Origin of the sequence: Mucilaginibacter sp., from assembly GCF_028288225.1 — a bacterium.
In the GTDB taxonomy this organism is placed as follows: Bacteria; Bacteroidota; Bacteroidia; order Sphingobacteriales; family Sphingobacteriaceae; genus Mucilaginibacter.
Genome location: NZ_JAQBOC010000007.1, coordinates 1 through 57,671, shown reverse-complemented (window position 1 = coordinate 57,671; position 57,671 = coordinate 1). Strand labels below are relative to the sequence as shown.

General features: G+C 42.9%; 50 protein-coding genes and 1 tRNA gene (1 of these 51 running past the window's edge). 16 read left to right on the top strand and 35 right to left on the bottom strand.

The features are described from left to right. The 5 genes from JWQ54_RS02045 to JWQ54_RS02025 form a co-directional block, all read right to left on the bottom strand. Positions 1 to 45: the 5' portion of a PAS domain S-box protein gene (locus JWQ54_RS02045; RefSeq protein ID WP_299579435.1), read on the bottom strand. It extends 1,965 nt beyond the left edge of the window; the window shows 45 of its 2,010 coding nt (coding positions 1–45); its start codon is at positions 43 to 45; its stop codon lies off the left edge, out of view. Positions 46 to 246: 201 nt separating this feature from the next. Continuing rightward, positions 247 to 594 carry a 50S ribosomal protein L19 gene (gene rplS / locus JWQ54_RS02040; protein ID WP_073406881.1) on the bottom strand — a complete coding sequence of 116 codons (348 nt, stop codon included), beginning with the start codon at positions 592 to 594 and terminating at the stop codon, positions 247 to 249. Positions 595 to 816: 222 nt separating this feature from the next. Then, a complete protein-coding gene (locus JWQ54_RS02035) occupies positions 817 to 1,068 on the bottom strand; it encodes a hypothetical protein (RefSeq protein ID WP_299579432.1) in 252 nt (83 codons plus the stop codon). A gap of 7 nt (positions 1,069 to 1,075) precedes the next feature. Beyond that, positions 1,076 to 1,567 (bottom strand): hypothetical protein, encoded by a 492-nt coding sequence (locus tag JWQ54_RS02030; RefSeq protein WP_299579430.1) that lies wholly within the window; start codon positions 1,565 to 1,567, stop codon positions 1,076 to 1,078. A gap of 43 nt (positions 1,568 to 1,610) precedes the next feature. Next, positions 1,611 to 2,219, bottom strand: a complete 609-nt coding sequence (locus tag JWQ54_RS02025; protein WP_299579427.1) for an RNA polymerase sigma factor — start codon at positions 2,217 to 2,219, stop codon at positions 1,611 to 1,613. Positions 2,220 to 2,390: 171 nt separating this feature from the next. Between JWQ54_RS02025 and JWQ54_RS02020 the strand changes: the two genes are divergently transcribed. Then, positions 2,391 to 4,952 (top strand): M14 family metallopeptidase, encoded by a 2,562-nt coding sequence (locus JWQ54_RS02020; RefSeq protein WP_299579424.1) that lies wholly within the window; start codon positions 2,391 to 2,393, stop codon positions 4,950 to 4,952. A gap of 152 nt (positions 4,953 to 5,104) precedes the next feature. On the opposite strand, the gene JWQ54_RS02015 is transcribed toward JWQ54_RS02020, so the two are convergent. The 3 genes from JWQ54_RS02015 to JWQ54_RS02005 form a co-directional block, all read right to left on the bottom strand. Next, entirely contained in the window at positions 5,105 to 7,558 is a 2,454-nt protein-coding gene (locus JWQ54_RS02015; RefSeq protein ID WP_299579422.1) for an outer membrane beta-barrel family protein, read from the bottom strand. A gap of 453 nt (positions 7,559 to 8,011) precedes the next feature. After that, positions 8,012 to 9,676 carry a PspC domain-containing protein gene (locus JWQ54_RS02010; RefSeq protein WP_299579419.1) on the bottom strand — a complete coding sequence of 555 codons (1,665 nt, stop codon included), beginning with the start codon at positions 9,674 to 9,676 and terminating at the stop codon, positions 8,012 to 8,014. Between the two features lie 23 nt (positions 9,677 to 9,699). Next, positions 9,700 to 10,032, bottom strand: coding sequence for a PadR family transcriptional regulator (locus JWQ54_RS02005; RefSeq protein ID WP_299579416.1), 333 nt, complete (start codon positions 10,030 to 10,032; stop codon positions 9,700 to 9,702). Positions 10,033 to 10,216: 184 nt separating this feature from the next. Between JWQ54_RS02005 and JWQ54_RS02000 the strand changes: the two genes are divergently transcribed. The 5 genes from JWQ54_RS02000 to JWQ54_RS01980 all read left to right on the top strand — a co-directional run bounded on the left by JWQ54_RS02000 (position 10,217) and on the right by JWQ54_RS01980 (position 18,381). Further along, positions 10,217 to 13,471 (top strand): SusC/RagA family TonB-linked outer membrane protein, encoded by a 3,255-nt coding sequence (locus tag JWQ54_RS02000; RefSeq protein ID WP_299579414.1) that lies wholly within the window; start codon positions 10,217 to 10,219, stop codon positions 13,469 to 13,471. Between the two features lie 38 nt (positions 13,472 to 13,509). Then, on the top strand, positions 13,510 to 15,000 hold the full coding sequence (locus tag JWQ54_RS01995; RefSeq protein WP_299579412.1) for a SusD/RagB family nutrient-binding outer membrane lipoprotein: 1,491 nt from the start codon (positions 13,510 to 13,512) through the stop codon (positions 14,998 to 15,000). A gap of 101 nt (positions 15,001 to 15,101) precedes the next feature. Next, positions 15,102 to 15,962 (top strand): DUF4361 domain-containing protein, encoded by an 861-nt coding sequence (locus JWQ54_RS01990; RefSeq protein ID WP_299579409.1) that lies wholly within the window; start codon positions 15,102 to 15,104, stop codon positions 15,960 to 15,962. Between the two features lie 219 nt (positions 15,963 to 16,181). Next, positions 16,182 to 17,159 carry a carboxypeptidase-like regulatory domain-containing protein gene (locus JWQ54_RS01985; RefSeq protein ID WP_299579406.1) on the top strand — a complete coding sequence of 326 codons (978 nt, stop codon included), beginning with the start codon at positions 16,182 to 16,184 and terminating at the stop codon, positions 17,157 to 17,159. 214 nt (positions 17,160 to 17,373) lie between these two features. Continuing rightward, the gene (locus JWQ54_RS01980) at positions 17,374 to 18,381 is read left to right on the top strand and encodes a hypothetical protein (protein ID WP_299579403.1); all 1,008 of its coding nucleotides are present in this window, start codon (positions 17,374 to 17,376) and stop codon (positions 18,379 to 18,381) included. 378 nt (positions 18,382 to 18,759) lie between these two features. Here JWQ54_RS01980 and JWQ54_RS01975 read toward each other — a convergent pair whose 3' ends face one another. The 4 genes from JWQ54_RS01975 to JWQ54_RS01960 form a co-directional block, all read right to left on the bottom strand. After that, on the bottom strand, positions 18,760 to 19,056 hold the full coding sequence (locus JWQ54_RS01975; RefSeq protein WP_299579400.1) for a DUF6520 family protein: 297 nt from the start codon (positions 19,054 to 19,056) through the stop codon (positions 18,760 to 18,762). A gap of 52 nt (positions 19,057 to 19,108) precedes the next feature. After that, positions 19,109 to 19,585 (bottom strand): MauE/DoxX family redox-associated membrane protein, encoded by a 477-nt coding sequence (locus JWQ54_RS01970; RefSeq protein ID WP_299579397.1) that lies wholly within the window; start codon positions 19,583 to 19,585, stop codon positions 19,109 to 19,111. 108 nt (positions 19,586 to 19,693) lie between these two features. Next, positions 19,694 to 20,260 carry a Crp/Fnr family transcriptional regulator gene (locus tag JWQ54_RS01965; protein ID WP_299579394.1) on the bottom strand — a complete coding sequence of 189 codons (567 nt, stop codon included), beginning with the start codon at positions 20,258 to 20,260 and terminating at the stop codon, positions 19,694 to 19,696. 190 nt (positions 20,261 to 20,450) lie between these two features. Further along, positions 20,451 to 20,858 carry a DoxX family protein gene (locus tag JWQ54_RS01960; protein ID WP_299579391.1) on the bottom strand — a complete coding sequence of 136 codons (408 nt, stop codon included), beginning with the start codon at positions 20,856 to 20,858 and terminating at the stop codon, positions 20,451 to 20,453. A gap of 168 nt (positions 20,859 to 21,026) precedes the next feature. Between JWQ54_RS01960 and JWQ54_RS01955 the strand changes: the two genes are divergently transcribed. Continuing rightward, positions 21,027 to 21,227 (top strand): hypothetical protein, encoded by a 201-nt coding sequence (locus tag JWQ54_RS01955; protein WP_299579388.1) that lies wholly within the window; start codon positions 21,027 to 21,029, stop codon positions 21,225 to 21,227. A 57-nt stretch (positions 21,228 to 21,284) separates the two neighbouring features. On the opposite strand, the gene JWQ54_RS01950 is transcribed toward JWQ54_RS01955, so the two are convergent. After that, positions 21,285 to 22,232, bottom strand: coding sequence for an LD-carboxypeptidase (locus tag JWQ54_RS01950; protein ID WP_299579385.1), 948 nt, complete (start codon positions 22,230 to 22,232; stop codon positions 21,285 to 21,287). A gap of 183 nt (positions 22,233 to 22,415) precedes the next feature. On the opposite strand from JWQ54_RS01950, the gene metG reads away from it, so the two are divergent. Together metG and JWQ54_RS01940 are read left to right on the top strand one after the other, a co-directional pair. Continuing rightward, entirely contained in the window at positions 22,416 to 24,485 is a 2,070-nt protein-coding gene (metG, locus tag JWQ54_RS01945; protein ID WP_299579382.1) for a methionine--tRNA ligase, read from the top strand. A gap of 151 nt (positions 24,486 to 24,636) precedes the next feature. Continuing rightward, positions 24,637 to 24,708: transfer RNA gene (locus JWQ54_RS01940), tRNA-Arg, on the top strand. A 269-nt stretch (positions 24,709 to 24,977) separates the two neighbouring features. Here the strand turns inward: JWQ54_RS01940 and JWQ54_RS01935 are convergent. Further along, on the bottom strand, positions 24,978 to 25,346 hold the full coding sequence (locus tag JWQ54_RS01935) for a helix-turn-helix domain-containing protein (RefSeq protein ID WP_299579379.1): 369 nt from the start codon (positions 25,344 to 25,346) through the stop codon (positions 24,978 to 24,980). Between the two features lie 199 nt (positions 25,347 to 25,545). Here JWQ54_RS01935 and JWQ54_RS01930 point away from each other — a divergent pair, with 199 nt between their 5' ends. From JWQ54_RS01930 to JWQ54_RS01915, 4 genes are all read left to right on the top strand, one after another. After that, positions 25,546 to 26,397: an SDR family NAD(P)-dependent oxidoreductase gene (locus JWQ54_RS01930; RefSeq protein WP_299579376.1), complete on the top strand. Its 852-nt coding sequence runs from the start codon at positions 25,546 to 25,548 to the stop codon at positions 26,395 to 26,397. Positions 26,398 to 26,862: 465 nt separating this feature from the next. Then, positions 26,863 to 29,331, top strand: coding sequence for a hypothetical protein (locus JWQ54_RS01925; protein ID WP_299579373.1), 2,469 nt, complete (start codon positions 26,863 to 26,865; stop codon positions 29,329 to 29,331). 398 nt (positions 29,332 to 29,729) lie between these two features. After that, positions 29,730 to 29,933, top strand: coding sequence for a hypothetical protein (locus JWQ54_RS01920; RefSeq protein ID WP_299579370.1), 204 nt, complete (start codon positions 29,730 to 29,732; stop codon positions 29,931 to 29,933). 127 nt (positions 29,934 to 30,060) lie between these two features. Continuing rightward, entirely contained in the window at positions 30,061 to 30,651 is a 591-nt protein-coding gene (locus tag JWQ54_RS01915) for a glycoside hydrolase family 19 protein (RefSeq protein ID WP_299579367.1), read from the top strand. Between the two features lie 134 nt (positions 30,652 to 30,785). On the opposite strand, the gene JWQ54_RS01910 is transcribed toward JWQ54_RS01915, so the two are convergent. From JWQ54_RS01910 to JWQ54_RS01815, 20 genes are all read right to left on the bottom strand, one after another. Beyond that, a complete protein-coding gene (locus JWQ54_RS01910; RefSeq protein ID WP_299579364.1) occupies positions 30,786 to 31,334 on the bottom strand; it encodes a hypothetical protein in 549 nt (182 codons plus the stop codon). Between the two features lie 4 nt (positions 31,335 to 31,338). Continuing rightward, positions 31,339 to 32,709 (bottom strand): hypothetical protein, encoded by a 1,371-nt coding sequence (locus JWQ54_RS01905; protein ID WP_299579361.1) that lies wholly within the window; start codon positions 32,707 to 32,709, stop codon positions 31,339 to 31,341. A gap of 103 nt (positions 32,710 to 32,812) precedes the next feature. Further along, positions 32,813 to 34,147: an ATP-binding protein gene (locus tag JWQ54_RS01900; RefSeq protein ID WP_299579358.1), complete on the bottom strand. Its 1,335-nt coding sequence runs from the start codon at positions 34,145 to 34,147 to the stop codon at positions 32,813 to 32,815. A 5-nt stretch (positions 34,148 to 34,152) separates the two neighbouring features. Next, positions 34,153 to 35,961: a contractile injection system tape measure protein gene (locus JWQ54_RS01895; protein ID WP_299579355.1), complete on the bottom strand. Its 1,809-nt coding sequence runs from the start codon at positions 35,959 to 35,961 to the stop codon at positions 34,153 to 34,155. 25 nt (positions 35,962 to 35,986) lie between these two features. Continuing rightward, positions 35,987 to 37,372: a hypothetical protein gene (locus tag JWQ54_RS01890; RefSeq protein WP_299579352.1), complete on the bottom strand. Its 1,386-nt coding sequence runs from the start codon at positions 37,370 to 37,372 to the stop codon at positions 35,987 to 35,989. After that, complete coding sequence (locus JWQ54_RS01885; protein ID WP_299579349.1) at positions 37,369 to 39,774, bottom strand: hypothetical protein; 2,406 nt, start codon at positions 39,772 to 39,774, stop codon at positions 37,369 to 37,371. The genes JWQ54_RS01890 and JWQ54_RS01885 overlap by 4 nt, the downstream gene beginning before the upstream one ends. Positions 39,775 to 39,800: 26 nt before the next feature. After that, a complete protein-coding gene (locus JWQ54_RS01880) occupies positions 39,801 to 42,038 on the bottom strand; it encodes a tail fiber domain-containing protein (RefSeq protein WP_299579346.1) in 2,238 nt (745 codons plus the stop codon). Between the two features lie 11 nt (positions 42,039 to 42,049). Next, positions 42,050 to 46,054, bottom strand: a complete 4,005-nt coding sequence (locus JWQ54_RS01875) for a baseplate J/gp47 family protein (RefSeq protein WP_299579343.1) — start codon at positions 46,052 to 46,054, stop codon at positions 42,050 to 42,052. Between the two features lies 1 nt (position 46,055). Continuing rightward, on the bottom strand, positions 46,056 to 46,478 hold the full coding sequence (locus JWQ54_RS01870) for a hypothetical protein (RefSeq protein WP_299579340.1): 423 nt from the start codon (positions 46,476 to 46,478) through the stop codon (positions 46,056 to 46,058). Positions 46,479 to 46,502: 24 nt separating this feature from the next. Beyond that, complete coding sequence (locus JWQ54_RS01865) at positions 46,503 to 46,910, bottom strand: GPW/gp25 family protein (RefSeq protein ID WP_299579337.1); 408 nt, start codon at positions 46,908 to 46,910, stop codon at positions 46,503 to 46,505. Positions 46,911 to 46,935: 25 nt separating this feature from the next. Continuing rightward, the gene (locus JWQ54_RS01860) at positions 46,936 to 47,097 is read right to left on the bottom strand and encodes a hypothetical protein (protein ID WP_299579334.1); all 162 of its coding nucleotides are present in this window, start codon (positions 47,095 to 47,097) and stop codon (positions 46,936 to 46,938) included. Between the two features lie 8 nt (positions 47,098 to 47,105). Next, positions 47,106 to 48,755: a type VI secretion system tip protein VgrG gene (vgrG, locus tag JWQ54_RS01855; protein WP_299579332.1), complete on the bottom strand. Its 1,650-nt coding sequence runs from the start codon at positions 48,753 to 48,755 to the stop codon at positions 47,106 to 47,108. A 2-nt stretch (positions 48,756 to 48,757) separates the two neighbouring features. Further along, positions 48,758 to 49,525, bottom strand: a complete 768-nt coding sequence (locus JWQ54_RS01850) for a hypothetical protein (RefSeq protein WP_299579329.1) — start codon at positions 49,523 to 49,525, stop codon at positions 48,758 to 48,760. Between the two features lie 2 nt (positions 49,526 to 49,527). Further along, positions 49,528 to 49,686, bottom strand: coding sequence for a DUF5908 family protein (locus JWQ54_RS01845; RefSeq protein WP_299579326.1), 159 nt, complete (start codon positions 49,684 to 49,686; stop codon positions 49,528 to 49,530). A 1-nt stretch (position 49,687) separates the two neighbouring features. Beyond that, positions 49,688 to 50,194: a phage tail protein gene (locus JWQ54_RS01840; protein WP_299579323.1), complete on the bottom strand. Its 507-nt coding sequence runs from the start codon at positions 50,192 to 50,194 to the stop codon at positions 49,688 to 49,690. Between the two features lie 2 nt (positions 50,195 to 50,196). Continuing rightward, positions 50,197 to 50,661, bottom strand: coding sequence for a phage tail protein (locus JWQ54_RS01835; protein ID WP_299579320.1), 465 nt, complete (start codon positions 50,659 to 50,661; stop codon positions 50,197 to 50,199). After that, positions 50,661 to 51,134, bottom strand: coding sequence for a phage tail protein (locus JWQ54_RS01830; RefSeq protein WP_299579317.1), 474 nt, complete (start codon positions 51,132 to 51,134; stop codon positions 50,661 to 50,663). Before JWQ54_RS01830 ends, JWQ54_RS01835 begins: the two co-directional genes overlap by 1 nt. Before the next feature lie 33 nt (positions 51,135 to 51,167). Continuing rightward, positions 51,168 to 52,802 (bottom strand): phage tail sheath C-terminal domain-containing protein, encoded by a 1,635-nt coding sequence (locus tag JWQ54_RS01825; protein WP_299579314.1) that lies wholly within the window; start codon positions 52,800 to 52,802, stop codon positions 51,168 to 51,170. 29 nt (positions 52,803 to 52,831) lie between these two features. Continuing rightward, entirely contained in the window at positions 52,832 to 53,614 is a 783-nt protein-coding gene (locus JWQ54_RS01820) for a hypothetical protein (RefSeq protein WP_299579311.1), read from the bottom strand. Between the two features lie 2 nt (positions 53,615 to 53,616). After that, a complete protein-coding gene (locus tag JWQ54_RS01815) occupies positions 53,617 to 54,183 on the bottom strand; it encodes a DUF4255 domain-containing protein (protein ID WP_299579308.1) in 567 nt (188 codons plus the stop codon). 331 nt (positions 54,184 to 54,514) lie between these two features. On the opposite strand from JWQ54_RS01815, the gene JWQ54_RS01810 reads away from it, so the two are divergent. After that, complete coding sequence (locus JWQ54_RS01810) at positions 54,515 to 55,120, top strand: DUF4157 domain-containing protein (RefSeq protein ID WP_299579305.1); 606 nt, start codon at positions 54,515 to 54,517, stop codon at positions 55,118 to 55,120. 842 nt (positions 55,121 to 55,962) lie between these two features. Here the strand turns inward: JWQ54_RS01810 and JWQ54_RS01805 are convergent. Next, complete coding sequence (locus tag JWQ54_RS01805; protein ID WP_299579302.1) at positions 55,963 to 56,319, bottom strand: helix-turn-helix domain-containing protein; 357 nt, start codon at positions 56,317 to 56,319, stop codon at positions 55,963 to 55,965. Between the two features lie 106 nt (positions 56,320 to 56,425). On the opposite strand from JWQ54_RS01805, the gene JWQ54_RS01800 reads away from it, so the two are divergent. Further along, positions 56,426 to 57,178 (top strand): SDR family NAD(P)-dependent oxidoreductase, encoded by a 753-nt coding sequence (locus tag JWQ54_RS01800; protein ID WP_299579299.1) that lies wholly within the window; start codon positions 56,426 to 56,428, stop codon positions 57,176 to 57,178. Between the two features lie 60 nt (positions 57,179 to 57,238). Next, on the top strand, positions 57,239 to 57,671 hold a 433-nt coding region (locus JWQ54_RS01795), incomplete at its 3' end, for an SDR family NAD(P)-dependent oxidoreductase (RefSeq protein ID WP_299579296.1).

Below are 57,671 nucleotides of genomic sequence, written 5' to 3'. Positions count from 1 at the left end.
GGGCAATTTTTCTGCCTGCAGTTGACCAGTTCCTTGTCCGTTCATAATGTATTTTGTAATTGTTTAACCAACAAACATTCACATATGTTTTACAATTAATCAGGGGCTATTAAATATTCCTAAATAATTTTTTAATACCAAACTAAATAAAAAGTAGAAATGCCGCAATAAAAAAGCCTTCCCGGAAATTCCGGAAAGGCTTTACAATATTTTATTCTTTGTCCGCCGGAGAGCGGATAAGGGGAGTTAAACTCTTTTTGATTTGATACGGGCTGCTTTACCTGTAAGCGCACGTAAATAGTAAAGTTTAGCACGACGTACTTTACCGTGGCTGTTCACCTCAATTTTATCAATGTTTGGTGAGTTGATAGGGAATATACGCTCAACGCCAATGCCGTTTGATACTTTACGAACGGTAAAGGTTTCGGTATTGCCGGTACTGTTGCGTTGAATAACAACACCCTGGTAAACCTGGATACGTTCTTTATTTCCTTCTCTGATTTTATAATGTACACTTACTGTATCACCAGCCTTAAAGGTTGGAAGTTGTCTTACTACTACTGATTGTTCTTCAACAAATTTTACTAAATCCATGATTTTTAGCTCTTAAAGCGATTTTTAGCCCGTAAAAATCGGATTGCAATTATAGGGATTTTTTTTAATATAAAAAAGTCATTATGAAAAATTTCCACATTTATTGTTTTACTAACAAAATGCCGGTTAGAGAGTGGTTGATTTGGTTGTACTAAGTTGATTGGTTATAAAATAAATTTGTTTTTAGTTAGGATAGCCTTATCCCAATCAACCTAATATGATCTATTCAACTCTATCAACCTGATCTGTCAACTTCTTCCGTTCAGTAAAATACGCAATAATGGTATAAACCAAACCGATCAGCAATAAATTGAACACAAAATTTGTAAGCGTGTCGCTTACCGAATGTGAGTGACTGTCGATATCAATAAACGTATATATAGCATATGCTGCTGCTATAACCAATATTACCCAGCCAATTACTGATGCCGGCCAATAGATAATCCCTTTTCGGGTAAACCAATTTAATTTCATAGTATTATTAATTTTTAACAACAATGTTTTCTGTAATTATATAGGCAATAAATGTTAATACAATAGCAAGGCTGACCAGTATTAGCAAAATATTCCAAACCTTTATTTTTATGGTGATGCTGAACTCCTTTATTTTACCCTGCTCCGGACCAAACTTTTGATATTGAACATGCATGATAGCAAGAGCATTTATTATAATGCTTACAATTGGCAGGATCACCAATAAAAGCGGAGACAAAAACCTCATGTATGGATTTTTATCCAGGCTTGACATCAGGTTAAACATTGATTCAAATAAATTGAGCTTTATGTGAAAAAAGTAATACATAAATACACAAAATAAAAAATAGCATGGCACCACAATAAGCCATACACCGAGCGCTGCCGAGCGTTCCGCATTCATAATGGCCATTTTTACCATTTTTGGATGTTCACGCGGATCAATTTCCGGTACTTTTAAGTTTTCCATTTTCTTTAAAAATTCGTCTTTATCTTTCATGTCAATTACCCTTATAATGCAAAACTTGTTTTTGGTTGCATTGTTAAAGCATGTTTCTTAATTTTTCGAGGCCCCGGGATAGCAGCGATTTAACCGTTCCCTCATTTTTATTCAGTATGGCGCTTATTTCACCGTTTGTTTTTTGTTCGAAATAGCGCAGGGCTATTACTTCCTGGTATTTAACATCCATCTTAAGCAGGTTTGAGCGGATTAAATTATAATCATTAAAACCCCGCAGCTCCTTTTCCATCACTTCGCGTTCATCATCGTCCTGCTCGTGCAGCAGCTTTTCCATTTGGGGGTTCTCCAGCAATTGCTGTAACGATTGCGGCTTATACCTGCTGCTGCGGTAATACTGGTTAAGTTCGTTAGTGGCAATACGAAATAACCATGCCGACAGGCTAATACCCCGCCATTGAAAACTGTTTATTTTTAAAAAAGCCTTTAAAAAAGTTTCAGCAGCAATGTCTTTTGACAGATCATAATCGGCTGTCCGGCGCATAATGTATCCAAAAACAGGGTTATACCAAAGGTCGAACACCTGCCCAAAAGCAGCCGGATCGGTTCGGCATTGTTCAATAAGGCGGGCTTCGTTTTTAGGGTCCATTAGCTGCAACATACCTGTAATGCATAAGGCGCATTTTGGTTGCAATCTAATTTAGTGTTTTATTATGAGTTGATTGGATTGGATCCGCATTACTTATAGAAGGTTAACTAGCAAAATGGCCGATTTTAGACTAATTGGGTTTTAGCCCCAATGAAAGCTGCAATTTCACATTATTCGTTTTTTAATTTTATATTAGCCTGTACTTAGTCTTCATCCATGATAAAAAAGTTACTCCTGTTATTTATTTTATTAAGTGCGTTTTGTACTGCTTTTGCACAGGGGATCCAATCGCCGGAAAAGTTTTTAGGCTATAAATTAGGGGAACAGTTTACTCCGCATTATAAAATTGTGGAGTATTTTAAATACATAGCCCAGGCATCAAAAAATGTAAAGCTGGTTCAGTATGGCTCAACTAACGAAGGCAGGCCGCTTTTGGCTATGTTCATTGCATCTGATGGAAACATTGGCCGGCTGGAAGAGATCCGCCGGAATAATTTAAGGTTAGCGGGATTAGAATCAGTGGCAGGTTTAAATAAAGTAGCAGGAAGTAGCGGCAGTAGCAGTAATCCTAAAACTGCCACTGCCACTTCTTCTAACACTCCTGTAATATGTTGGTTAAGTTATAACGTACATGGTAATGAGCCGGCATCGTCTGAGGCTGCAATGTGGACTTTGTATGACCTGATCGATCCGTCAAATACGCTTACACAGCCCTGGTTAAAAAATACCGTAGTTGTTATTGACCCCTGCTTAAACCCTGATGGGCGCGACCGTTATGTAAATTTTTATAATTCAGTAAAGGGGGCCGCGCCGGATGCTAACCCATACGCGCGCGAGCATGCCGAGCCATGGCCGGGTGGCAGGATAAACCATTATTATTTCGACCTTAACCGCGATTGGGCATGGCAAACCCAAAAGGAGACGCAGGCACGCCTGGCATTATTTAACCAGTGGCTGCCCGAAGTACATGTTGATTACCACGAACAGGGCTATAATGCACCCTACTATTTTGCCCCGGCAGCCGAGCCCTTTCATAAGGTTATTACGCCGTGGCAGCGCGAAATGCAAACTACAATTGGTAAAAACAATGCAAAATACTTCGACCAGAATGGCTGGCTGTATTTTACCAAGCAGGAATTTGACCTGTTATATCCATCTTACGGCGATACCTATCCTATATACAATGGCTCTATCGGGATGACCTACGAGCAGGGTGGGATAGGTGCCGGCCTGGCTGTACTTACCCGCAGCGGTGATACATTAACGCTGGCTCAAAGGGTTGCACATCATCATTCAACCGGTTTAAGCACGGTGGAGTCGACATCTGCTTATTCGCAAAAGCTTTTGGATGAGTTTAAAAAGTTTTATGACAAAAGCCGCACCAATCCTCCTGGCGAATACAAAACTTATATTATTGAAAATGACAATGTTGATAAGGTAAATGCATTAACCAAACTATTGGATAGGAACGGCATTCAATATGGGTTTGGATTAAAAAACAGTGTTACCGGGTATAATTATACAACCGGGAAAATCGAACAGTATAATGTTAGCCCTAATGATCTGATCATAAATGCCTATCAGCCAAAGTCTGTATTGTTAGATGTATTGCTTGAGCCCAAAACTTTTGTGACTGATTCAAATACTTATGATATTACAGCGTGGTCGCTCCCTTATGTATATGGGTTAAAGGCTTATGCTGTAAAAGAATCATTAAAGCCTGCTTCATCAACTTTTAGCGCCGCAAAACCACAGGTGCTGGTTAATACGCATGCTTATGCATATGTATCAACCTGGCAGTCGGTTAATGATGTAAGGTTTTTATCAGCATTATTAAAAAGTGGCATTAAAGTGCGCTATTCCGAAAGACCCTTCCAGGCGGCCGGCAAAAAATTTGCAGCCGGATCACTACTGATCACGAGAGCGGGAAATGACCGGGGCGACTTTGATCAAACAATTGCCCGCATAGCTACAGAACTTAACCAGGACCTTACCCCCCTTGCATCGGGTTTTGTTGAAAAGGGAAATGATCTGGGGTCGGATGTTATCAGGTATATCCGCCAGCCAAAGGTGATGCTTGCCGCGGGCGATGATGTATCGTCAGAAGCGATGGGCGAAATATGGCACTTTTTTGAACAGCAGATCGGGTACCCTATTACATTGGTGCGCTATAGTGATTTGAGCCGGGCCCGGCTTGCCGATTTTGATGTAGCCATATTTCCTGATGGTGATTATGATGGCTTTCCGTCGGATAAATTAACGAGCTGGATTCGTGATGGCGGTAAGCTGATAGCTATCCAGAATGCGGTAGCACAGCTGGTTGATAAAAAAGGCTTTATGCTAAAGAAAAAGGAAGAAAAGAAAGATGACAAAGCCGACGAAAAAAGCAAGGAGCAGCCTATATTATTATATGACTCCCGTGATCGTGACGCCCTCCGTTCAAGTGTTCCGGGTGCTATTTATAAATTAAACCTTGATAATACGCATCCGCTTGGTTTCGGCTTGCCAAACTATTATTATTCCATAAAGCTGAGCGATGATATTTATGATTTTTTGGGTGAGGACGGCTGGAATGTGGGTACAGTAAAAAAAGATGGCCTTGTATCAGGCTTTGTTGGGCAAAAAAGCAAAGAGAAAATTAAAGACGGTCTGCTGCTTGGTGTACAATCAATGGGCCGCGGCTCAGTAATATATATGGTTGATGATCCGGTGTTCCGCAGTTTTTGGGAAAACGGAAAATTGTTATTAAGCAACGCCGTGTTTATGGTAGGGCAATAGGGGAAGTTGGCAGTGGGCAGCTGCCAGTTTGCAGTAGCAGATTTGGTAAATTGTAAATAAATGAACAGTTTGCAGTGTCATAAAAATACTCACTGCAAACTGCTTGCCTTTTTAAAACTGCCCACTGCAAACTGCCCACTGCCAACTTCATCCTAATTTCCCTTCACTCTTCCTTTTTCGTCATCGGCGCCGCTTTGGTGCTCACGTACCTTTATTTTATTGTTACCAAAATTGTAGGTAAAAGTTAAGCGGGTTACCCGGCTTTCATTTTTTTGTTTGATGTCAAGGTTATTGGTTTGATAATAGCTGGTAACGTCGTTTCTGCGGGAATTAAATATATCGCTCATAGAAAGCTTTATGTTAGCTTTTTTATTAGCAAATGAATGGCTGATACCCGCATCGGTTGAATATTGGCGCTTTACGTCAAAAATGCCATAAGTTAATGCCGAGTTGTAGAAGTTTGTTAATTCAACCTTATACCCTTTTGCTACCAGGAAAGTTTGTGTAGCCCGTAACTGGTAAGCCCACTTACCCCTATTAAGTTTGCCGCCTAAAAGCGTGTCGGCTTTAAAGCCCAGGTAAAAGCTTGTTGCATTAACATTACCTGTCCACCATTTTGCTATGGTGTATGGGGCATAAAGGTTTACGTTATAATTATTCTGGCTTTGCAGGTTTAAATTAGTTTGATAGGTAGCTTTGCTTACCGGGTCGGTCAATAAGATCTGGGTTATTGCTCCTGATGTATGGCTGTAGCCCAATGTTAATGTAATTGATTTATTATAGGTGTAATTAAACTCGAAGTTATTAGTGTATTGCGGGTTTAAGAAAGGATTACCTTTTTGATAAGTATATTGATCCAGGTAATATACAAAAGGGTTAAGGTCATCATACCCCGGCCTGTCAATCCGGCGACTGTATGATAAACCTAGTTCATTTTTGTCATTAAGCGTTTGGGTTATAAAAATGCTTGGGAAAAGATCAAAATAATGGCGCTTAACAACCTGGTTGTTAGTTATCAAATCGCCAATAGAGCTGGTATATTCTCCCCTTAACCCTGTTTGTATCGAAAAGTTTTTATAATTCTGGCTCAGGTTTACATACACAGCATCAACCTTTTCGGTATAAACAAACCTGTTGGTGAGTGTAGTATCATTTATGAAGCTGCCGTTTACCTGTTTTTGGGCCTGCAAATTATTATCTGTTTTTACATCACTCAGCTTAAACCCGGTTTCCAGCTTAAGTACTTTATTAATAGGATAGGTATAATCAACTTTGGCGGTACGGATAGTAATAACCGATGGCGTTTGGTTGCGTAAAAATAAAGGCGGCGCCATTGAGCTGCCGTCAGGTAAATAAAAATAGGTATCGTAGTGTGCAGTGGAGTTGTTTTTAAATTTCGAATAATCTAAATCAATAGCAAGTTCCTGCCCGGCGGTATCTATCTTATACCTGTCATTAAGGTTAAGGGCAATGTTATTATAGGTTTGGTGGATTTGCGAAGTTGTAGTTTGATAGGAATTTACAACATTTGGCTGAGTGCCTATAAATGTTTTATTAGTATTATCATCTTGCTCGGTGTTAAAATAGCCATTCACCAAAAAGCCAACAGTGTTTTTGCTGCTGATATCATAATCAGCGCCCAGGCGGTAGCTGTTATTATGATTATCATTCGGTATGGATGAAAACTGGTTAAAATAAGTTTTCGCGCCTGTGCTGTCTGTTACAATTCTTTTTATGTCAAGTGTATGCTCCCGTTTACGGTCGTCATGACTAAAAGAGCCAAATACATTCAGGTTGCCTTGTTTATGGTTTAACGTTATATTTTCGTTATTCTTAAAAGTATTGCCGTAAGCAGCACCAAGCGTTACACTGCCATTGGTGCCTGTTTGCTTATTTTTTTTAAGCTTGATATTTATAATACCCGAATTACCCGCGGCATCATATTTTGCAGAAGGGTTGGTAATTATTTCGATAGACTGAATAGTTGTGCCATCGGTTGATCTTAACAAAGTAGCCAGCTGTGTAGAAGTAAGATAAGTAAGCTTATCATTTATCATCACCGTAACACCTTGTTTTCCCTTAATACTGATATTGTCATCTTTATCAATAGAAACCCCCGGGGCGCGTTCCAATATTTCAAGGGCAGTATTACCGGCTGCAAGCACGCTGTTTTCAACATTCATTACAGTACGGTCAACCTTGTGCTCAATCAGCGGTTTTGCTGCCGTAATGGTAACTGTGTTTAAAGCATGTCTTACCTGCTGCATTTTTAATTCGGGAACGGTAACCGTTGCGCCTTCGGTTACGGTAAAGGGTTTGCTTACAGCTTTTTCATATCCTACAACGGTAGCCTTTATAATATAGGTGCCTGTAGTAATATGGTCAAATACATAAGCGCCGGCATCATTGCTCAATGTACCTTTAACAACTGATGAGTCGGCAGCGTTAAGCAGGGTTACGGTGGCATAATCCACAGGCTTACTTTTTTCATCAAGCAGCGCGCCCGTAATTTTCGCTGATGATTTTGAGGGCTGGGCATATCCTGCCGATATACCCGCAATTGTAAACAGCATTATAGTTAATATTCTTATAGTGATGGATCTCATGGTTATGTTAATTTCAGGCAATAGCTTGCCCATTAAAGAATGTTGATCTTTTTAAATTTGTTAGTTAAGTTTTTGAGTTCCCCGGTTACTTACCAGGCCGTTAAAGTGTTATATATTATATAGGTGTAGTTTATTTCATAGTGTGTTAGTTTTTTGTTCGTATTTTCCGGGCAATAGCATTCCATAAGAGCATTGCCCCATTTTTAAATGATAACCGAATACGGTTACCTGTTAGCCGCTTAAAATTTGTATTGTTATGTATAAGATGCAAAAAGAGGGTTTAAGGTTACATCTTATCTCAATTTTTTGGTCAGTGGATTGTTTTCATCGGTCAATCGCCGGTTTTTATCGGTCAATAGATTTCAGTTTCAGCAAGCGGTTTGCAGTTGTTACAAAAAAATTGGCAGTTCCAGGTTTATTCTCCCAAAACTGCCAACTGCCAGCTGCTAATTTTTATTGCGCTATATTCACGCTATCTGTTTTAATACTATCTTTCCTAACGCTATCCTTTTTTGCTGTTACCAGGGTGTCAACTTTACATTGCAGCCCGTTGTCAGTCATGTTGAATATTGAAAATGTAGCTTTGTTATCTGTTTTATTCAAATTGCGGCAATCATATAAATTAACATCCTGTAAATAACGGTCAAGCTTTTGGTCAATTATAACTTTTGCATTTAACGGTAACTTTAAGGTTAACACCACCTCTTCGGCATGCCATAAAATTTTTGGCCTTTTGCGCAGGGTATAATCAAACTTTAAAACAGTATCCTGCTGTGCAAAAATATAGGAGGTGTTGCGGGCATTAAATAAAGCCGCCTCATAATTGTAGCCGCTTGCTCTGAATGATTCTTCAAGCACCGGGTAATTAACATCACTTTTTTCAATATATAAGGTAACGCTGCGCGGCTCGCCGTGAAAGCCGTTGTAATTTTCATCGGTAACTACCATGTTACGGAAGTGGTTTTTAATATCAAGCCGCACGCTGTCCTCGTGCGAAAAATATTTTATATCGTTCAGCTTCAGGTAATAGGTGTTGTTTTTTGTTGGCTTTAAATTAACGGTTTCGGTAAAGCTGGCCTGTTCTCTGAAATTCGAAGCGATTTTAATAGCATAAAATATAAGCATGCCCAATGAGCACAGCCAAAGCACCAATAAAACAGTACCTGTTGATTTGCCGATGCTGCCTACATTAAAAATGCCTTTAATGGTTAACAGTATAATGGTTATAACGGGAATTAAAGCCGTGAGGAAGCCGGCTGTTAAAATGTTATCAGCAAGCTCACTTGAAGCCATTCGGAATGGGAGCATATTGTCGCCAAATTCAGCGCCAAACCCGATAGTGCCAATAAATACCACCACCAGGAAAATAGCAGCGGCAAAAGCGGCCAGCAATATAGCAACGCCCAGCAGTTTAATAAGCACCCTTCCGGCCCCGTTAAAAAATATCCCTAAGTGATGAAAAAAATCACCTACAAAGTCGCGGGCTTTATATACAAAAGGTTTTGCCTCGTGGCCAAAGTTTGAAAGATTTTGGCGAACAGAGCTTAATTCATCTTCAAAGTTCTTTTTAAAACCCTTTAGGTTTTGCTTTTCGCCTTTCATGGCCATTTTATCGGCGCGGGTAACAGCTTTAGGCACAACAATCCATAATATAATGTATAGCAAAAAGCCGGTGCCGCCTATTGGCGTAAATAATGCAAAGGCAAGCCTTATCCAAACGGCGTCGATATCAAAGTAATTTGCAATGCCCGAGCACACGCCGGCAACCAAATGGTCGTCAGGATCACGGAACAGCCTGCGGCCTTCGGTATTGTATGCATAAGCCGCAGATTGGCTACGGCTTTCGCCCTCGGCATTTTCAAAATCGGCAACGGTTCCCATTTGCTCAACAATGCGGTTAACATCCTGTTCAACAATAACCTGCTTGTTTTCTTTTTCAAGCGCCTCGGTAAACATTTCAGCAATGCGGTTTTCAATATCGGTTGTTATCTCCAGACTATCTGCCGAGTTTGAGAAATGACGTTTTACCTCCGTCATGTAATTTTTCAGTATTTCGTAGGCATCCTCTTCGATGTGGAAGACGATCCCGTTAATATTTATTATAATGGTTTTGTTCATGATGACAATAATTTCAGGTTTTTTTATTTTTTGTTCCCAATAGCTGTTTGTACAGCAAATAATAGTTCCTCCCAGGTCTTATCCAACTGCGCCAGCACATTTTTGCCCTCGTCAGATAAGATATAATACTTGCGGGGTGGCCCTGAAGTTGACTCAACCCAGTTATAAGTAAGCAGGCCATTGTTTTTTAAACGGGTGAGCAAAGGATACAGAGTACCCTCAACTACAAGCAATTGGGCTTTTTTTAGCTCAGAAATTATGTCTGATGCGTATGTTTCTCCCTTTGCTATTATGGAAAGAATGCAATACTCCAGTATTCCTTTCCGCATTTGGGTTTGTGTGTTTTCAACAATCATACTGCAAAGATATATGTTTTAAATTGTATTATGCAATACATAGTACTAAAAATATTACATTTATACTTAAAGTGCACTTTATTTTAAAAAAAAGCAATGTTTTTTAAGATTTTGCTTGACAATTTGATAATGTAACACTACTTTTATGATTAATTAACTATTAACTGATCTTATTATTAACGAAATGAAAAAACTTTTACTAGTAAGTTTGTGTTTCCTGGTGTTATGTATAACACAGGCATTTGCACAAAATCGAACAATTACTGGTACAGTTACTTCAAAGGATGACGGCCTGCCGCTTCCTGGGGTAAGTGTTACAGTACCCGGAACTCAAGTTGGTACTCAAACCAACGATTATGGTAAATTTACCATCAAAGTGCCGGCAACGGCAAAATCATTAGCATTTACATTTGTAGGCTTTAACAGGATCGTTTCTCCAATCGGGGCAACTGATGTTATAAATGCCTCGCTTGAAACAAATGCCAGAGAACTAAAAGAGGTTGTGGTTACAACCGGTTACGGCATCAAGCAAACCTCGCGTTCAAATTCAAACTCTGCGCAGGTGGTTACCGCTACTGAGCTTAACACTGTACGCCAGCCAAACATTAACAACGCTTTGGCCGGTAAGGTTGCAGGTGTTCAGGTTCGCAGCCAATCTGCTGCAAACTTAGGTCGTAACACAGAAGTAAGGCTTCGCGGTGCATCTGGCTTCGGTTCAGGTTCAGGAGCTCTTTACGTTGTTGACGGTACGATCCTTCCAAACGCAGATGACTTAAACGTTGACGATATTGAAAGCGTTACCGTATTGCAAGGTGCGGCAGCAGCGGCTTTGTTAGGTTCACAGGGTGCAAACGGTGCAATCGTTATCACTACTGCTAAAGCTAAAAAGAATGGTGGTCTTAATATTGATTTAAAGTTAGGTGCTACATTTGACAAGGCTTACATATTACCACGTTACCAGGATACTTATGGTGGTGGTGCGAATGCCAACTTCAATCAATATGTTTGGAAGGCAGGCGATCCTGAAGCATGGAAAGCCCTAAACGGCAAATACTGGCCTGACTATTCTGACGATAGCAGTTGGGGCCCTAAAATGGTTGGGCAGGAGTATATTCCATGGTATGCATGGTATGGTGGTTCTCAGTATTCATATAAAACTGCTTCCTGGACTCCACAACCTAACAATGCTAAAAGTTTCTATCAAACAGGTACTTTGCTTGATAACAGTGTTACTTTTAATAAAGCAGGAGACGATTACAGCTTTAAATTATCATATGGTAACATTTACCAAAGAGGTATTATTCCTGACCAGGACCTGAAAAGGAATACGCTGAACCTGAACTATAACTATGATCTGAGCAAGCACTTCTCTTTATCAGCAAATATTAACTATGTTAATCAAAAGCTGAATGGTGATCAAAACCAGGATGGTTACGCTAACCAAACTGCTGGTGGTATGACCCAATGGTTCCACCGCGATTTGGACATGGGTATCATGAAAGAACTGAGAGGCCTGCAATATGGCCCTGGCCAGTATGCAAGCTGGAACCACAATGATCCCGGAGCATTTAACGCTGCCAACCCAACTGCATTTTATGGCGGTAACTACTGGTACAATTATTATACTTACCAGGATTTGTTAAAAAGATATAACAACCGCGATCGTCTGTATGGTAACGTAGCATTTACTTACAAAGTAAATAACGATTTAAGCTTCAGGGCTACTTATCGTAAGCAACAGGCTAATACTTATACAGAAAATATCGCTCCTACAGAGTTAGAAATTAGTGCGGTGCAAACTGGTATTCACGCCAATTACTACACTCAAAACACTTATTCAAACCGCGAAAACTACGAGTTTTTAGGTACTTATAACAAAAAGATAAAAGACTTTAACATTAGTGCTAATTTAGGTACTGATACTTATAATTATACTTATAAAGACAATTCAGTACAAACTTCAACCACTGCAGGTTTAATAATTCCTTACTTGTACACTGTTAATAACGGTGCAGGCCCGCCAACACTTATAAACACAAGAATAAGGGAAAAATATAACGCTGTACTGGGTCGTTTATCATTAGGCTGGAAAGACCTGCTTTTTCTTGAAGGTTCTTTGCGTAACGATTGGTTCTCAACTTTACCGCAGAACAACAATGCTGTATTATCAAAATCAGCAGGTGTGTCATTTGTGTTCAGCGATTTGCTAAAAGACCAAACACCATGGTTATCTTATGGTAAATTAAGAGCTACCTACGGTCAGATCCCTAAAGCTTTGGGTCTTACTAACGAAACATTTGGTGCTTACAGGTATCCCGGATTAGCGTATACTGTAAATTCAAACACCTACAATGGCCAGTTATTAATGTCTACACCTGATGCTTATGTTGACCCTCAGATCCATGGTTCAGTGGTAACACAGCAGGAATTGGGTATCGATTTGAGATTTCTGAATGACAGGTTTGGTTTAACAGGTACTTATTTTTGGGGTAACGAAAAAGACATTCCTCAAAGTATCACCGTTAACGGAGCCAGCGGTTTCAACAGTATCTTAACCAACTTTGGTTTAGTATCTAAAAAAGGTATTGACATAACTGCTAACGCTTATGCTGTAAAGCTTCCAAGTTTCTCATGGAACATAACCTTAAGCTATGAAAACCTTTTACAGGATAAAGTGGTTACCATCAGCCCTAAATATGGTGTAAGCCAGATTGTTGTTCCCGGTGCTAACGTAACTTTTACCAATCTGCCTTACCTCGTACAAAAAGAAGGAATGGCATGGGGCCAGTTATTCGGCGGTGGTATCCTGCGTAATGCATCAGGTGTTCCTATCCTTGATGCTAACGGGTTTTACCAGCAAAACAAAGCTGTTTACTTCGGTAGCGTATTGCCAAAACATACAGGTGGTATCCAAAACACATTTACCTTCTTAAAGGATTTTGCAGTTAACTTCAATATCGATTATCAGTTTGGTGGTAAATTTGCCTCATTATCTGATGCATTCGGATCATTCAGCGGTGTAACTTATCGTACTGCAGTGTTAAACGATAAAGGTAATCCTGTTCGTGATGCAGTTGCTGATGGAGGTGGTATTCACCAGGTTGGTGTTGATGCTACAGGTAAACCAGTTAGTATGTATGTTAGTGCTTATGATTACTATCATAACAACTTTAACAATAACACTTTAGATGAGTTTATATATAGCCTTAGCTATATTAAACTACGTGAAGCAGGTATTTCTTACCGTATCCCGGTTAAGAAATGGGGAATTGGCGGTGCTATAAAAAATGCAACTATCCAACTGCAGGCACATGACCTTTGGCTGATCTATGCTAAAACTAAAGACTTCGATCCATCGCAGATCAGCGCTGTACAGGGTGAATCAGGACAGTTGCCAGGTACAAGAGGTTTTGGATTTAACCTAAGAGTAGGTTTCTGAGAGGTTTAGATTGTTAAATAAATTAGATATTTAAAAAAATGAAAAAGATATATATATATACACTTGCAACGCTTACCTTATGGGGAGCCGCGAGTTGTAAAAAACCAAATGATTTTGGGAAAACGAACATTGACCCCGGAGCAACTAGTACACCGGTTGTGTCGGCATTGCTGGCAAGCGCAGAATTGAGCGTAGCCAACTATGCATCAACCAATGCTTATTCAATAAATAGTGGCTATTATGCACAGTATTTTTCTGAATCTCAATATCCCGGCACTTCGTTATATACTAACCCGCAAACAGATTTTACAGGTACTTATAACGGTACGCTGTATGATTTACAGAACGTTATTAACTTAAACCAGGATAAAAACTCAGTAGCAGTTGCAAAAATTTTGCAATCATACGTATTCTGGGTACTTACTGATAGTTTTGGCGATGTTCCTTATAGTCAGGCATTGCTGGGTATTAAGTCTATCACTCCTGCCTATGATAAACAAGAGGATATTTATAAAGGCTTGTTAACTACATTAACCGCTGCAGTGGCATCAATGGACGGTGGAACTGTACCGGGAGACCTGTACTACGGTGGCAGTGCGGCTAAATGGAAAAAAATGGCAAACTCTTTAAAATTGCTTATTGCTATCCAGGCATCACGGGCTCCAGGTAATGACTTTGCTAAAGCAGCATTTGTTGAAGCGTCAGCTTCAGCTTTGATCACCGACAATGCAGATAACTTTACCTTAGTTTACCCGGGCGGCGGTTCATACAACTCACCATGGTACAACCTGTACAATGGCAGAACTGACGTTGGTGAAAGTAAAACCATGACTGACATGACAGCAACTTTGAATGACGGCCGTACGGTTCCTTTCGGCGGCTCATTTTCTGATCCTAAGCAAACAACCGGTGGTATAGAGACATCAAACATAGGTATCCCGGCTGGACTTGACCGTACCCCGGTTTTAGCTTTCATAACTGCTAACCCTACCTGGGCGCTTGTTTTAAGAGCTGATTACCGTACCAATGGTGCAGGTGAAACAGTTCCTGTTATTACAGCTTCTGAAGTTTTATTGGCCCTTGCAGAAGGTGCCAATATTGGTTGGATCCCTGTTACAAACATGGTTACTAATTACCAGGATGGTATTAAGAGATCATTTGAGCAATGGGGTGTTGATGCTCCACCGGCGGGCTATTTCACTAACGCGAAGGTTGCTATTTCAGCAGCAGCAACCGGGTACAAAACAACAAATGGGGTTAACATTGCTGTTCAACAATGGATCGCATCATATCCTAACGGTCATATGGCATGGAATGTATGGCGTAAAACAAGTTCACCTGCGCTTGTACCAACGACGTATGCGTCAAATACATCAAAGCAAATTGTTAGAAGGTTTACTTATGCCATTGCTGAGAGCACCACTAACCCTAATGGCGTTAAGGCAGCGGTAGCAAGAGAAACAGGACTTAACCCAGGTACTGACTCCCAGGATAACCTTGTATGGTGGGATCCGGGATTAGGAAAGTAAGTAAAAAGCATTGAGATAGATATATGTGAAACTATCACAGGCAGGTATAACATATTGATACGAACCTGTGATAGTTTAAAAAACATTTAAAAAATAAAAAAATGAAAAAGAAATTTTTACAATATATGTTTCTTGGTTGCTCGCTGATGTTAATTTTCAGCTCGTGCCGTAAAGATGCGTTTGACAATACCACAGAAACTGGTCAATCAGGAAAATCCTATGTTTACATAGACGGAGGCCCGGTAAAGGCCCAGTATTTCCAGCCTTTTACAACTGTTGTACCTGTAAACATGTTTATTCTTAGAAGAGATGCTGCAAATACTGCAGATAATCAAAAAGCAATTACGGTTACAATAAAATCGTTGTCAATTGATGATTATAACGCTGCTAACAGTACAACCTACACCGCAATTCCTGCTGCGTTAGCTACACAGGCTACTGACGCGACTATTACCACTGCTGCAGACGGAATAACTATGAACTTCGCAGCAGGTGTTTTTGCAAAAAACTATGTGCTTAATGTTGACGGATCGCAATTTGATCCTTCAAAGAAATATGCTTTATATTTAGCAATTACAAACTTTGGCGGCATGAGTAAAAAGGTTGGAACGGATACAATTCTTTGTGTATTGGGCGTTAAAAATAAATACGACGGTACATATCATGCTTCCGGTACTAGGATCCACCCTACATTAGGTACGTTTACGTTTGATTATGACGTGGAAATGACTACTTCGGGCGCTACTTCGATAAACGGCCCGGCGTTGGCAGATTTACATGCTGATTTAAGCCTGACTGTGAATCCGGACAATACTGTTACCCCATCAAGTACAGCTCAGACTGTGTTCGTTCCGGCTGGTTTAACCAACACATATGATCCTGCAACCAAAACTTTCGATCTTCATTTTGCATACAATACGGGTGCACCACGAATTTTGAACGTGAAACTGGTAAAACAATAAAAATTGAGTGAATTTTTATATAAAGGGCCTGATATTATCGGGCCCTTTTTTGTAGCTCTTTTTTGCATTATTTTCACTGCAAAAACACTTCTGATTTTTTTCTTTTATATTTTTTGTATCAAAATTTTACAGCCATTTTATCGTTATATGCTTAATAAACAGTAATTTATTTGTTTAAGGCGTGATTTAAACAGGTTATTTTAAAGCAATCTCATCCGTATGAAAATCATCAACTTTTTCTTTTACATGCTATTGTTGTGTACAACCTGTTTTAGTCAAACCATATCAATAACCGGAACTATAAAAGATCAACAGGGGCAGCCCGTACCACTTGCATTTGTTCGGGATGGACAACACTTTTATGCCACTTTTGCTGATTCGACAGGTGCGTTTATTTTAATGGCTGACCCCGCATCATCACTTATTGCAATTGCGCCAGGTTATAGCGATGCCAATGTTAAAATAGACGGTAAAAGAAGCATAGCTGTTGTAATGACAAAGGGCGGTAGCTCTTCTGCCGGAAATTCAAACACTTCGGCTTCTTCCTCACAAACACAAAACATCATTGATTTTTTGAACAGCCAGCCTGTGTCTAACCAAACTGGTTATTCGCAAAAGGTTCAGGAAGGATTTAACCAGGAACCTACAAGAGGCAGCCGCTACCTGTTTAACAATTGGGTACACGGCTTTGCAACCGGTACGGGCGATTCATTGCTTTATGACGCAAATAACTTGTATAACTACGATAAGATGGATGGGGATATTTTATTTACCCGCGATAAGGTTTCTGTGTTCAGGATTGACAAGGCCCACATTAAAACTATCAGCCTTTATACCGGCGAACCATACCCGCTTACATTTGAAAATGCGCCGGCTGTATATAATAAACCCTTTGTGCAGGTGTTGGTTAGCTCACCAAAATACAGGGTATACAAAAGAACTGAAACTAAACTGGTGAGAGCCAATTTTCATACAGACGGAGTTATTGAGTCAGGACATAAGTATGATGAGTATACTGATGAGGCAAAATATTACTTTGTTAAGCTTCCTGACGGGCAGCCACAATCCATTTCTCTCAAAAAAAGCACGATAAAAAAATTATTTGGCGGCGATGCTGATAAATTTATAGCTGCACATGGCGGAAAGGATATCGACGACTCGTATTTAAGAGATCTCAATTATAATTTAAGTCAGTAAAAAAAATGATTTATCGCCTTTGCCATTAATTGCAACTCTCTTGACGATAATAAGCTTAACAGGTAATTTTATAAAATTTTAATTACATACCTGCAATAACTTTGTAACAATTTTTTTACCGAGTAATTATGCAGATGCCTTTTTAATCCTATAATAGGACCTTTATTAGAATTAAATTTTTTACCTTTAATATTTAAACTTTATCAGACACAATATGAAATTTTTTATTCCCGGGGGACTATTTTTACTTATAAGCTCTTTTACTTTTGGGCAAACGGTTGTTGTTAGCGGAACTGTAAATAACGAAGGGGGGCAGCCCGTTCCTTACGCTTTTGTACGTGATGTGCAGCACAACTATGCAACTTACGCTGATTCGACAGGCACATTCATGCTTAATGCCGACCCTGCGTCATCGTTGCAGATAATGGCGGGTAATTATAAGAACACAACAATTAAGCTTGATAATAAAACAAATGTAAAAGTGGTGTTGCCCGCTGGCACTGCTGCCGAAGGCGTAGTACCACTTAATTCAAGTGATCCAAATGCTTCTGCAAGAACTCCTTTTATAACAAACAGGCAGTTATTTATCACCCGGAATGCGGTTAACGCCGGTGGCGCAGGTTTTGGGGGAAGTGATGTTACTATTGTTAAAGAAGGCTTTAATGTTGAGCCTACGCGGGGAAGTCGTTATTTATATGACGACTGGATGCCGGGTTTCGGTATCAGTAAAAAAGATTCACTTGTAGTTGAAACAACCAACATGTACAATTATGATAAATTGAACGGGAATATTATGTACACAAACGACGGCAAGTCAATGGCCTCGGTATCTATACAACAAATAAAAAGCTTTAGCCTGTATGACAAAAAGGGGCATGCACATGTTTATGAAAATGCACCTTTAATAAATGGAAAGCCTTTTGTAGAAGTTTTATTGGCAACTCCCAGATACAAGATCTATAAAAAAGTAGATACTAAACTTAATCGTGCTGATTTTCATACCGACGGCGTACTTGAAATGGGGCATAAATATGACGAATATGTTGATATAGACCGTTATTACTTTGTAGGCGCAGATAGTAAGCCTCAGTCGATTTCACTTAAAAAGACCACACTAAAGAAACTATTAGCGGGAGATGCCGATGTATTTATTGCTTCACAGGGTTCAAGAGATGTTGACGAGGATTATGTAAGGGATTTGGGAAGTAGTTTAAGTAAATAATAAAGGATTAAATAACAAAGCCGACTATTTGGCCGGCTTTGTTATTTAACTTGTATTTTAATTAATTCATATCCTAAGTTCCATTGCATGAGAAGGAAGTGTGATCGGCCCTGGTAATTGTTCCTACTACAAAACTTACTGGAGAACAATATAGGTATAGTTATTGCCCCACTGAATCAATTGATTGTTAATGATGGATATGTAACGGACTTGGGAAGTTGCTTGAGCAAATAACTTAAAGTATTGAATATTGATAATAAAACAAGCCGGGTTTTAAACCTGGCTTGTTTTATTTTATAAAAGGGACATAGCATTATGCCACATAAATACAGCCACACCACTTTATCAAATGGCTTATTGAGATAATATTTTACTGAATCAAAATGTAGTTTTATTAATATAGATTTGCAGAAGATTACCGTCTTGATCTGTAGCCCTGGCACAAGGAGCTTGATCACCTGAACAGCCATAATAAGCTTTAGCTTGCGGAACTGTTGCATTAGTAAGCGTGTATCCCCCAATAGTAACTGATCCATCGTGATTTTGCTGTACCCAATTATAGGAAGGCGGCTTTTTATTGCTGCTATCATAATTGGTATAAGCATTGCTTGCAAACGCCGTTGCGATACCAATTGTTAATGCCAGGGCCATTAAATTTGCTTTAAAAAATTTCATAATTTTAATTTGATATAATGAATAATCCGTTTTAGGGTAACGGTGCACCCCTCTAGTATGTATGCGAAAGATCTTGCAAGTGGCTATGGTTATCTGCTGGGCCTTCTCTTAAAACATTTTGTTTTTTACAAAAAACAATGCCGATAATACAAAGCACAATAAAGGCTCCGTTAAAAAATAAATGTTGTTTCCAGCCCATAAAAGAAATAATTCCCCCGCATGAACAAGGTAAATTTAAACCTGAAATTAACATTGTTGAGATATATATCTCAAAGGATATTAAAAGAAACAGAGATGCGAATAAACCCCAGAGACGAAATTTTTTTGTTAACAACGCAACAACTATTAGTAATTCAGCTAATATTACAAGTATACCAATGAAAGGCGCTAAAGGAATTATATAAGGTACAGGAGCAAGCCTCATCTGAAAAACGAATTTATCATATTCAAGCAACTTGCTTGTTGCTGTATAGGTAAATAGTATAATTAATAATACAGAGATAACTTCTACTGGTTTAATATTTTTCATAGCGGCATGTATCAGGAATAAAATTACGACAATTACCAGTTGCTATTTGTGATAAAAGTCACAATTGAATTAGCTAATTATCACAATTTAATTGTTGGTTAACGTGACTTAATCCTTCGAAATCATCCGGCTTAATGTTTCCCGGCTCATGTTAAGGTAGGAGGCAATTATTTTTAAAGGGACTTTTTGAAAAACTGCACGGTTATGTTTCCTAAGCTCCTGGAACCGCTGTTCTGCGCTTAAAGTAATTAATCTTTGTTTTTGGTTTTCCTCATCATGGTATTGGTTCAAAATGGTTTTAACCAGTACAGATGCCTCAGGAAATGTAATTAAAAGGCTGCGCAGGTCATCATATCTCAGCGATACTAAGGTAGATTCTTCCATTATTTCGGTATAGTAATAAGCAGGCTGGCTCCAGTAGCCCCGGTATGATAAAAGGATATCATTTGATCCCCAGAATTTTACCGTATGATCCTGCCCAAGCTCATCATAATAATAATTCCTGGCAAAACCTTTCTCAATAAAACACAGCCTGTTCTCTAATTGGCCGGGTGAGAATAAAATTTGGCGGGGTTTATAGCTTTCTTCTTCCAATAGCTTATAAAGGTTTTCCTTTAACGAAATGGATAACGATGCGATACCTGATAAATGAGCAATAAAATTATTTTTATTCATAAAACACACACAATGTAATCCTGGATTAATTTAATGTGATGTTTCCCGGTAAAGATTTATCAGTTGTACAATGCGATTTCATATTGTGGATTTAGGTTAGTTAAGTATTAACCTAAAATTACAAAATCGATTCTGCATTACAAAAACAAATATTGGTTTAAATAAAAATTAAGCTATTGGGCAACTTTTACTATTTCTTATCCACGCTATACCTGCCCGGCCCTACAAATAGCAATCCCGCAAACATAATAGCATCTTCAATAGCATGCGATGCACCCATCAAACCCTCGCCTTTGCCAAATTGAGATAATGCGGCTACTACCAAATTTATAACCAGTAGCAGGCATACGGGCCTGAAAGCCAGCCCCAGGATCAATAAAAAACCGCCGAATGTTTCAGTTACTGCGCATAAAAGGCCCCAAACAACCGGAAGAAAATGGATGCCTGCATATTTTGTTGAGCCACCCAGTTGCTCCCACATTGATACGCCGCCAAGTAACTTGGGATAGCCATGAAAAATAAACATTATGCCGAGGCCAACCCTGATGATTAGCAGGCCAAAGTTTTTGTAGTTACCTAAATTGCCAAATAGTGCCATGATTTACGAATGTAGAAATTAAAGCATCACAGGCAAAATAATTTACTACTTAAGTGTTGCTTAATTAATGCACAAAGCAAGTATTTAAAATTGATTTGGATTATTATTTAGCATTGATTAAATTTATCGTAATGCTCTTATTTGTATTACAATCTAAATTATCACATTATGGAAAAGCTCACAAAAAAAGAAATGAAATTAGTAACCGGTGGTGTAGGTATAAAGTACGTATGGCATTGCCGTGATACACCCAGTTTGCCGTATATGACAGCAGGCACATGTTCCAGTAACGACCCTGCGGTTTTTTGCGGAGAATACTCTTGCATAAATTCTGGTGTAGAATGTACAGGTGGCGAGTTTTGCCCTTAATTTAATTGTTTTCCGGTATAAGAACCGTCTTAAATTTAATAGTTAAGATGGTTCTTTTTAAAGATATTTTAGCGTTGCATAATCATGGGTCACGGATAAACCCAGCATTTTACCTAATACCAGGCTGCAGTTATCAGGCACATGCCCTGCCGGGAAATCAAAGCATACCGGGTAATTATAATCTTTCACCACATCCATAACAATTTCAGGCACAGTTTGGCCGAAGGGGATGTCGTTGTCCTTTATATCGGTAAACCCGCCGACAATCAAGCCTTTAAGCTGCTGCAGCTTTCCGGCACGTTTAAGCGTGCGCAGCATCCGGTCAATGGAGTACAAATACTCGCTTATATCTTCAATAAACAAGATCTTGCCAGCATAATCAGGATCCGAAACCGACCCTGATGCAGAAAGCAGGATGGATAAATTACCACCCATTAACAAACCTTCACCCTCTCCTTTGCGGTTTAAGGGATTGGGTTCAAGCTGGTAGCTGATCTCTTCGCCAAACAGGGCTTTTCTTAAAGTATCCAATGAACGGGCAGATGCATCGGGAATGGTCATAGGCATTTGCCCATGAATGCCGGGAGCGTTAAAGTTGGCTAACAAATGGCAATGCAGCAAAGTAATATCACTAAAGCCAACCACCCACTTGGGGTTTTTTGCAAAGCGGCTAAAATCCACCATATCTATCATTCTTACTGTTCCATAACCACCGCGCGCAGCAATAATGGCCTTAATGCTATCGTCATCAATAAAACGCTGCAAATCTTTAGCCCTGAAAGCATCATCCCCTGCAAACTGGTGGTAAGAGGCATTCACAGTATCGCCCAAAACAACTTCCAGGCCCCATGATTGTAATAGTTTTACAGCATCCGTCATAGGGTTAGGTAATTTCTTTGCCGGGCAGGTGACGGCAATTTTGTCGCCTGCTTTTAAGTAAGAAGGAAGTCCGGAAGTCTGAAAGTCCGGAAGTCCGGAAGAAGCTGTGTTTGGCGGTTTATCCATGTTGTTTATAGTTAGAAAGAAACTGCAAGTTATACATTATGCCTAAACCCTGAAAGGGCGAAATACGCCAGCGCAGGTCGAAGGCCTGCACGCTATAGGTATCATTTGCACGCCTAACAAATCGTCTTCCGGACTTTACTGACTTTCGGACTTTCCCGACTAAAAAAGTATCTTTGCAAAATAATGTCGAAGCTTAATAAATTTAAACGGTTCACAGTTACTTCTGCGCTGCCTTATGCCAATGGTCCGCTGCATATCGGGCACCTGGCCGGTGCTTATTTGCCTGCCGATATTTTTGTACGTTACCTGCGCCTTAAACATAAAGATGTAGTGTACATTTGCGGATCAGACGAGCATGGCGCCGCTATAACCATAAAAGCCAAAAAGGAAAATACCACCCCGCAGGCTATAATTGATAAATATCACAACCAGATAAAAAACAGCTTTGAAGAGTTCGGGATCTCCTTTGATATTTATCACCGTACATCATCGCCAATCCATCATGACCTTTCGCAGGAATTTTTTCTGAATCTGTATGAAAAGGATGAGTTTGTTGAGAAATTTTCAGAGCAATATTTTGATGAGGATTACCAGCAATTTTTAGCTGACCGTTATATCATCGGCACCTGCCCTAACTGCAGCAATCCAAACGCCTATGGCGACCAGTGCGAAAATTGCGGCACATCATTAAGTCCAACCGACCTGATAAACCCGGTATCAACCTTAAGTGGTAAAACCCCTATTTTAAAGCCTACCAAGCATTGGTATTTACCGCTTGATAAGTACCAGCCATGGCTTGAAAAGTGGATTGATACCAAAGAAGGCGACTGGAAGGTAAATGTATTCGGGCAGTGTAAATCATGGCTTAAATCAGGCCTGCAGCCCCGCTCCATGACCCGCGACCTTGACTGGGGGATAGATGTGCCGTTAGAGGAGGCAAAAGGCAAAAAGCTTTATGTTTGGATGGATGCGCCGATAGGCTATATCTCGGCCACCAAACAATGGGCAATTGATAATGGTAAGGATTGGAAGCTGTATTGGAAAAAACAGGAGAACGAAGCCGATGAAGCCTGCCTGCTGCACTTTATAGGTAAGGATAATATTGTGTTCCATTGCATTATTTTCCCGTCTATATTGCATGCACATGGTGAATATATTTTGCCGCAAAATGTGCCCGCTAATGAGTTTTTAAACCTGGAGGGGGATAAGCTCTCTACGTCGCGCAACCACGCTGTATGGTTGCATGAATACCTGGAAGAGTTTCCGGGCAAGCAGGATGAGCTGCGTTATGTGCTAACCTCCATACTGCCCGAAACAAGCGACAGCGAATTTACCTGGAAAGATTACCAGGCCCGCGTAAATAATGAACTGGTTGCCATTTTAGGTAATTATGTAAACCGGGTGATGATACTGATGCACAAATTTTATGACGGCAAAATAGAAAGCGATACCGGCAAAATTGTGCTTAAAGATAAACACCTTGATGCTGAGCTTGGCCGTTTTTATGACGAGATAGAAGTTAACCTGGAAGCATACAAATTCAGGCAGGCGCTGCAAAGTGTAATGGACATAGCCCGTTTAGGCAACCGTTACCTTACAGAAAACGAGCCCTGGAAAACTATAAAAACCAGCCCGGAGCAAGCTAAAGAAACACTGCATAATAGTTTGATATTGATTGGTCATTTGGCAACCTGCCTGCAGCCGTTTTTACCTGCTACAGTTAAAAAGATAGTTGGTATGCTTAACCTGCCATTTGGCGCAATTGCTTTTGACAAGGAGATGGCATTTGAGAACGGGCACCAGCTCAATCCATCGGCATTGTTGTTTGAGAAGGTTGAGGACGAGGTAATAGACGCGCAGATTCAGAAGCTGCTGGACAAAAAAGCAGCAACCGCACCACCACAACCCGCTATAGTGCCGGCAAAAGAGAACATCAGTTTTGAAGAGTTTGTTGCGATGGACATTCGCACAGCCACCATTATTACTGCTGAAAAAGTAGCCAAAACAAAAAAGCTGCTGAAGCTGAGCATTGATACCGGCATTGACGTACGCACCATAGTATCAGGAATAGCAGAATATTTTGAGCCCGAAGCTATAATAGGCCAAAAGGTAAGTGTGCTGGTAAACCTGGAGCCCCGTGAAATAAAGGGAATTCTTTCGCAAGGAATGATCCTGATGGCCGAGAACGCCGATGGCAAGCTGAGCTTTGTTTCACCATTGGATGAGATGCATAATGGATCGGTGGTGAGATGATTTTTTGATGTGCAGATGTGCGAATATGCAGATGTGCGGATGAAGCACAAATGTTTTTGACAAATCAGCTATAATTCGCACCTTTGCAAAAATTCCGGGGAATAGAAATCGTTAATTCCGAAATCGAAAATCCGAAATCCGAAATAAAACAGGTCCCGTAGTTCAACGGATAGAATAGGAGTTTCCTAAACTCTAGATATGAGTTCGATTCTCGTCGGGACCACAGATAAAAGCAGTAAAAACAGCTAAAAGCCTGCAAATCCAATATTTGCAGGCTTTATTTTTTTGAAAAAATGAGTAAAATTCCAGGTTTTCCTGGATAAAAGATGAGTAATACGGGAGTTCTTTTCAAAAATACAACGTACTCACCAGAATTGACATAAGGTGCTGTCAATTAACATGTTTCATGTTTAAACATCTTGATTTGAGAGTGTTGCAAATATAGTTTTGTCATCCTTAAAAAGTAATATTATGACTACCAATTATAGCCGATTACGGGATAAACCGGATCATTTCCCGGTGCTGGGTGCCCCACTCATCTAAAGCATGAACGACGGTCCTGAGTGAACGACTGTAGGAAGTTAAAGCGTATTCGACGGCCAGCGGTGCTCCGTCATGGACGGTACGGGATACAAAGCAGTTAAGTTCTAACGCTTTCAGTTCATTGGAAAGGATACGGGCTGATATTCCGGAAATGCTTTTCTGCAGATCATTAAACCGCTTACTTCCATCGAATAGCATAACAATGATTTTAAGTTTCCATTTACCCCCGATGACATAAAGTGCATCATCGATAGCTTTTAGGCTCGGCCGGCAATTGGAAACTGGTGTATCTTCATCCTGGTTTGCTAAATCTTTCATGTTATCGGGTCTCTAATGCTGCCGGCGGATAACAGCCTGCCTTACAACGCAAAATTAATCATTATCCTGCATCGTCTTCATCATTACTGTGACAGGAATGTAAAAACAATAACATTCAGGTTAGTGCTTACCTTTTTGTTAGTGACGGAAATGTACGGGGCAGGTTACTGATTTTTGTACCAATTAATAATTGAAAAAAATGAACAAACAAATTATAGCCGTTGTAACCGGTGCCAGCAGAGGCGCTGGAAAAGGAATCGCGATTGCTCTTGGCGAAAAAGGTGCGGTCGTATACGTAACTGGAAGAAGTTCCGGTGAAGGAGATGAAATCTCAGGCTCAATAATTGACACCGCAAAAGCGGTAACTACCGCCGGTGGAAAAGGGATCGCGGTAATCGTCGATCATGCGGATGATAGTTCAGTGATCGCCTTATTCGAACAGGTTAAAAGGGAATATGGCAGATTGGACATTTTAGTAAATAATGCCGCCAATGCACATGATGACGTGGCCAAAACAATCCCTTTCTGGGAAAATTCACTAAAACCCCTGGACCTGCTTAACGTTGGCTTGCGTTCTCATTACGTCTCCAGTTATTACGCGGTTCCTTTGCTTTTTGCTAATGGAAAAGGCCTTATTGTTAATACCGGGCAGTATGCTGCGGTTGGGTATTTTCATGGTCCTGCCTATGGGGCTCAAAAAGCAGGAGCGGATAAAATGGCTGCAGATATGGCCAAAGAACTACGGTCTCATAACGTAGCAGCAGTGTCGGTATGGATGGGGTTTCTGGATACAGAAAGAGCGCGTGCTTATATATCCTCGTTGCCTGAAGATAAAAAGCCGACGACAAAACGGGAGTCGCCACAGTTTACAGGGCGGGTTGTCGCTGCACTTTATGAGTCTGATGAACTGTTAAATCTTTCAGGCCAGGCCCTGATCGGTGCAGAGCTTGGAGAACGATTTGGGGTTCTCGACGTAGATGGCAGTAAACCTGTTTCTTATCGGGAAACACTAGGCTGCCCGCCGGACTTACATCATACCTTAAAAAATTAAAAACTGAAAAAGTCATCTTTCTGAATGTAAGGTGGCTTTTTTTAATTTGACGGACCAAATACGACCGTAATTGAATGGCGGCCACCATAATTTGTTTCTACTTTTTGTTGCTAATTTGGTTAAAATTGACAAAATTTAACTATAGCATTTGCAACCAAAAACAACTGAAAATTTGGTGAGTCAGAAAGCAATTTTTACTACAAAAAACGCCAAAAACCGCGTTTAAAGCATATCAGAGGGGTTGCGTTCGATTCTCGTCGGGGACACAGATTGGTGTAATTAAAGCTTTAAAAGCCTGCAAATCATAGATTGTAGGCTTTTTCTTTGTGGATAAAACCACCAAAATTTATAATAATGGCTGAAATTAACTTGCGTCATTCGTGGCGCCTTTTATTTTAGCAAAAAAACTCTTACCTTATTTTTTCCTATCTTCCCTTCGACTTTTACACTCATAGTAACCTGACCATGATACAAACACAAACCAACGATCTTTCCGGACAACATAAACAAATTCCTCCTTTCGCAGAATGGCCCAATCTAACCTACGGTGCCCGCCTGCTGCCCGACGCTTTCGTGATCGATCTCCGGTTCGATACCGCTCCGTATTTCACCGAAGCGGGAACCGAAGGGCCCCCCATCGACACCGAAAAGGCCGCTATGGACCTTTACCGGTATTCCGAAGCCGAAGACGCTCTTTCCCACGCCCGTTACCTGTTATTGGCAGTGCCGGACGTTGCGGCCTGGGCCTCGGCCCACCATATCCTGTCTTTTGCCAGGGCCGTGCTGGATGCCTTCTACGCCATGCTCAACGACGGTAGTCGCCCTGAGCCCGTGACAAAGTCGATCAGTCTGCCTTCCGCCGCGCTGTCAAGCGAGCTCAAAGGGCTAAGGCCGCTCGCATTGTATCTTTGGGACAGGCCCTGGCGCCCGGATCCTTTCGGGCCAACGCCGACCAAGGGAAATCCGGGCTTTGAGCTGCCTTTCGGCGTCATTCCGGATGCGGAGCTCGAAGCATGGGTAACGGCATACGAAAACAAAACGCCCCACGTGAGAATGGGATGCTCGGAGAACAACGGACAGAAAATACTATGGCTGGTGCCATTCCGGGCGGTCGAAGATGGCTGTTGGCTCTCAGGCCCTGCGTTTTTTGGGCTGAGGCCCCTATCGGCTGCCTTGCAGTCGCGGGCGGATGTGCCTGTGCGGCAATACGTGAGCGGGCAATCGCTCTGGTCGCACGACACGGTCATCGGGAAGCGGTCAGTGAAGGACATCGACCTCAACGTCCTGGCCGGAAGCTTCGTCGAAGCGCTCGACCGGCATCCGTCCGATGCCGTCACTGCCGCGCGCCAGGCCGTTGCCAGCCAGCGTGCACGTCAGGAGCTCGCGACGCTTTTCACCGACACCGGACATGAAGCCCTGCTCGCACAAGCCCAATGGTGGCTGCAGGGGTGGCTTGAGGAAAAGTCCGGCCGTGCCAATACGCTGGTGGCCGTGCTCGTTGCGGAACTTGGTGGCGTTGAAGCTCCCGCGGGCATCGGACTGCTGGCGGAAGCCGTTCCGGTCGATGCCGGACAAATGCTTGCGGTGTCGCAGGGCTTTCTCAACTTCCGGGAAAACAAGACCTATTTCATCTCTGCCTGCTCGGCTGACACAGCCGACCGTGCTGACCATAAGGCGCTGCCGCTCGAGTGCAGCCTTCGGATCACGGGGGCCGCCAATCCGTTTTACCGGGAAGGCGACATCCGCCTCTGCCATCCCCTTACATTGCCGACTGGCAGCGGGCAGCTGCTGAAAGCCAGCGTTCCCGTCCTGCTTCAAACCCTGCCCATGCCGGCCCTCATCCTGGAACAGCAGGCGCTGGCTTCGGAAGGTGACGCTGCAGCCAATGCCGCGGCGAAGGTGCTCGAATCGAGACTGTGGGATTACCGCATCGCCTACGACCGCCAATCAGCCGTTCAGGACACCCTGATCGTGCGACTCGATACCGGCGATACGGGTGCATCCGTAATGAATGCTACGTCGAGACCCGACCTCCTCGACGCCCTGGTCGAATTCTCGGAAGCCTATGTGCAGCTGCGCACCGACCTGGAACAGGAAGACGTGATGCCACAGGCCCGCGAATCGTTCGAATGGCTGGCACTGAACGTATGCAATGCCTGGATGTATTGCACCCAAATGATGAAGATGAAACAGCAGGCGTCGTATTGCATCGCGGAAGCCGAAGGAGAAGATGGTACATTGCGCGTCGCCATCACCGGGGCCGAAGGGCCGGGCGTGCCGCAACTGTTACCACGTTACGAAGGCTACACTGCCGAAAGGACAGGCGAAGACTGGAGGTTCCGTTCCGACGCCACGCAGCGCTACCTGTCCTTTGCCGACCGCAACTGGCACTTGCGTAGCCTGGTTTTCGAAAAGCTGGATGTCCTCAGGGTCGAAAGCGCCCGCGCCGAACTGGCGCTCGAGCGCAACCTGCTGCCGGTCGACGGAAAGACACCGAACCCCGACTTCGCCCTTCGCACCGGGTTCGTGAGCCCGGGTGCCGCCGCCGCGCCTTTCCCGGCCGCACCGGATTCGATCGACATATCGGGTTTCGGCCAAACGGCGGCCAAACGCATCGAGGGGTTTTTCACCCGACTGTTCGGCGACACGACCGGCCGCTGGCTGCAGTTGACAGTCTCGTATAGTTATGAAGCCGGAGTCGGAATGCCGGTGACCATGCCGGTGTTGCTGTTACCGAAAGAGGCGTATGCCATAGGACTTGCCGCCAGGGTCGCCACCGCCATCGACGAATGGAAGCGGCGCCACATGCCCGACGAGCCCCAAAGCGGCGCGTTCTTCGAACTCGATCTGACCGTGTTCGGGGTGTTGGAGCAGAGGGGTGTTTTGAGGGTCAGAGGCTTGATGAATCATCTGCCCGCAACGCAACATGTATAGGCCTTAACATAGGTCGAGATCAATGCGCTCTAATCCGACAGTATTTTAGCTGTTCAAAACTGAACAGCTATTTGACCTCATATTAAAATTGTTCGACATTTATACTGTTGCCCACCCTAAACCGTATAATCAACGAGTGCGACAACACTAACACGGCTTCGGTGATTTGGAGTTTTTTATAAAATTTGCACCTTTAAGTAATTAATGAGATATAGTTCTTAATTTAAGATTTGTCGTATGAGCAGGCAATTATGTTGCCTAATTTGTATGAATTATAAATTTAATAGAGGCTTGCGTTATTCATGGCGGTCGTGTTTGCCAAAGCACATAACGTTCTGTAAAATAGCTGTTTGCCAGACAGGTTCAAGACTCGTCGGGCGAGGAATCGAACCTGAAAAATGGGACGAAAAACGCGGAAAACCCGTGAAAATATGGAGGAAGCAAGAAGTTTAAATGCCCATTTAGACAGTATCCTGGCGAAGCTGAAACGGATCCATACGCACCTGCTGGACAGCGAAGAAGAGATCACTGCCGAAACTCAGGTAATAGCGAGCAGCCTGTTAGCGCAAGGGCTGCAATCACATGAGCGAATAATGGGATAACTGCCGCTATCAGATAGGTTCGTTTGCTAATTACTTTAAAACTTACTAAGTCAAATTATTCATTTCCTCAAAAAATCCGCGCATTATTAAAATATATACACCATATTTAGAAATATTAATTCAACCAATGGCCGGATCAAAGCACTTTTACGATACTATACGCCCCGTATTATTTAACGGATCGATAAGCAGCAAACAATTCGAAGGAACAGAAGCTACATTAAAAGCTTGCGCGGACGGCGGGGTTACAGACCCCAGATCTGTTGCTTATATTTTAGCTACCGTATATCACGAATGTGCTAAAACCATGCAGCCAATTGAAGAGTATGGGAAAGGCGCTGCTTATGATTATGGTAAGCAGTTAAAAATGGGTGGTGGTAAAGGCAAGCGTGTAGCTTACGAAACACCTCCCCAGTTATATTATGGTCGCGGTTATGTACAATTGACCTGGTATGAAAATTATGAAGTGCAAGGCAAGCGCTTAGGGATAGATTTGTTAAACCATCCCGAATTGGCTTTGCAGCCCTCGGTAGCCGGCATTATCATGATTAATGGAATGATAAGAGGCGATTTTACAGGCCGTAAACTGGGCCAATTTTTTACGCCTACCTTAACTGATTACGTAGGCGCCCGGAAAATAATTAATGGGCAAGACAAAGCCGGGTTAATAGCTGGCTACGCGCATACTTTTTTTGCGGCACTGGCAGACCCGAAATAGTAAAGGACTTTGCGAGAGAGCCGGCGGGGTACCGACTTGAATTAGTAACATATAAAACGTTGCCCGATCGGGACATCTAAAGCTTATCGCACACGGGTGTAAAAGGCGCAATTCCGGCCCGGACGCAACTGGCGTCAGCTAAATAATCGCTCCGTCTTTAAGTGGTCTATTGCATCGGCTACGCTTACTTCGCCGGCTGCTACTTCTACTACAGGTACGGTGAACGTAGAAACAAGGTAGGTTATCATGGATAGCGATTCGCTTAAGATCAGGCCATTAGCAACTGCGGTTTTATTAGGCAGCATGATATTGTGCTTATAATACAAAAGGTTTAGTTCATCTAAAAAGCCAAAGCCAACTAAAGGCATTTTGGTATTTAACCTGGCTATCATTTCGTACATCGGCGGTTTTAACAGCGTGGGGAAATTATTTGACAGAGGTATAAAACACTGCAAAATGCTAACGTCGGTTAAATTAGTGCCGGGTACCGGTAAAAATGAAATTTCTGCGTTCCATAATGCCTGGTTATCGTCCTCGTCCGAATATATTTTTACAACAACCAAATGATAAGGGTTATTTTGGTCGGGAGGCTGTAACGCTGCATCCCAGCCATCTTCATCAAGATAGCGGTGTAATAATTCAAGCTGTTTTTTATGATCGTTGCTTGTGCCGGGATCTGCCATTATTTTATACCAGTAATTTTCTGGCTATTTTCTCGGGGGTTATCAAATGGGCTTTGCCCATTTTGTTTCTGTCGACATTAAACCCTAAGTTTTTAAGCAAAAATATAGTTTCCTTACTTCCGCCCCTCAGGCCCTCATGTAAACGTACTGATACAGTTCTTGCATAATTATTGACTGCATGCGCCGCGTTTTTATACCCCCCCTGGCGCAAGGCTTCTTTTAATGGATCCGGACCGAGCTGGTCTGCTTCGGACCACCATTTCATTGGGTGACGCCAGTTTTTGTATCTGTTTTCCTTGATTTTTTGATTCCAATCCTTCCAATCATCTCTTACCCCAAGTACCGCAGCGGCCATTTCCTGCCTGTTATTACGTTTTTTAACGTAATTAATTGCGGCCGCCGTAGCAGCAATACCCGCACCTACGGTTAATGCCAACCAGCCAAACGGTGTGGCTGCACCGGCTAATATCATGGCGCCGCCAATTACGCCGGCTACACCTTTAAACACTTTACCGTAACCTTTTATTTTTTCGCGCCCCTGGGATGCCGCCCCGATCTCGGCAGCAAGTTTAATATCCGGAGAAGTGCGCTGGTTATCTCTTATATTTTTCAGTTCTTTCTGGCGTTTATGGGCTTTCCAGGCACCGTAAGATCCCGTCACAATATCTGCAGCACCTGTTGCTACGCTTGCTATGCTAGCCGTAGTTGTTGCCGCGCCTGTAAAGCCTGCATTTGCATATTCAGAAAAATTTATAATAGAGGTAGCTGCTCCTTTGGTTGCGCTACCCAAGGAGCCCATGGTTTCGCCGAATGCCTGCCTGCGGGCCGATTTGCTGTTAGCGTCGTCAAGCGCTTCTCTTCCTGTCTTATAGCCTGACCGTAAATCTGTAGCTACCCCAAAAGCCCCTGAGGCGCCTGCAAACGCCGAAACCTCGCGGGGTAATACGGTTGCACCCTCCGGAGTTGAATTTTTCGACATCATGGCATCAGCCTTGCCAGCCCCCGCGGTAGAAGCTGCGCCGCCCAGTAAGCTATGGTCTAATATGTCCCACCTTGTCATTGCCCCGGCGTCATGCCTTATTCTTTTGGCATTTAATCGTGTATTATCGTTTAGGGAAGTTTCGCGTCTATGGGGCAGTGTTCTGCGCAGTTGCGCTACAGGCAGCCCTTCCGGTGCCGGATTGGCCAGCTGCTTAATGGCTTCCAGCTGTTTTACTTGTGCACTGTTATCTGCAGCAACCTGCAGACTGCGCTGGGCAGCAGCTTCGGGGCGGTTGTTTACAAACTGAAGAGTAGCGCTGCCGCCTTGCTGTTTTGCTGCACTATCGACCGTGTTCCAGTTTTTATCCTGCGTTTTGTTAGCGTAGCTACCCACTCGGTTTTTTTTTGATCTGTGTAAGGATTTTGCGGACCTGCCCTTAAATAAAGGCAATTACTTTCTAAATTTACAATATTTTTTACTCATATCAATTTGCGCCTTAAAAAATGATGCCATCTTTATGTAGTTCCTTTTTTATCCCGGTCTCAATATCAGAAAGTAAGATCTCTTTAACGTCTCTTTTCATGGCTTGTATGTAGCTGTAACGTGCCACATTAACTATAGCCGCCCCGGATAGTGCATGATCTTGCGCGATATTAAGCCAGTTGATCCCTTTGCTGATCCTGATATTGCCGGTAAATGACCGTTGCCACAGTACGACCCTTTGTTGTGGGGCGGGAAGCGGAAAGTAAACCACCGACTGAAACCGACGCAAAAAAGCCTTATCAATATTATCTTTTAAATTGGTTGCAAGCACTACCAGGCCATTATGTTCCTCGATCCGTTGCAGTAGGTAAGCAACTTCCTGATTGGCAAACCGGTCGTTTGAGCTATTAATATCCGTTCGCTTGCCAAATAGGGCATCTGCTTCGTCAAAAAAGAGTATCCATTGCTTGTTTTCAGCACGATCGAACACTTTGGCAAGATTTTTCTCAGTTTCACCAATATACCGTGACGTGATACGTGAAAGATCTATCCGATAAACATCGTGGCCGGTAGTTTTGCCAAGTAAGGTAGCTGCTAAAGTTTTACCCGTACCCGGCGGTCCGTGAAATAATGCCTTATAACCCGGTTTTAATCTATCGCGAAGCCCTTCTATATCTAACACAGCTTCACCATAGGTGATCCAATCTCTTATCTCATTTATGCCAGATATGGTAGCGTCCGGCGCTATGTAGTCGGCCCAGTTAAGGTTTGTGGTAACCGGGCGGGCCGGAAAACTATCACCGTAGACGGGGGCTTTTTTATGCCCCGTAATGAAATATTCCAGGTATTCTCCCGAAATTTGCAAGGGACTATTAAGCATTGGTTCATCACTACCGGTAGCTTCTAAATTAAGCACTCCCAAACTTATCAGTAATTGATCGTTATTAAACAATTGATAATATTGAAAACGGAGATGCAGGTCATTCCCTGCCAGTATGAACAATGCTGTCTCAACCGTTGGGATAAAGGCATCACTACCGGAATATTTGCCGCCAAATTCGGCAAACTTTTTATCATGAGCGCTATTTTTTACTGCAAGTGCATCCAGCAATGCCGGATCAACATACGGCGCAAGGCTTAGCGCCAGCAGGAGCCGCCCGGGCTGATCAAGATTATTTGAAACGATGAAACCTGCATAGCTGCCCTCAAAGGATGACACCACAGGTGCCGCTTCGTCGGGAAACAGGATAGCCGTTGTCCCGCCAAAATAGGTTTTAAGCCGAGTATCGATCATACGTGCAAGCCATCCCATCTCCCGGGTAAAAAATGCGGCGTTACTTTCGATCATGAGATTTAGATTGACAGCCATTCTACAAAAATTAAATTCTCCATCCAGGGAAGTTTTATTACCGTTACCGCCCAGGGGAGTTTGTCCAAAATAACATCATAAGTTTCCCTTTTTACCTGTAATAACCAATGTCCGTCCCGTGCACTAAGTACACCGTCGCGTTGCAGGTAGGCTCGCCGCAAACCATCTTCTGACAGGGTTTTCCATAAAGGGGCATTACCAATCACAGCCCTTAGCATGTGATCGGCGGCATCGCGTTCGTCCGGCGTAATCACGGCCTGTATGTCTATCGGATTAAAAAGATCTACCCCGGTCAACAATTTGTTTAACAGCAATGATGGTTCAAATATATCCATATCGTTTCCATAGGCCAGGTATTGCAGCAGCAAACAGGCTTTTGCCGCTGCACTTGCATCTATAGATCCATCATTATTGGTAAGCTCCAGGTTACTAAAAAAACGCGGCAAAAATGGCCAAAGCAACACAAGGCCTGAGTTTTTAACGTATAGTTTTTCTATATCGCTAAAAGTGCTGTTAACAAGCCATTTACCAGGATTGGTTTTGTTAGAGGGGGTTTTGGCCACTACAACTGATGGATCGGCGGCGTCAGCAATACCTTTAGGTACTTCTTCTAAGCGGCCGGTCTTTTCACCAGGCTTAGCTAAAATATTATTGGCATCCTTTACATTCAAGTCAGATGCATCTTTATCTATGCCGTTCGTTTCCTGAAAACTCAATGACAGATCTTTATCTGATGTCCCTTTACCTGCGTCGCCTGCTTTATTAACGCCTGGCAATTCATCAGATGGACCTTTACCTGTGCCGCCCGCTTTGTTGGCACTAAACGATCCATCCGATGATCTTTCATCTGTATGGCTGGCTTTTTCAACACCAAACAGATCCCTGATATTATTAAAATGCTGCTGCAATTCATAAACCCCGTTCACGGATATTCCTTTTTTAAAAGCCGCAGGGGCAAACACCTGTAATAACTTATTTAATATCCATAGTTGTTCCTGGTAGTAAGAAAGCAACTCCTGTCCACCTGCAGTTTTGCCTGCATACGCTTCAAACCCGCTTTTGGGATCAAGCAATAACCTGATCAAACGGGGAGTTTCTTTACCTTTTGCCCACGGTTTGTGCAGTGTTAAGGTTAACAGATCGGTCCACCATATCTGGCGGAAGGCAGTTGTAGTTAAAGCCCTTTTATATGCATGGTAAATACGCTGCAGCGCAACCTCGCCGCTAGCATCCCTAACTGCCGGATCGTTAGATGTGGCTATTGCCGCTATCTCCCGCAGCAATTGGTCGCCGGCATTATAAACCGATCGTTTAATAGCCGCCGGTTCTGCAAACAAAACACGCAATAAACGGATAGGTTCGTGTTTTTCCTCTCTAATAACACTGCTAAGCGCCTGTATAAAAAGCGCGGGGGTACCATCTTTTACCCACCATGGGAATATTCCGGTCTCCAGAAAACAAGCCACCAGCACCCTGTCTGTTTGGTTTTTAGTTGTCACCGTTGCACCTTCAATATCAAAGGCGCTTATACTGCTACTTGATGTTTTTTTTACGAGGCGGGCTATTTCCTGCTCAAAACGATCTTCAAAAACTTCTTCGAGTGTATCGATAGTGAGCACGCCAAGGTCAATCTCAAGGAGAGGGATCTGCGTGGTGCTGCCCGGCAAATCCACGCGATCCAAATATTTCTCTATCAGGGGTATGATCCGTTGCTGAAATAAGCGCGAAACCCGCTCCTGTATGGCACGTGCGTCCAACTGCTCATTGATGGCCAGATCTATCACCTGCTTCATGATCATATGCTGTTGGCGCTGCATTTTAAGCTACAGTAATTGTTACAGGCGGCAAAAGCCCGGTAAAACCGGTGGTAGATTTTTTAGCGACCACATAAAAAGTGGTGGTATCCTCAACGAGCCCTGCCGGTAATATCAGTATTTTTTTTTCCTCGATATCCATTGCATCTATTACAAACTCGCTGTATACCCAATTGGCCATCCCGGCATCTGCGTTGTAGTGATCGGCAATAAAGTCACCGCCTATCCGTGTATTCCCTATCCCCAGGTTACGATGATAAAAAACAGGCTCGCCAATGGGCCTATCTCCCTCTTGCTGATACAACTGGTAAACAACACCGCATTGCGCACCGGTTAGTTGTATGGAGATGTTCTTGTCTTCCGTATCTTCACTGGTAAGCACCTTTAACTTAACTTTAGGATCAGGTTTTACCGGTATGATTACGCTTTTTTTCAGATACCCACCATCAGGAAGGCTTCCTGTTTTTCGCGCAATAATGCCGATCACCACATCTTCGGTAAGCATTCCGGTTACAGGCAGGTCAAGATCACCATCGGTACCCTTATACTTGTTACCTATCAGGGTCTCCGTTTCGGGAGGTCCGGCCCCGTCCAGATCTACAAGAAATAACTGATAAGTTACCGAGCTTTGCGTATTTGATAACCTTATAAAAGCCCGTCCGCTATGATCAATGACAGGCCTAACGTTATTACCATCTTTAGGATCTTTTGCAAGCCATAAAGCCGGCAAGTCAAAATCAGGTTTTACTTGTATCGTGATCCGCATATCAAGTATCCCCGATGACCCGGTATTAGGATCATGTACCACTACCGATAATATAGTATCTTCTTTGAAGCCATCCGTTGTTTCAATAGACAGGTCTCCCTTCTCATACAATACTTTTGCGCTAAGCGGGACATTACGATCCCTTTTAAGGCATATATAATATTCGGCTCCAGCTTGCGGGTCTTTTATTGTTAAGGTAGTCTTCTCGTTAAAATTAAGCAGCGTTTTTGAGGCAATTACTTCCAGGCCCATATTTACGCCAACTTTAATATTCACCACCTGGTACAGCACTTTGGTTAAAGGCGCCCGGCGGCTATAACGTTTGGTGGCAACTACTTTAAAAGCATGAGATTCGCCGGTTAGCGGTATAGTATCAAGCGAAATAGCTAGCCTTGAATCATTTTTGTATACCTCGCTGTAAGGGGTATCGCCTTCAAACACCTGGTAGGTAACATCGGGCTGGGGGTAGCTTACCGTAACTGTACCCGGCTTATTAAAATAAACCATTTCAAGGGGCGTGCTTGTAGGAAGGTCGGCCAGTGGATATGTGGTACCGCGAGATTCCAGTAACATATCAAGTAAAGTATTGCGTGCAGCCCTCAAAAGGTGATCTTCGTTCTTCATATCGGGTTTTTTGGTGCAGCTAATCTGTTAAGAAACAACCAGTAGGCATCTTCAAAGCGTTTGAGTTCAGCACGGTTCATCCATTGGATGTATACAGTAAGATGGGCCGGCGTTTCTTCCCGGATAGTGGTTTCAATAAACTCGCGAAAATTGCCTGCAAACCGTTCACTATTGTCGGGGAATACGAATGTCAACTGGAAAGAATAGGGATCCTTCACCATTGATCTGTCCTGGAACACAAAAATGGTGGAATCAAAATCCCTTCGGACCCAACTGAGCGGTGATTCGTTGTTTTCAGCGCGCTTTATATTGATATTAACATCAAAGTTGGCCTCGATACGAAAGTTATGTTCAAACACCATGGAAACTTTGTAAGGTGTTTCCACTCCATTATCGTTCAAAAGTATAACATCTCCATTTTGCAGGCCATGAACGTCGCAACCGCAGATCATCATGCCATCATTAGCCTTAATAAAACTGCTGAAGTACCTGGTTTCGGTATAACTATCAACAGCTGCACGGTCGGCATTACCTGGTCGCAGTAAAATATGTTCCACCATGTGGAAACCGTCTTCTTTTTTATCGGCCAGGCGTATGCGTTTATAATTAGCTATGCCTAATTTTGCGGCTATCCTTTTTTCGAGTCCTGAAACATTCTGATTTCCCCACCCTTTGGCTGTATGATCAAATCCTTTTCCCCGCTGCGCGCCAAGTACGGGATAATTTTGAAGAAAGCTAGTTTTGGTTTTAACCAGCATTCCCTTATAAGCGTTATGGCGTTCCTTTTCGCGTTTAAGGATATTTTGCCTATCCGCGTCCGGGGTTAGTGTTTGATGATCGTTCAACCAAAGCGAATAATCTGCCAAATTTTCGCTAAACCGTGTCAAAAAATGATCCAAAAAACGATTCTTGCGATCTAGTGCCAGCTCATCACTTTCGGTCGTGGCGGCTAATTCACCGGCGTAGCCATCTTTTAGCAATTCATCAACATCCGGCACAACGCCAATAAGCGACTGGCTAAAATAAGTGCGGGCCTCATCGCTGTAAAAAGAGAACAGATCTTTGATATTGCCAACTTGCGCAAAATAATTTGCCAACAATTGCTCAAAAAACAAAAGATAGGCCTTTAATTGTTTGGCCTGCGCTTTACGATGGTCGGGTACCGAATCGGGCACCCCCGTGTTACCTATACCATAAACCTGCGGAAAATGATGCTGGATAGAAAAATAACTGCTCATATTTCTTGGCTCCCGTTTTTCGGGGACGATATCCAACTCGTGCATAGCCGGAAGCCTTGCTGCATCAGATATTTTAAGTTGGTTAAAATAAGCAAGTACTAATTCGCTATTTATTTTGAGTAATTGGCCATTTTTTTTAAATACCAGGCGCTTTGAAAGGCTGGCAGCTGCATCAAGCATGGGTACACGGCTATTATCAAGCTGTAATACCCAATTATTGGCCAATTCAATGTCGGTACTCATCCAAAGATCGGTAATTACGCGCACCCCGGGTTCGGCCATTATCTCGCGAATAAGATCTGATGCATACAGTTTGTTTAGGCGCTTAAACCTGTCAAGCTCCACGTCATCTATAAACCCGTGCTGCAGTGTTGGCCCGTTTATAATTTCATCTATCCGCATACCCCTGGCCTGCATTTCCTGCAGTGTGTAAAAAGAAATGGATGGAGATAGCCAACGGGCTACCCGGTACAATACGTTAGCGGCCAATGCGTTAGCATCATCTATATTCGCTAACTCAACTATTCCGGCAATGGTTACAGGCTCCCCTTCCAAAATAATCAGCTCTTCAAAATCCTCGCACAGGTTGCGGCAACTTTGTAACCGTTGCCATACGCGCTGCCGCAGATCTGCAGTGGATGCTTCCGGATCAGCTTTAGTAACAAACACCCGGTAAAGCCCACGTATATTTATCAATTCGCGATCGGGCAATGGTTCATCCTTAGCAAGCGTTTCCCGGTCTCTTAGCGAAAGTGTTTTGTCTTTGAGGTCAAAATAGATCTCAGGGGTAGATCGCTCTACCTTTTCTATCCAGGCATTTTTTACACCGGTAATATCCAACAGCACCTTGCGAAAATCATTCAGCGTAACCGGGTTGCTGCTTAATACGGTAGCCGGGCTAAAAAGGCTTTTATAGGTGCTGCTATCCGGCTGCGCAAGCAGGTCCTTTGTATCGAAATTTATCCGGTAACTAAGATCGGTAAGCGCGTAACAAAGCTGATCCAGTATAGTAATACCAGGATCATGGGTATTGTGGTCGGTCCATGTTTCGCCGGCCAACTGTTGCAGGTAACCGATGCCTTGCTCGCGCAGCGTATTAAAATCGAGCGCGGGATGTTCGTGCGGTTGGTTGCTAATAGTTATTGAAGGGTGTAGCTGCGGCATGGCAAGTAGTTAACGTAGGGTTAAAATTAATCGGCAAGTACCATATTCTTATCAAGCGATGCTTTCCACGCTAACAGTACATCTATCTTTTTAGAAAGCTCCTGGGTTGCGCTAAGGTTAAGCGTAAACAGGTGATTGTAATTAACGCGCCTAAAATCAGATACTTGTTTACCAAATACCAGCACCCCTTTAAAATTATCTGCATTACCTGTTACGCGGAAGCTCTTTTCGTCAACCACAGTCGCTGTGCATTCGGCATCGCCATGCGGAAGAATCAACCTAACCAGATCTCCGTTAACAAGGTGATGTGGTTCGGCCATAATAAGCAGCATTTCATCGCCCATCGCTGTAATTTTAATCGGGGTGGCAAATATATCAGCCACAAAAGATGTGTCTTGCGATATTGCTTCGGGAATAAATTTTTCTACCTCCTGGGCAATTATCCCTTTCCTGCGCTCGCTTGTTCCCTTACCAAGGTAATCGTAATCTTTTATGCGAAGCCTGTTAAGCAGGGCCAGATCTTTCCCTCCATCAACAGACAGGATGTTTCTTTTTATGCGCATGTCAGAAGATTCCCTAAGGGCTCCATTGCCTTTATAATCTCCTTTTAAAAAAAGATCACCCAGGTTGTTTAAGTGAGCCATAATGCTGGATGTACCTCCATTCGGTATATTTTCAAACATAAACCCTCCAGGGCCGTTACCACCGTGATTTACAAAGTGCGTTCGCCCTTGCCCTCCCAATTTATTCCAGGTGATATAGGCTCCCTGCAATGCCAACGCATTTTCGTTCTCCACTCCTCTAATATGCAACGTCCCGTTCACGTCAAGCTTACTTGTACCTGGAAGGCATCCTATACCTACGTTGTCATCGATCGTAAGCGATTTCTTTACTGTTACTAAACCCAGATGGTTTATATTCATGTATTCCTTATATTGCCTGCTTGCTGCGTGTTGGTTATCGAAATCGCCAAGACTAAAATTTCCATCAGTATCAACTCCCATTCTAACCGACCGGGTAATGACGCCCTGCTTTCTGCCAAAGATCAATTGTCCTGAAGACCCCTCTATTTTATCGTCGCCTATTTGCAGTACATTATTACAACCGCTGATGGCTAAAGGATCATCTGTTCCTAAAGCAACAGTACCGTTTTTGCCGATGATCATATTTGGCCGGCCGGATGCCGCCCGCTCACCAGTCTTGTTGTTGAAGAATTTGATTGGTGCATTTACAGTGGCAACCTTCAAGCAATAGCCATCAGTAGTTGAATAAAGGCCCGGATCTATGGTATCGCTTCCAAGGGCTCCATCACCCCATTTAATTACCCCGCCTTTCATCTTAAACCCTTTGCTGATATTGAGGTCTCCGTTTACATCCAATACACCGGCTACCGCCATATTACTTTTTGCGTTCAATAAACCGTGAACATTTACTTCGCCCCTGGCTATCGTATTACCTTTTACTTCAAGCACCCCGTTAACAAGGCCGGTGAGCATTGTAGCACCACCATTTGCTTCCAAAAGCCCGTTAACAGCTAATCCGCTCCTAAACAATGAGTCGCCCATTGCCTCAAATCGGTGTGTAACGGTTGCGGAACTCATTAACGCGTTGCCTTTGGTTTCAAATGGCCCGGTGACATCCAGTTTGCCGGTTACTGCCGCGTCGCCGTTAGCCTGTAACAGCTCGTTAACCTCTAAACCTTTTTTTACAGATACTCTGCCCGTATAATCAATGTTAAGCCGTTCTTCATGGATACGATTGCCTACATGGCCCAAATCATATATGCTTAAACCACAATCGTCTGTAACACCAATTTTAAAAGCACGGTTGCGGTTTATATCTACCAGCCTCGCCAGCAATAACTGGCCGTTGCTATTTGCAACGGTATCATCGCCCAATTGCAGCATACCCGGTTCGGCGGCCCTAACAGGGTTAATTCCGCCGATATTTACAGCGCCGGTCCTTTCATCAATAAATAACCGGCTTGTTCCGTCACCTGTGGCAATATTAAATCCCGGGTTGGTGCCCGGTTTTCGGTTGATCTTCCAGGCAGGGATTGGCAAGGACTCAAAGCTCTCATAAAAGGCCAGCAGTTCCTGTGTGGTGCCCTCTGCCTTTACACTCAGCGGGTCGCCCGAACTTTTCAATACACCATCGTCGGCCAAATTAATAGCCGAATCAATTACGTTTGCAAAATCATCCTGTGTAGGGATCTTGTTTTTTTGGAAACGAGCTTTTAGCACTGCTCTGCTTGTTATTGCCATTACTGTTGCGTTTAAAAATTTATAATATTTTCACTTATCTTAAAGTCTACATCTACAGCCATGTATCCTATTCCTTCAGTAGATGTTTCCAGGAATTCTTCGTCGGTAAGCAGGCGGATCTCATGCGCACCTGCAGATACAAGTATTACATTAGGGGTCACTGTATACACTTCCCCTGTTTCTTTATTCAGCACATCGCGAAATGTTACCCCGTCTACGCTATGCAGCAGTTTAATCGTGTTCACATGGTCGATATAAGGCTTTTCGGCTATAAAATTGACGATAACGTTATGGTGAATGCTTCCGCCGATAACGATCTCTGCCTGTTCATCATATGCCCATGGCGCAAGAAATCTTTTAAGTTCCTCTTCAAGGTTTTCAAGGCAATAAGTTTCCGCATACCCATACTTGATACGTACTGCTGTACGTATCCTTAATTGCACATAGGTAGGATTTTTTACGGTTACCATTACAAACGGCGGGGTGCGTGCGCCAAGGTAGTCGCTAATACGCAACAATCCTTCGGCCGGTAGCTTGGGCTGAAAACTATTGAACGACTGCCGTCCTTGTATGTTCGGGATCACGATCACATCAACACCGCCGGTGTCCTGCATCGTGCCCGAAAAATTGCCGGGCAAGCACTTCACCTTGTATACTTCAGGGAATTCCTCCAACACCAGGCGTTCATAATCCCACATGGTAAGTGCACGGTTTTTATGCCTTAACCTTTCGCTCACACGCGAATAATATAACGGCGTAGTTTCGCCGGGTTTACCGTGCATGGAAGCAAAGGGCTGTACCAGCATTTTTACACCGGGAAGCATATCAATAGCGGATGTTATACTCATTGGCTTCAGTGGTTCGGCCAGGTGACCGGCAGCATTATTATTGTTGATAAATACGGCGCTAAGGCCCTGTGCCATCACATCCACCAGATCAGGAATGGCAGCCGTACCATTAACGGTTGCACGCAGCCAATAAAAACCGTTAGCCATTAACGTATTATTATTGCTCAACCCTGCCGGGATAACCAGCTCCAGCAAACCTGTATTTAACAGCCCGTTAGTGCTATCGTTAAGTATGGCTTGAGCATGGAAGGTTATCCACTGGTTATTATCAAGGTAGCTCCATCGCACATCAAGCCTTTGCAGGTCGGGGTCGGCACTGCCGGCAGCAAACTGGAACAAAAGCGATAGGTTTTGCCCGTTACCCAAGCCGGTAAGCCCGAGGTACAATTCGCCCTGATCGTCAAAACGGGGCATAAAAGCATTTTCCGCCGGTTTGGCATAGCCAAAGGGGGTGATATGAAAAAAGCTTCCTGCATTATCTAATTGTTTAAAACCGATGTTCACTGATGCCTGGTAGCCTGCTGTTAGTTGTTTTAATACAGGCACGTAAGGCGGGTTTAATACCAGGTCTTTGTATTGTGCATTGTTAAGCGCCTGCCTGGTAACCAGTGTGGGGTAAACCGATTGCCTAAAATCGTTTTGAAGTTCCAGTACAAAATAACGTGTCCAGCTGATCACTTCTTCCCGGCTATTTAACTGCCGTGCGTTCAGATCAGGCGCACCGGCCGGCAGCCAATTTAAAGGTGTAGTTACTTTGTTTTCGCCGGTTGCGTTCTTCCCATTAAACAAAGTGATTTCCTTTGGTTTAGATGAAATATCATGATCGACCATTGTAAGACCGGCTTTAAAAAAATCGTTGCCGGTCACCTCTTTGTTCGATCCGCCCATGTCATTCTTAATGATGCTCCAATAGGCGGTATAATAGTCTGCAAAATTTGCTGGGGCATTCATCCAGTTGAAATTGAGCGTGAGCGAATCGATCACTTTTCCTGCTATCTCGGGATGGGAAAAATAAAATCGGTTGCCCGAACGCGGGTTGGCCCCAAACGGCATGAACGGCTTTTTGGGATTGTATTCTGCATATTCATTTTGAATGCTAAGCGACTTGATATCGTTTACCTCTACATCTACCCGGATATTGGTTATTGTTAGCTCATAAAATTTTTGATACCAGCTATTAAACCCGTTAGCCAGGGCGGTTTGATCCTCGTTATCATTCAACATAAAGGCCAGTACAGGCTCATCGTGTTGCAGGTTGATCGTGTCATCATCCGGCCCGGGTGCCAGGATCTCAGGGTCTGTCCCGGTCAACTCAAACCGTACATGGATTGCATTAAGATATATTTCGGTACGGGTGTATCGTTTGCTATAAGGCTGATCCGGCATTTTGGCTTTCATAGTAGCGCGGGCACGTTTGGCATCAATAATCGTATCCACCCTATACACCGATCCATCCTTCAAAATGATATGATCCCCCACACCCGATGCCAAAAAGATCTCTGTTGCTGAATTAAGTATCCCGTCCTTTATCGAAACATCAAGTGCAGCCCCGTCTGACCCGGGCTTTAAAAAATCTCCGAAAGACATCGAACTTTCGGTTAATTTTTTCCAGCCTTTGCCGGTACTTATGTAAAAAAGAAACGGCGGAGGCAGCGTGCCGCGCTGGTTGATCGCATTTGCCAGTTGTGCTGTTTTAAGCTTGCCGGTAGGATCAAATGCGATATACACATCAATGTTCCGTTTACCCTCGCGCATTAAAAGCCTTGGCGATGAAATGGCCATACCCAGCGATAAGGGTGTTGTTTTATGTGCACCCGGCCGGCGGCTGTCGACACCAAAAGTTTTAAAATGTTGGATCGGTGAACCTGCCCCCGATATAGCTTTTACGTAATCCACCGCAACAATGTCTTTCCATTCCGTTTCTTGCGGCACAGCCACAACAAGGTCTTTCCTTTTGGATCTTGCCGTTTCCAGCAAAACATAGATCTCTCTCCATCTTTCGTCTTTGACCTTTTCTGCTCTCAAGCTTTTTACCAGGCCACTAAATTCAGCTACCGAAAGCATTAATTTACTGGTAACATAAGCAGCAGCCAGCGCCTTACCGGGCGTATTATCCTTTGCTTCTACTTGATCGAACAAATCATTCAGTGTCTCTGTATCAATCCTGTTGTTGTTTAGATCAGGTAGGTGGCCATCGTTATTTCCCAGCGCTATTTGCAGCAAACCCAGCAGATGCGGTGGCCTTTCTGTAGCTTGTTGCCGGTTCCTGATCATCAGGCGGCGGTAAGCTTTTTCAAGCGTTTGGTATATATATTCCCAGTCCGGTTCTTCTTCTTTTTTCGGATCCGCAGACCGGACAATGCTGTTAAGTTCGGCATCTAACAGCAAATATTTTAAAGCAGTAGCAGTAAGGTCACTGCCTGAAAGCCCCGGATCGAATGTATCGTATCCTAAAGCCATATTCATAATCTCGTTGAGTGCCTGGATTCGGTCGATATGTTTTTCGCGCTTTTGACGAAGCCCGATCACGTTCTTATCAACAAAAAGCGATCTTATATTTTTGACAGCTGCCTGGCTGATCATGGTGTCTTTTTCTGTTTCGTACGTCAGGTCTTTTCCTTCGCCGTCCTTTCCGGCCGTTAACTGCGTGCCTTTTGGCACAAACAGCTTCTCCATATCGGCGGTAAGCTGTACAATAACATTTGCAACATCGGGCACCGGCTTTTTTTTATCCATGCCTAAAAGCTCTTCATAGTAAAGATCCAGGTGCTTTTTGGTAAAGTGGTTCACCTGTAGTTTAATATTATCAAGCAGTTTCAAAAACGTAACAAATAATGCCAGATGCGGGCTTGAGAACGGAGGCCCCTGGTGCGAAAGCGCAAGGTCATAAGTGCCTTCGGCATAACTTATAAGCCCGGCAAGCCACTTTTGCTGATCGGCACTGTCTGCTGCCCCGCCATTTAAAAAGCCGCTCCAATCGCCGGCCGCTTTGTTCTCTTCATTATAAAAGGTTAAATATTTGGCAAAGCGGGTAGCAAACTCAAGCAGATCGCGCAGGGTACGCTCTTCTATGTTGATACTGTCCGGATCGGGCGCACCAATAATGCGCTGCGACTGGCTGGTGCCATCGCGGTAAACAAGTTTTCTTGGATTTAACCCTCCGATCATGTTAATCTATCGTTATTTTAAAATTGGTAGTTACAAATTCCCCCCTGCCGGGGTAAGACGGCGAAGGGTCTGGAGATAATGTCACCGGGTCCATCGCAGGTTTTTGTACCTGGAATTTTGCAATAAAATAGCGCCCTTTCAATATTATCTTTTTTGCCGAATCGGTTGTTTTTATGGAAAGCTGATCCGGGCCTAACCGGGCTATCTTAAGGGTACCCATGCCTGGTGTAACAAACGGCCCCGTTACATACGGGCATCCGGCTACTTCTACGCTGGCCTCATCTCCTTCAACACATATTTTTTTACCACCTCCCACGCTTTTGCCCGAGCCTGTTATAGTGCCCGGCAAAACCGTTACAATGGCCTGTGCAAAAAGCGACGTGAACAGTACCTTGTCGCCATCAATAAGGGGGTAATCAGCCATCGGTTTCAGGTGTTTTAAGGCAGATCATTTAGATGCCTCGTTAATGTAAAAAGGGTAAACCATGTTGTACCTGTTATTGGTAGACATAATGATATATTCGACCGATATAAGCACCAGGCCCATTTCATTATCATCTTGTGTAACATCTACTTGCTCTACCACTATCCGCGGCTCATTCAACAATATCGCATCTGAAACAGTTGCCGCGAGCGAGTTGATAAGCTGCTGGCCTATCTCGGCAAACTGGTAGCGTGAAAGGTCGCAGCCATAACCGGGAAACATCACCCGCTCATTCATAGCAGTGGTAAGTAATATGCCAAGGCTTTGTTTAATATCTTCCTCGCCTGCAATCATTTCTATACCGGCACCACCAGCAAAAAACTCGGGCGGGAAACTCCAACCCTGGCCAAGAAATGCATTTTTATTCTCCATAATATACTGATTGGGGCATTAACTGTTAGGCTGCGGTTTCTACGGGCCCCGTATTTTTCATCTGTGTTTGTACTTGCTCCTGGATATTAGCAACCAGTTCAAAAACCGACACATAACTTTGATTTCCAAGCGCTTCTAAAATCTGATTAATTTCTCTTAAGCTGAGTGTTAATTTAACTTCGTTCATGATAATTATTATTTTAATTCTATTTTACTTCCTTCGATCTTTACGGCCTTCCCTTTAATGCTTATATCGCCTTCGGCCTTAATAACCAGGTTATTTGCAGTGTTGATCTCGATTCCTTCCGCATTTAGTGTTATGTTATTTTTATTTACATCGTTTATCTCGATGAATTTTTTGCTTTCGTTTATCAGGATCCGGTTCCCTTTAGATGTATGGATGCTCACCTGCTGCAATTCGTCATCAAAGATCAACTTCAGCCCTTTCCTGCTCACAAATCCTTTAGTAGTATTGGTCTTATCCCGGGGAACTGGCGGTATGTTTTTGGATCCGTAAAGCGAACCCAGTATTACCGGGTACCGCGGGTCATCGTTAATAAACCCAAGCACAACTTCATCATTTTTTTCGGGCCAAAAAAACATGCCCCGCTCATGGCCTGCACCAAGGGTGGCCATTCGCGCCCAAACTACTTTGTCTGCACCTATAGCACCAAACATCCGCACTTTTACGCGGGCGCGCTTGGTAGCGTCAAGCTCAATATCTTCCACAATAGCTGTTTGCAGGCCATTTATACCGGGTAACAGCCCTGATGCCGGTAAAGCGGTAAGAGATGCGGTACCGGATAGCCCATCGGCCCCAAGCCCAAATTGCAAATGGGTGAACCATCCGTTCTCTGTAACTTCATGACGTATGCCCGTCACCATTGTGAGCCCTTTAAATTTTAACCCCATCCCTTCGAGGTTAATATTATCTAACAAATTAACGCTGGTAAGTCCTCCTATTTTAAAGCTCCCTCTTAACATAGACAGCCTTGTTCTAAGCATCCTTGCTTCTGCCCAGGCCTTTCCCTCTTCAGGGCTAAGCGGCACTAAAGCTAATAGCCGCTCGGCTTTATCTCCTGAAATTTTTTTTATATCTGCCGCTTTTAACTTACCCTGCTCTAAATTAAATGATTCGACATTGGATTTGTCTGTGGTATGGCTTTCTTCATCCCAGGTAGTTGTTTGTATACCGGCGTATTGATCACTAATATCAAGTTTCAGATCAAGATCATAAATAATATCCTTACCCAGTTTAAAGGTTTTTACCGAAGGGGCTGACAGTTTTGGGATCCTTGCCGATACCTTCCCGTTCACTGTGGTCACCAAAAGCCCGTTCACATCGGCTCTGCTAAGCAGCATATCCCAATTGGTGGTATGATATTGTACAATACGTTCATGTTTAAATTTAGTATCATCCACCGTTCCCTTATTTACGCCACTACGGGAGATGAGCCCTTCTATCAGCTCACTATCTTTTATATCTTTAAAAATATCGCTTTGCTTTATAGTTGTCATCTTGATGGCATCGTCGCTCATCTCTACCGTAAGTAAACTATTACCCTGGTCGTACCTAAGCGATTGCGTGACCACTGATCCCTTAAAGATCACTTTTTCTTCTTCGGCCTCGCCTTCTTCCCTTATGCTTATGCTAATCTTTTTACCCGGATCAAAGAAATCCCCATCGCTAATGCTATATACCTGTTTTGAGTAATCACCGTCTATGAGTACCATTTCTGCATATGAGATACGGTTAACTTCATTCGATACCGAAATACTCAGCAGCTTATATGTGGCAGGCATAGCCTTGCTATCGCTGGTTATGGTATAGGTGATACTACTCATAGTTATTGTTCAATCGGCGGAAAAAAAAGTTCCTGGCCCGGAACGAGGTTTCTAAAATCGACCAATTTATTTGCCTTTGCCACTTCCAGGTAGTAAGTCCCCGACCCATATATTTCCTGGCAAAGCAAGGGCAAGGTATCATGAGATCTTACGACCCGCTTATGGGTTAGATCGGGCGAGCTTTTATTTTCCCGTTTGATCCGCGCCTCCTCGTCGGTCTCGCCAAAAAAAAGGGCATCCACCTCGGCTCTTAGCGGGTCTCCGCCTTTATCAAAAAGCGTGTAAGTAATCTTATAACTTTTTAGCCTGCATTTATACACCAATGTCCCCCATTCGATCTTCAGAAACCTCGGCTGGTGCACTTTGCCATCCATATCCGAAGTTAGCTTCATGAAGTTCCTGATGCGTTGTGATACTGTTTCGCTTTTAGACCAGGGCCTTCTTAATTCAGATACCGGATCAAAATAAGTATCACTTAAAGGCAGGCTAAACTCCGTAACACCTGTTCCGTCAAATATTAGCTTGAGCGATAACGTTGAAGGTTTGCTTAGGGTATATATCGCTTCACGGCCGGTAGTGTTTATTCCCTGGTATGCACCATAAACGTTCTCATATGTTAGCGAGTACGATTCCGGATTAAACATCACCTCAAGCTTTTTCTCGTCGCTGTTATGCTCCTCGGTCGGGTAACTAAAAATGGTCAGTTTCTCAAGCTTCCAGTATACCTTTTTAACAACCGAGTTATTTTTGATCTTATTGAATATTCCCATCGTTACCTGTTTTTACTTTTAGCAATGATCTTAAGTACTTCTTTTACACACTCCTGAATGATCTGCGCCTTATCTATAGCACTGCCGCTACTATCTGCTGTATTGGCGTCGGTATTTACGACAGTAGCTTTTATTACCAGCTCTCTAATTTCTACAGCCATATCAAATAATATCTATTACCGGGATCTTAGGTGGTTCAAAAGCGAACGGAACAGGCAATGATTTAAAGCTGGTATATGATAGTTCGATACTTTCTATCATCACCCTATCAGACTCGGCGTCCATATCAGAAATGGACCATTTGATAGGTACTGCTTTTAAAAATAGTTTATGCATTACGTGTTCTCCGGCCTCGTTAAAAAGTATGATCAACACATTAGACGGATTGAAGCTAAAACTTGAAAGCGCCATATTAACAGTAAGGCCTAACGGCGATAAACTTGTTGCCATGCCGCGATGAAGGACCAAATTACTGTAACTAACACGCTTTGGAACACGGTGCTGGTACAGGTTTTGGCCGCCTTCATATATGGTTTCCATCTCTATCTCGGCCTGCATACCTGAAACGCGCTGAAAGCGAAAATCCAATACGGAAGGCGCAAAACCGGTCTCAAGAAAATACACACCAAAACGGTGGCTTAATGCAAGGTTTGAAGAAAATACGCCCATGTTTACTGAATATATTCAATTTTCATGTTATATGCTACCAGTTCGATACTCTCTATAGCTACCTCGTTACTATTGGCAGAAAAACCCGGCGTATCTATTTTCACCGGCATAGCGCCGGATATACTCCAACGAATAAGCGGCATGCCTTCTTCATTGCAAAGATCGATGAAAATATCCAGCGCATGATTTTGAGTTAACCAATTGAACAACTCGTGCCGGCGATGCACTATTCCCCTTTTTAGGGTAATAGTATTCATCATAGGCTGCCCGCGCAGCACTTGCGGCCCTGTAGCATAACTCATACCATGCTTATACACCACTGTTTGATATTCCATTTTAAGGCCGGATACCTCTGCAAAGGCCACATCGTGCCCACCGACAGAAACTTTATAGTTATAAGCCGGCAACGGGTATTCGTTAACGATCCGGTTCCAGCGATCGGGTTTAGGTAGCGTTAATGGTTCCACTAATTTTCTTCCATTGTAAGGCTGCTCGCCACTAACTCCATCGATTCGATAGCCACATCGTCCGCACTGGCGCTAAAACTTGGCGCCGTAAGCTTAACAGGGAACGCATCTATCACCGTCCATTGCACTACAGACTTGCCTGTTTCATCGCACAGATGTACTTTGATATCTTTTTTAACCGTTCTGTTAAGCTTTGTTCCGTTTATCCAATTGTAAAGCGCTTGCCTGCTTTTTCCTTTAACATATCCTTTTTTAAGGATAATATTCAAAGGTTTTGGCATCCCGGGCATATACATTATGTTAGGGCCAGGCACGGTCGCGTTTATCCGGCTTTCTTTATATGTGATCGTTTCATAAGCAATCTCCAGTCCCGAAACCTCCGAAAAAGATATAGTATCCGAATCAATATCCACGCGGTAATTATATACCGGCAGCGGATAATCTGTTTTCATTTGTTCTATTGTAGTAGCCATATTAATAAATGTGAAAGTGTTATGGGTTAATGATTATGCTTCCTGTAACTTGTGCGAAAAGCGTAGTATGATAAACTCGGCAGGCCTTACGGCGGCCACACCTATCTCTATGATCATTCTGCCTTCCAGAATATCCTGCGTGGTCATTGTAGACCCCAATCCTACTTTAACAAAATAGGCGGCCTTGGCGGTTGACCCGGCCAATGCTCCTTGTTGCCAAAGGCTGTATAGATAGCTATCTATCATACTTTGCACTTTTAACCATGTGGTGGCATCGTTAGGTTCAAATACAGCAAAAAAAGTAGCCTTGCTGGCCGAATCTTCGATAAGATTAAACAGGCGGCGAACAGAAACATAACGCCACTCATTATCGTTGCCCGCAAGAGTGCGTGCGCCCCAAACAATAATACCTTTACCTGTAAAGCTACGGATGGCGTTAATGGATTTGCCACCGTCTGCATGCACATTCAGTTTATCTTGTTCGGCTACGGTAATTTTAGTTACCGGTTCTATCACAGAGTTAAGGCCTACGTTTGCAGGCGCTTTCCACACACCACGGTCACGATCAACGGATGCGTATACACCAGCTATAGCGGCCGAGGCCGGTAGCACCACTTTATATTTAGGGCTATTTAATTCATTCCTAATAGCTGAATACAGTCCTGTATATTTGGTTTTGACCGTATAAAGTGTGACATCGCCGGTGGTTGTTTCTGTGGCGGCGGCAGCGGCTTTTGCTTCTGCGGCGGCGGTTACTGCTGCGGCAGTTGCTTCGATGGCGGCGGCGGCGGCAACTTCCGCGGCGGCAGTTGCTTCTGGAGTTACATCGGCGGCGGCTGTTGCTGCTGCGGCGGCGGCGGCGGCAGTTGCTGTAGCAGCGGCTTCGGCAGTTGCCTTCGCTTTTGCCTCGGCTGCTTTTGCCTTATCAGTATCCTTCTTGGTCCCTCCTGAGTCTCCAGTGCCCGAAAGACCTTTTACTGTTATATTAATATCATCTACAACGGGGCTTATAGAAGTTTTAAGGAAAGGAAAGTACGCCGCCCCATACTGAAGATTTTCGGCACCAATGTGGTCTCTGAATATCTCCACCGCATCTGCCGTTTCAACATCCGCCGGGCGCACATCCAGTATACAAAACCGATTTTTTAATCGCTGGCACTGTGCAAGCGCCTCCTGACAAATGGCGTAATAATTGACCTGACTAAGGCCGCACGCATCCGGCATTACTATCAGCGTTGGCTCATCCTCTTTTTCAAGCGATTTCAAGCCTTCTTCAAAATCGTCATTTTCAAATTCAGTGGCAGAACTATACACACCCAGCGAAACGATGTAGCAATAATTTCCACCGTTTTTAAAGAACAGGTCCAGCGAATAATAAAGTTTATAAATAGAACTTTTATAGTCGGTTATCCCATCAAAAATCGTTTGAGTGGCGCTTATCACTTTCGCTTTTGCGGAAACTACCGATGTCGGCGGGCCACCAAAATACTGCAGAAACTCCAGCATAGTACTGATACGGGTGGGGACCAGTTTGCGGTCGGTACCATTGTATTCGGTTTTTTTGGTGTAGCCCAAAAAGGCCGGAATGGCGGTTGAGCCTTCTACTACAGAAGGAGGCAGCGTTGAAATCTCTTCAACATACACACCAGGGGTGTAATAATTTGTCATGCGTTTAAAGTTTAGTTCTGATATGTTATTTAATCGAGCAGGTTAATAATTTGTATACCATTATCATACAGCGACGGATTGGGCAAATGCTTTATGATCACTGAATTAGTTGATTCGTTTTTTAGCTGTATATTCTTCCGCCCCTGGCTGTTAAACGCAATGGCCTTGTCCGATTCGAATGACGAGACCTTTGCTACCGGGTAATTATTAGTTAAGGCAGTAACAATGGCATCGGCCGGGGTTTCTGCACTTTCCTTTTTAGAGAACAAAATACCCGATAGCTTACCATCTACTACCAAGCCTGCCCGCGAGGCGCCCGTAACTACGTAGTAACTCCATTTTAACGACCGGGCCAAAAATTTAAGCGTTAACGTAGCAGGCAACCTGTAGTTTAACCGTAACCTGATAATGCCTAATAAAGGCCGGTCTATTGCATTGCCAGCTTCAGCCGCCGAAACAACGCTGCTTAACAGCGTGGCAGTATTTTTTTTGTTGGTATTTTGATTAGTAAATAAGTAGATCTCATCATTTTTTTTAGCAGCCAAAATTGTATAGTGATAAAATTGACTATCATCCATAAAAATAAGAAAATCAAAAGCTATATCTGCCGAAGGCATAGTTGCAAAAACGCCCGTCTGCGGCGAATTAGCTTTAAAGATAGTTACCCCCCGGGCATCGGTTTTAGCCAGCAAGCCAAAATCTTTCAACCGCTTCCTGCATTGCTCACCGGGAATAATAGATATGCCCGGGGCAGGTCCCTGGTCAAAATATTCGTGCCGGATAGTTAGGCTTAGTTGCTTTATAAATTCCATAACTATATTGAAATATCCAATTCCACCTTGTTTACATCCCGGATCACTTGTATCGATTCCTTATCGTTAAACACCAGCATACTTACTTTATAAAGCAGCGATGGCTGATAGGCCGACCGCAGGGAATTCCAAAGTTCATTCTGTTCTGCTAAAGGCAAAGCCTGCAACTCCATAGTGAACTTGCTTAGTTCGGGGCTTAATGTTGGTGTATTTGCATGATCAAATACCCGGTTACGCTGGAAAAATCTTATAATAAGCGAAAGAATCTTCATGGACTGCTCATAATCAGCAAACCTAACAACAAACAGGATGAGCAAATTGACAGGGATACTGGGATTAACTTCGGTTCGCAAACCATTTCTTACCACTCCACTAAACCTGTCTGCCGATCTGATGGATTTTTCTTCTTCGATATTAATAAGTATCGGGGTAATATTATTGAGCGGAAATTGTGACGGATCTAACTTGCTTCCATCAGGAAAAACTACCGTATCCTCCGGGTGATCGGTCTTTAAACAAACATACTCATTAAGCTTATCTTTAAGAGTTATTAATACTTCGTCGATCATTTTGTGACATTGGTTGGTTACTTGGGGTATGATGGTTTAAGTTTTTAAACTTAGTGAAATTTATTTTCAAATAAAATACTTAACCATTTTTATTTTGGAATATTTCAACTAAAAAAACAGAGCCCCAAAACCATGTCGTCTCGTACTAAAAAAACCTTCCGGGCCGATATGATCTGTTTGGATCCATGGCTTGTTTTGTGCCACTGTGATATTAACACTACTCAAGTTTCATTTTAATAAATAAAATTCATTACCTTTAAAAATAGTGTTTTAGATAAGATCAGAATAGAAGAACGCATTACTTTCAATTTGCAAACCCAGAACAACCGCAATGAGCAAACATGCAGATAAAATAACCCAAAATGAAAAAATTTCCACTGCTGGTAATGTGATCCAGCAGCGCAAAAATAAACCGGCGTTGCAATTTGTTGCTAAAAGCCCTAAAGGAATTGCGCAAAGAAAAATACAACAATCCGTTAACAATAGTACCCGTGTGCAGCAATTCAAAACCATCCAGCTGATGGCTGATAATTATACCGGACCATCAGTACAGCGAAAGAAAAGTGGTGAAAATGAAATGCTTCAGGAACGATCTAAACCTGTACAAAAAAAAGCAAACAACACTGGCTTACCCGACAACTTACGATCGGGCATTGAAAACCTTTCGGGTATGAACATGAATGACGTAAAAGTGCATTACAACTCTGCACAACCTGCTCAAATGCAAGCACATGCTTATGCCCAAGGTACCGATATACATATTGCGCCCGGGCAGGAAAAACATTTACCGCATGAGGCCTGGCATATAGTGCAGCAAAAACAAGGGAGGGTGCGGCCTACCACGCAGATGAAGGGAAAATTAAATATCAATGACGATAATGGGTTGGAGAAGGAAGCAGATGTGATGGGCGACAAAGCTATGCGAACTTCAATTTAGGCTAACGTGCCGAACACGCATATTTGCTGAAAAGTACTACGCGATCCGGCGTTTAATTTTTATCCGTTACTTGCGATCCGACAACGGTTCATCCATAACCGATCGTCCGTATATCTCTGGTGTTAGCGAAAACGCTTTCCTCGTCCCTGCGCAGGCTTCCCCATGGCATACTCAACTTGCTGAACCGGTACGATAATCGTCGTTTGCAATTGTCAAATCACGAAATACTATTTAGTTTTTAATTTTGCCTGGTCCAAAACGAAAGTGAGTTTTGGGTGGGTCATTTTTGGCCTGGCTGATAAAATATTGATAATGAAATGGGAAAATCCGTTCGAGTCCCGACCATTGTAGGCCAAACGTTGAGCATTAGTCAACGAAATTTGATCACTTCAAAATACCCATTTGGTAGTATTTTAAAAAATAAGCCTTAAAGTTGAATATAACATTTACAACCAGGGCTTATGAAACACCGGTGAGTTTTTGAAGTAAAAACAGGCAAAATCAGCCTTTAAAGCACATTGGACTGACGGAGTTCGATTCTCGTCGGGATCACTATAAATTTCGGTACTACGAAGATTACTCAACAAAACCCGCTTATTTTTATAAGTAGGTTTTGTTTTAAGCTGCTATCCGATCTCAAACCGGGTATAGTAATGATCCGGGAAGTTAGTAACCGTACTGTGGAATAGGCTTCAGCTACCATCGGGTTTACCATCAAGGTCATAATAGCTACAAAGCATAGTTTGAGTATCCACTACTCATTTTTCTACTCCGGCATTGGCAATGGCTGATACGAGGTTGTTGGCAGCAATAGCAGGACCACACCCAACAAAGAACGAACGTTACTTGCCGACAATTTTCTTTCTGTGTACAATTCCCCAATCTGTAAGATTGGTGATTATGGTTTGCAGCGTATCGCCGTGTTCCGTAAGTTCATACTGAACCGTTATAGGTTGTGTATCTAAAACGGTTCGTTTTACCAACTGGTTTATTTCTAATTCCTTTAATTCTTTGCTCAGCATCCTGTTGGAAATTCCTTCTATATCATTCAAAATATCCGAAAACCTTCTTTTACCATAACAGCAAATAGATGAAATGATAGAAATCTTCCATTTCCCATTCAGCGCGTCCATTGAATCCTGAACGGCCCTCATTCTTTTCTTTTGTTCCTGTTGAAACTCTTCTATTATACACCCCATAATGTTACTTGGTTACACCGATGTTACTGTTATTTTTCAGTACAAAGTTACTAAAAATAACTTATGCACTCTACCTTTGTCGCTCAAATCTTAAATAAAAGAAATAATGAGTAAATTAAAAAATAAGGTTGCCGTGATTACAGGCGGCAATAGCGGTATCGGGTTTGGCATTGCCCAAGAATTTAAAAATGAAGGTGCTAAAGGAGTTCTTGTCGGCAGAAATCAGGAAACTTTAGATAGTTCTGTGGCTCAACTTGGAGATAATTTTATAGCCATAAATGCCGATGTAACCAACCTTGCCGACCTGGAAAGAGTATTTAAAGAAACATCTGAAAAATTTGGTAAAATAGACGTGGTTGTAGCCAATGCGGGGGGTGGAACTATAGGAACTGTGGCAACTATTGGCGAAGCCGACTATGACAAGACAATGGATTTAAACCTGAAAAGTGTTTACTTCACTGTTCATAAAGCACTACCCTATATGAATGATGGTGGTTCTATTATTCTTATCGGGTCAAATGCAGCGCATCGAGCATATTCTTCTTTCACGCTTTATGGTGCTGCAAAAGCGGCTGTAATCTATTTTGCAAAAGCATTTTCAAGCGACCTTTTAGATAGAAAAATTAGAGCAAATGTAATAACACCAGGTACAACTGATACACCAGCATTTGAACAGTTTGTTCCCGCAGAACAAATTGAAGCTATCAAAAAACACTTTGCGGATGCAATGCCGATAGGCAGGATTGGGCAACCATCTGACATTGGTAAAGCAGCGGTTTTCCTGGCCTCTGATGATTCTTCGTTTATGCTTGGTGCTGAACTCCTTGTTGATGGTGGTATGACCTATTTGGCTAAGTAATTGACACTACGGTGGCGCGAGTTTGAATTCGTGCCATTAAATAATTAAAATAATTTCAAAATGAGTAAATTAAAAAACAAAGTAGCGGTAGTTACCGGTGCTTCAAAAGGAATAGGTGCATCTATCGCCAAACACTTTGCGGCAGAAGGCGCAAAGGTTGTTGTAAATTATGCTACAAGCAAAGAAGGAGCGGATAAAGTGGTGAAAGCCATAACCGACAATGGAGGCATAGCCATTGCGGTACAGGGCGATGTATCGAAAGAAGTCGATGTAATCAGGCTGTTTGAAGAAACAAAGGAGGCTTTCGGCACGTTGGATATTTTGGTAAACAACGCGGTCTTTCAGCAATACTTACCTATTGAACAAGCATCGGTAGAAGCTTTTCATCAGCATTTCAACGTCAATGTTTTGGGTCCTGTACTTACTATCCAGACATCTTTGAAAGCATTTGGCGATAAGGGTGGCAATATCATCAATATCAGTTCGGGTGCAA

Bases quoted from the DNA above. Each gene is read 5' to 3' on its own strand.
- JWQ54_RS01980 (WP_299579403.1), top strand. From the start codon at position 17,374: ATGAAATTTTTTATTCCCGGGGGACTATTTTTACTTATAAGCTCTTTT.
- JWQ54_RS01910 (WP_299579364.1), bottom strand. From the start codon at position 31,334: ATGGCAGATCCCGGCACAAGCAACGATCATAAAAAACAGCTTGAATTA.
- JWQ54_RS01900 (WP_299579358.1), bottom strand. From the start codon at position 34,147: ATGATCGAAAGTAACGCCGCATTTTTTACCCGGGAGATGGGATGGCTT.
- vgrG (WP_299579332.1), bottom strand. From the start codon at position 48,755: ATGAGTAGTATCACCTATACCATAACCAGCGATAGCAAGGCTATGCCT.
- JWQ54_RS02035 (WP_299579432.1), bottom strand. From the start codon at position 1,068: ATGAAATTAAATTGGTTTACCCGAAAAGGGATTATCTATTGGCCGGCA.
- JWQ54_RS01880 (WP_299579346.1), bottom strand. From the start codon at position 42,038: ATGGCAATAACAAGCAGAGCAGTGCTAAAAGCTCGTTTCCAAAAAAAC.
- JWQ54_RS01840 (WP_299579323.1), bottom strand. From the start codon at position 50,194: ATGGGCGTATTTTCTTCAAACCTTGCATTAAGCCACCGTTTTGGTGTG.
- JWQ54_RS01885 (WP_299579349.1), bottom strand. From the start codon at position 39,774: ATGCCGCAGCTACACCCTTCAATAACTATTAGCAACCAACCGCACGAA.
- JWQ54_RS01990 (WP_299579409.1), top strand. From the start codon at position 15,102: ATGAAAAAGAAATTTTTACAATATATGTTTCTTGGTTGCTCGCTGATG.
- JWQ54_RS02010 (WP_299579419.1), bottom strand. From the start codon at position 9,676: ATGAACAAAACCATTATAATAAATATTAACGGGATCGTCTTCCACATC.
- JWQ54_RS01820 (WP_299579311.1), bottom strand. From the start codon at position 53,614: ATGGAATTTATAAAGCAACTAAGCCTAACTATCCGGCACGAATATTTT.
- JWQ54_RS01960 (WP_299579391.1), bottom strand. From the start codon at position 20,858: ATGGCACTATTTGGCAATTTAGGTAACTACAAAAACTTTGGCCTGCTA.
- JWQ54_RS01845 (WP_299579326.1), bottom strand. From the start codon at position 49,686: ATGGCTGTAGAAATTAGAGAGCTGGTAATAAAAGCTACTGTCGTAAAT.
- JWQ54_RS01875 (WP_299579343.1), bottom strand. From the start codon at position 46,054: ATGATCGGAGGGTTAAATCCAAGAAAACTTGTTTACCGCGATGGCACC.
- JWQ54_RS01995 (WP_299579412.1), top strand. From the start codon at position 13,510: ATGAAAAAGATATATATATATACACTTGCAACGCTTACCTTATGGGGA.
- JWQ54_RS01805 (WP_299579302.1), bottom strand. From the start codon at position 56,319: ATGGGGTGTATAATAGAAGAGTTTCAACAGGAACAAAAGAAAAGAATG.
- JWQ54_RS01825 (WP_299579314.1), bottom strand. From the start codon at position 52,802: ATGACAAATTATTACACCCCTGGTGTGTATGTTGAAGAGATTTCAACG.
- JWQ54_RS01830 (WP_299579317.1), bottom strand. From the start codon at position 51,134: ATGGCTACTACAATAGAACAAATGAAAACAGATTATCCGCTGCCGGTA.
- JWQ54_RS01965 (WP_299579394.1), bottom strand. From the start codon at position 20,260: ATGAATAAAAATAATTTTATTGCTCATTTATCAGGTATCGCATCGTTA.
- JWQ54_RS01925 (WP_299579373.1), top strand. From the start codon at position 26,863: ATGATACAAACACAAACCAACGATCTTTCCGGACAACATAAACAAATT.
- JWQ54_RS01950 (WP_299579385.1), bottom strand. From the start codon at position 22,232: ATGGATAAACCGCCAAACACAGCTTCTTCCGGACTTCCGGACTTTCAG.
- JWQ54_RS01890 (WP_299579352.1), bottom strand. From the start codon at position 37,372: ATGAAGAACGAAGATCACCTTTTGAGGGCTGCACGCAATACTTTACTT.
- JWQ54_RS02030 (WP_299579430.1), bottom strand. From the start codon at position 1,567: ATGAAAGATAAAGACGAATTTTTAAAGAAAATGGAAAACTTAAAAGTA.
- JWQ54_RS01850 (WP_299579329.1), bottom strand. From the start codon at position 49,525: ATGGGAATATTCAATAAGATCAAAAATAACTCGGTTGTTAAAAAGGTA.
- JWQ54_RS01815 (WP_299579308.1), bottom strand. From the start codon at position 54,183: ATGATCGACGAAGTATTAATAACTCTTAAAGATAAGCTTAATGAGTAT.
- JWQ54_RS01895 (WP_299579355.1), bottom strand. From the start codon at position 35,961: ATGAAGCAGGTGATAGATCTGGCCATCAATGAGCAGTTGGACGCACGT.
- JWQ54_RS01800 (WP_299579299.1), top strand. From the start codon at position 56,426: ATGAGTAAATTAAAAAATAAGGTTGCCGTGATTACAGGCGGCAATAGC.
- JWQ54_RS01970 (WP_299579397.1), bottom strand. From the start codon at position 19,585: ATGAAAAATATTAAACCAGTAGAAGTTATCTCTGTATTATTAATTATA.
- metG (WP_299579382.1), top strand. From the start codon at position 22,416: ATGTCGAAGCTTAATAAATTTAAACGGTTCACAGTTACTTCTGCGCTG.
- JWQ54_RS01935 (WP_299579379.1), bottom strand. From the start codon at position 25,346: ATGAAAGATTTAGCAAACCAGGATGAAGATACACCAGTTTCCAATTGC.
- JWQ54_RS01920 (WP_299579370.1), top strand. From the start codon at position 29,730: ATGGGACGAAAAACGCGGAAAACCCGTGAAAATATGGAGGAAGCAAGA.
- JWQ54_RS01975 (WP_299579400.1), bottom strand. From the start codon at position 19,056: ATGAAATTTTTTAAAGCAAATTTAATGGCCCTGGCATTAACAATTGGT.
- JWQ54_RS01985 (WP_299579406.1), top strand. From the start codon at position 16,182: ATGAAAATCATCAACTTTTTCTTTTACATGCTATTGTTGTGTACAACC.
- JWQ54_RS01915 (WP_299579367.1), top strand. From the start codon at position 30,061: ATGGCCGGATCAAAGCACTTTTACGATACTATACGCCCCGTATTATTT.
- JWQ54_RS01930 (WP_299579376.1), top strand. From the start codon at position 25,546: ATGAACAAACAAATTATAGCCGTTGTAACCGGTGCCAGCAGAGGCGCT.
- JWQ54_RS01865 (WP_299579337.1), bottom strand. From the start codon at position 46,910: ATGGAGAATAAAAATGCATTTCTTGGCCAGGGTTGGAGTTTCCCGCCC.
- JWQ54_RS02005 (WP_299579416.1), bottom strand. From the start codon at position 10,032: ATGATTGTTGAAAACACACAAACCCAAATGCGGAAAGGAATACTGGAG.
- JWQ54_RS02000 (WP_299579414.1), top strand. From the start codon at position 10,217: ATGAAAAAACTTTTACTAGTAAGTTTGTGTTTCCTGGTGTTATGTATA.
- JWQ54_RS01860 (WP_299579334.1), bottom strand. From the start codon at position 47,097: ATGAACGAAGTTAAATTAACACTCAGCTTAAGAGAAATTAATCAGATT.
- JWQ54_RS01955 (WP_299579388.1), top strand. From the start codon at position 21,027: ATGGAAAAGCTCACAAAAAAAGAAATGAAATTAGTAACCGGTGGTGTA.
- JWQ54_RS02015 (WP_299579422.1), bottom strand. From the start codon at position 7,558: ATGAGATCCATCACTATAAGAATATTAACTATAATGCTGTTTACAATT.
- JWQ54_RS01810 (WP_299579305.1), top strand. From the start codon at position 54,515: ATGAGCAAACATGCAGATAAAATAACCCAAAATGAAAAAATTTCCACT.
- JWQ54_RS01870 (WP_299579340.1), bottom strand. From the start codon at position 46,478: ATGGCTGATTACCCCCTTATTGATGGCGACAAGGTACTGTTCACGTCG.
- rplS (WP_073406881.1), bottom strand. From the start codon at position 594: ATGGATTTAGTAAAATTTGTTGAAGAACAATCAGTAGTAGTAAGACAA.
- JWQ54_RS02020 (WP_299579424.1), top strand. From the start codon at position 2,391: ATGATAAAAAAGTTACTCCTGTTATTTATTTTATTAAGTGCGTTTTGT.